The organism is Ignavibacteria bacterium, from assembly GCA_025612375.1.
Taxonomy (GTDB): domain Bacteria; phylum Bacteroidota; class Ignavibacteria; order Ignavibacteriales; family SURF-24; genus JAAXKN01.
Genome location: JAAXKN010000002.1, coordinates 288,357 through 346,027 on the forward strand (window position 1 = coordinate 288,357; position 57,671 = coordinate 346,027).

40 protein-coding genes (2 of these 40 cut by a window edge) are annotated in these 57,671 nt (G+C 45.9%); 25 read left to right on the forward strand and 15 right to left on the reverse strand.

What is annotated here, in order from left to right; all coding sequences use genetic code 11:
• The 11 genes from ilvD to HF312_03020 all read left to right on the forward strand — a co-directional run.
• Positions 1–1,399, forward strand: partial view of a dihydroxy-acid dehydratase gene (gene ilvD / locus HF312_02970; protein MCU7519148.1) — the 3' portion only. The gene continues 311 nt to the left of window position 1, outside the view; 1,399 of the gene's 1,710 nt are visible here — the last part of the coding sequence; the start codon falls outside the window, past its left edge; it ends in the stop codon at positions 1,397–1,399.
• 22 nt (positions 1,400–1,421) lie between these two features.
• The gene (gene ilvB / locus HF312_02975; protein MCU7519149.1) at positions 1,422–3,119 is read left to right on the forward strand and encodes a biosynthetic-type acetolactate synthase large subunit; all 1,698 of its coding nucleotides are present in this window, start codon (positions 1,422–1,424) and stop codon (positions 3,117–3,119) included.
• 5 nt (positions 3,120–3,124) lie between these two features.
• Positions 3,125–3,643, forward strand: coding sequence for an acetolactate synthase small subunit (gene ilvN, locus HF312_02980; GenBank protein ID MCU7519150.1), 519 nt, complete (start codon positions 3,125–3,127; stop codon positions 3,641–3,643).
• 7 nt (positions 3,644–3,650) lie between these two features.
• Entirely contained in the window at positions 3,651–4,673 is a 1,023-nt protein-coding gene (gene ilvC, locus HF312_02985) for a ketol-acid reductoisomerase (GenBank protein MCU7519151.1), read from the forward strand.
• Positions 4,670–5,746, forward strand: a complete 1,077-nt coding sequence (leuB, locus tag HF312_02990; protein ID MCU7519152.1) for a 3-isopropylmalate dehydrogenase — start codon at positions 4,670–4,672, stop codon at positions 5,744–5,746. Before ilvC ends, leuB begins: the two co-directional genes overlap by 4 nt.
• 51 nt (positions 5,747–5,797) lie before the next feature.
• A complete protein-coding gene (locus tag HF312_02995; protein ID MCU7519153.1) occupies positions 5,798–7,372 on the forward strand; it encodes a 2-isopropylmalate synthase in 1,575 nt (524 codons plus the stop codon).
• Positions 7,373–7,422: 50 nt separating this feature from the next.
• Positions 7,423–8,718, forward strand: a complete 1,296-nt coding sequence (locus HF312_03000) for a 3-isopropylmalate dehydratase large subunit (GenBank protein ID MCU7519154.1) — start codon at positions 7,423–7,425, stop codon at positions 8,716–8,718.
• Between the two features lie 37 nt (positions 8,719–8,755).
• Complete coding sequence (locus HF312_03005) at positions 8,756–9,319, forward strand: 3-isopropylmalate dehydratase (GenBank protein MCU7519155.1); 564 nt, start codon at positions 8,756–8,758, stop codon at positions 9,317–9,319.
• Positions 9,320–9,336: 17 nt separating this feature from the next.
• Positions 9,337–10,929: a citramalate synthase gene (locus HF312_03010; protein MCU7519156.1), complete on the forward strand. Its 1,593-nt coding sequence runs from the start codon at positions 9,337–9,339 to the stop codon at positions 10,927–10,929.
• Positions 10,930–10,943: 14 nt separating this feature from the next.
• Positions 10,944–11,897 carry a branched-chain amino acid transaminase gene (locus HF312_03015; GenBank protein ID MCU7519157.1) on the forward strand — a complete coding sequence of 318 codons (954 nt, stop codon included), beginning with the start codon at positions 10,944–10,946 and terminating at the stop codon, positions 11,895–11,897.
• A 283-nt stretch (positions 11,898–12,180) separates the two neighbouring features.
• Positions 12,181–12,837, forward strand: a complete 657-nt coding sequence (locus HF312_03020; GenBank protein MCU7519158.1) for a hypothetical protein — start codon at positions 12,181–12,183, stop codon at positions 12,835–12,837.
• 47 nt (positions 12,838–12,884) lie between these two features.
• Here HF312_03020 and HF312_03025 read toward each other — a convergent pair whose 3' ends face one another.
• The 10 genes from HF312_03025 to HF312_03070 all read right to left on the reverse strand — a co-directional run bounded on the left by HF312_03025 (position 12,885) and on the right by HF312_03070 (position 26,585).
• A complete protein-coding gene (locus HF312_03025; protein MCU7519159.1) occupies positions 12,885–13,085 on the reverse strand; it encodes a YwbE family protein in 201 nt (66 codons plus the stop codon).
• 15 nt (positions 13,086–13,100) lie between these two features.
• Positions 13,101–14,267 (reverse strand): carotenoid 1,2-hydratase, encoded by a 1,167-nt coding sequence (locus tag HF312_03030; protein ID MCU7519160.1) that lies wholly within the window; start codon positions 14,265–14,267, stop codon positions 13,101–13,103.
• Positions 14,268–16,823, reverse strand: a complete 2,556-nt coding sequence (locus HF312_03035) for an FtsX-like permease family protein (GenBank protein ID MCU7519161.1) — start codon at positions 16,821–16,823, stop codon at positions 14,268–14,270.
• 5 nt (positions 16,824–16,828) lie between these two features.
• A complete protein-coding gene (locus HF312_03040) occupies positions 16,829–17,560 on the reverse strand; it encodes an ABC transporter ATP-binding protein (protein ID MCU7519162.1) in 732 nt (243 codons plus the stop codon).
• A gap of 888 nt (positions 17,561–18,448) precedes the next feature.
• A complete protein-coding gene (locus tag HF312_03045; protein MCU7519163.1) occupies positions 18,449–20,665 on the reverse strand; it encodes a T9SS type A sorting domain-containing protein in 2,217 nt (738 codons plus the stop codon).
• A gap of 41 nt (positions 20,666–20,706) precedes the next feature.
• Positions 20,707–22,404 carry a caspase family protein gene (locus HF312_03050; GenBank protein MCU7519164.1) on the reverse strand — a complete coding sequence of 566 codons (1,698 nt, stop codon included), beginning with the start codon at positions 22,402–22,404 and terminating at the stop codon, positions 20,707–20,709.
• Positions 22,405–22,492: 88 nt separating this feature from the next.
• Positions 22,493–23,002 (reverse strand): hypothetical protein, encoded by a 510-nt coding sequence (locus HF312_03055; protein ID MCU7519165.1) that lies wholly within the window; start codon positions 23,000–23,002, stop codon positions 22,493–22,495.
• A gap of 43 nt (positions 23,003–23,045) precedes the next feature.
• Positions 23,046–24,407: a C1 family peptidase gene (locus HF312_03060; GenBank protein MCU7519166.1), complete on the reverse strand. Its 1,362-nt coding sequence runs from the start codon at positions 24,405–24,407 to the stop codon at positions 23,046–23,048.
• Between the two features lie 41 nt (positions 24,408–24,448).
• The gene (locus HF312_03065; GenBank protein MCU7519167.1) at positions 24,449–25,393 is read right to left on the reverse strand and encodes a hypothetical protein; all 945 of its coding nucleotides are present in this window, start codon (positions 25,391–25,393) and stop codon (positions 24,449–24,451) included.
• Positions 25,344–26,585 carry a CHASE2 domain-containing protein gene (locus tag HF312_03070; protein MCU7519168.1) on the reverse strand — a complete coding sequence of 414 codons (1,242 nt, stop codon included), beginning with the start codon at positions 26,583–26,585 and terminating at the stop codon, positions 25,344–25,346. Before HF312_03070 ends, HF312_03065 begins: the two co-directional genes overlap by 50 nt.
• A 542-nt stretch (positions 26,586–27,127) precedes the next feature.
• Between HF312_03070 and HF312_03075 the strand changes: the two genes are divergently transcribed.
• The 7 genes from HF312_03075 (at position 27,128) to HF312_03105 (ending at position 37,021) form a co-directional block, all read left to right on the forward strand.
• Complete coding sequence (locus HF312_03075) at positions 27,128–28,264, forward strand: hypothetical protein (GenBank protein MCU7519169.1); 1,137 nt, start codon at positions 27,128–27,130, stop codon at positions 28,262–28,264.
• 199 nt (positions 28,265–28,463) lie between these two features.
• Positions 28,464–28,709 (forward strand): hypothetical protein, encoded by a 246-nt coding sequence (locus HF312_03080; protein MCU7519170.1) that lies wholly within the window; start codon positions 28,464–28,466, stop codon positions 28,707–28,709.
• A gap of 112 nt (positions 28,710–28,821) precedes the next feature.
• Positions 28,822–29,391: a hypothetical protein gene (locus tag HF312_03085; GenBank protein MCU7519171.1), complete on the forward strand. Its 570-nt coding sequence runs from the start codon at positions 28,822–28,824 to the stop codon at positions 29,389–29,391.
• 56 nt (positions 29,392–29,447) lie between these two features.
• Positions 29,448–30,068, forward strand: a complete 621-nt coding sequence (locus tag HF312_03090) for a T9SS type A sorting domain-containing protein (GenBank protein ID MCU7519172.1) — start codon at positions 29,448–29,450, stop codon at positions 30,066–30,068.
• Between the two features lie 240 nt (positions 30,069–30,308).
• Entirely contained in the window at positions 30,309–31,361 is a 1,053-nt protein-coding gene (locus HF312_03095; GenBank protein MCU7519173.1) for an efflux RND transporter periplasmic adaptor subunit, read from the forward strand.
• A 15-nt stretch (positions 31,362–31,376) separates the two neighbouring features.
• Complete coding sequence (locus HF312_03100; protein ID MCU7519174.1) at positions 31,377–34,538, forward strand: efflux RND transporter permease subunit; 3,162 nt, start codon at positions 31,377–31,379, stop codon at positions 34,536–34,538.
• Positions 34,539–34,582: 44 nt separating this feature from the next.
• Positions 34,583–37,021: a TolC family protein gene (locus HF312_03105; protein ID MCU7519175.1), complete on the forward strand. Its 2,439-nt coding sequence runs from the start codon at positions 34,583–34,585 to the stop codon at positions 37,019–37,021.
• 57 nt (positions 37,022–37,078) lie between these two features.
• On the opposite strand, the gene HF312_03110 is transcribed toward HF312_03105, so the two are convergent.
• Both HF312_03110 and HF312_03115 read right to left on the reverse strand, forming a co-directional pair.
• Complete coding sequence (locus HF312_03110; protein ID MCU7519176.1) at positions 37,079–38,530, reverse strand: tetratricopeptide repeat protein; 1,452 nt, start codon at positions 38,528–38,530, stop codon at positions 37,079–37,081.
• A gap of 347 nt (positions 38,531–38,877) precedes the next feature.
• Positions 38,878–39,966, reverse strand: a complete 1,089-nt coding sequence (locus HF312_03115) for a S9 family peptidase (GenBank protein ID MCU7519177.1) — start codon at positions 39,964–39,966, stop codon at positions 38,878–38,880.
• A 187-nt stretch (positions 39,967–40,153) separates the two neighbouring features.
• Between HF312_03115 and HF312_03120 the strand changes: the two genes are divergently transcribed.
• The 3 genes from HF312_03120 (at position 40,154) to HF312_03130 (ending at position 43,187) form a co-directional block, all read left to right on the forward strand.
• Positions 40,154–40,984 (forward strand): DUF3078 domain-containing protein, encoded by an 831-nt coding sequence (locus HF312_03120; GenBank protein ID MCU7519178.1) that lies wholly within the window; start codon positions 40,154–40,156, stop codon positions 40,982–40,984.
• 124 nt (positions 40,985–41,108) lie between these two features.
• Positions 41,109–41,711 (forward strand): hypothetical protein, encoded by a 603-nt coding sequence (locus HF312_03125; GenBank protein ID MCU7519179.1) that lies wholly within the window; start codon positions 41,109–41,111, stop codon positions 41,709–41,711.
• Positions 41,712–41,762: 51 nt separating this feature from the next.
• Complete coding sequence (locus HF312_03130; GenBank protein MCU7519180.1) at positions 41,763–43,187, forward strand: serine hydrolase; 1,425 nt, start codon at positions 41,763–41,765, stop codon at positions 43,185–43,187.
• Between the two features lie 41 nt (positions 43,188–43,228).
• Here HF312_03130 and HF312_03135 read toward each other — a convergent pair whose 3' ends face one another.
• Positions 43,229–44,074 (reverse strand): creatininase family protein, encoded by an 846-nt coding sequence (locus HF312_03135; protein MCU7519181.1) that lies wholly within the window; start codon positions 44,072–44,074, stop codon positions 43,229–43,231.
• 386 nt (positions 44,075–44,460) lie between these two features.
• Here HF312_03135 and HF312_03140 point away from each other — a divergent pair, with 386 nt between their 5' ends.
• Positions 44,461–47,814: a DUF4082 domain-containing protein gene (locus HF312_03140; GenBank protein MCU7519182.1), complete on the forward strand. Its 3,354-nt coding sequence runs from the start codon at positions 44,461–44,463 to the stop codon at positions 47,812–47,814.
• 65 nt (positions 47,815–47,879) lie between these two features.
• Here HF312_03140 and HF312_03145 read toward each other — a convergent pair whose 3' ends face one another.
• Together HF312_03145 and HF312_03150 are read right to left on the reverse strand one after the other, a co-directional pair.
• A complete protein-coding gene (locus HF312_03145) occupies positions 47,880–48,905 on the reverse strand; it encodes a family 43 glycosylhydrolase (protein ID MCU7519183.1) in 1,026 nt (341 codons plus the stop codon).
• Between the two features lie 103 nt (positions 48,906–49,008).
• The gene (locus HF312_03150; GenBank protein ID MCU7519184.1) at positions 49,009–49,596 is read right to left on the reverse strand and encodes a DJ-1/PfpI family protein; all 588 of its coding nucleotides are present in this window, start codon (positions 49,594–49,596) and stop codon (positions 49,009–49,011) included.
• Positions 49,597–50,700: 1,104 nt separating this feature from the next.
• On the opposite strand from HF312_03150, the gene HF312_03155 reads away from it, so the two are divergent.
• From HF312_03155 to HF312_03165, 3 genes are all read left to right on the forward strand, one after another.
• Positions 50,701–56,523, forward strand: coding sequence for a choice-of-anchor A family protein (locus HF312_03155; protein MCU7519185.1), 5,823 nt, complete (start codon positions 50,701–50,703; stop codon positions 56,521–56,523).
• A 302-nt stretch (positions 56,524–56,825) separates the two neighbouring features.
• The gene (locus HF312_03160) at positions 56,826–57,086 is read left to right on the forward strand and encodes a hypothetical protein (GenBank protein MCU7519186.1); all 261 of its coding nucleotides are present in this window, start codon (positions 56,826–56,828) and stop codon (positions 57,084–57,086) included.
• Positions 57,087–57,171: 85 nt separating this feature from the next.
• Positions 57,172–57,671 carry the 5' end (the start) of a choice-of-anchor A family protein gene (locus tag HF312_03165; GenBank protein ID MCU7519187.1) on the forward strand. The gene runs 3,109 nt beyond the window's last position, so the window shows 500 of its 3,609 coding nt (coding positions 1–500); it begins with the start codon at positions 57,172–57,174; its stop codon lies beyond the right edge, outside the window.

The window sequence follows — 57,671 nt, forward strand, 5'->3', positions numbered from 1 at the left end:
AACCGTAATTGAAGCCCACCGCTTCGACGGCATGGTCTGTATCTCGAACTGCGACAAGATAGTGCCCGGTATGATGATGGCTTCGGTACGCATAAATATACCGACCATATTTGTCTCGGGCGGCCCTATGAAGGCAGGACATATGCCCTCTACAGGTGAACGGACTGACCTCATTTCGGTCTTCGAGGGAGTGGGGCAGTATAAGTCGGGACAGATCACGTCCCAAAGGCTTAAAGAACTTGAAGACTTCAGCTGCCCTTCCTGCGGCTCTTGCGCAGGCATGTTTACGGCAAATTCAATGAACTGCCTGCTTGAAGCTCTCGGACTCGCTCTTCCCGGAAACGGAACTGTACTTGCAATTGACCCTAAAAGAAAAGAACTGGCTAAGGAAGCCGGTAAAAAAATAATCGAACTCGTTAAAAAAGACTTAAAGCCGCGTGACATCATAACGCGTTCTTCAATGCTAAATGCATTTGCTTTAGACATGGCAATGGGCGGAAGCACAAATACAGTATTGCATACGCTTGCCGTTGCAAGTGAGGCCGGTCTGGCTTTCGACCTTAATGAATTAAATGAGCTTTCACGCAAAGTCCCTTATATCTGCAAGGTAAGCCCGGCTACAGCGCTTGTTCATATGGAAGACGTCGACCAGGCAGGCGGCGTTACAGCAATATTAAATGAGCTTTCGCGTGTTAAGGGCGTGCTTGACCTCGATCGCCCCACGGTTACAGGAAAGACGCTGGGCGAGAACATTGCATCTTCAAAAGCTAAAGATCAGAAGATAATCCGGTCAATTGAAGAGCCCTTCAGCCACTCGGGCGGCCTGGCAGTACTTTTCGGCAATCTTGCTCCTTTGGGGTCGGTTGTCAAAACCGCGGCTGTGGATGAAAAGATGCTTAAGCATACTGGTCCTGCAAGAGTCTTCAACAGCCAGGATGAGGCCGTAAGCGCCATAATGGACGCAAAAATTAAAGCTGGCGACGTGGTTGTAATAAGATATGAAGGCCCCAAAGGAGGCCCCGGAATGCCCGAGATGCTTTCACCTACAAGCGCTATAGTCGGAATGGGCTTAGGCGACAAGGTGGCCTTGATTACAGACGGAAGATTCTCCGGCGGCACAAGAGGCGCCTGCATAGGGCACGTTTCACCCGAGGCTGCCGACATGGGTCCCGTTGCAGCCCTCAAGGATGGCGACATAATAAAAATTGACATACCCGGAAAAACACTAGAAGTGGAGCTTTCGGATGAAGAGATCAGTGCCCGCCTGGAGGCATTGCCGGAATTTGAGCTTAAAATTAAAACAGGATATCTCGCCCGCTATTCACGCATGGTCACCTCAGCCAATACGGGCGCGGTCTTAAGAATCCCTGAAACCAGAAAGAAAGAAAAGGTGCAGTAATATGAAAGAAAACAACGGTATGATGAGAGGAGCAGAAATATTTTTTGAATGCCTCAGAGAGGAGAAAGTTGAATATGTATTCGGATATCCCGGAGGCGCGGTCCTGAAACTTTATGAAAAGCTCTACGACGTGGATTTCCTTGAGCACATTCTGGTGCGCCACGAGCAGGGTGCAACTCATATGGCTGAAGGCTACGCAAAGGCTACGGGAAAGCCCGGCGTGGTGCTTGTGACCTCGGGTCCGGGCGCTACAAACACAGTTACCGGTATAGCTGACGCATACATGGACTCGGTGCCTCTTGTCGTCTTTACAGGCCAGGTCGCTTCTCACCTTATCGGTAACGATGCTTTCCAGGAAGCTGACATCGTTGGTATTACGCGCCCTATAACAAAGCATAACTTCCTCGTGCGTGACGTGAGGGAGTTGGCTTCAACAATTAAGAAGGCTTTCTACATTGCCTCTACCGGGAGGCCCGGACCCGTACTGGTGGACCTTCCAAAAGATGTAATTAACTCGGAATGTGAATTCCAGTATCCGGAGAGCGTTGAATTAAAAGGCTACAGGCCGTTTTTCTACGGGCACCAGTACCAGATCAAAAAAGCAGCCGAGATGTTAAGAGCGGCCAAGCGCCCCTTGCTCTACGTCGGAGGCGGCGTTCTGATTTCCGGCGGCTCCAATGAGCTCAGGGTTCTTGCCAGTGAACATAACCTGCCCGTTACGATGACGCTTCAGGGCCTTGGAGCTTTTGACGGAACGAACGAGCAGTCGCTTGGAATGCTCGGAATGCACGGCACCTACTGGGCTAACCAGGCCGTAAGCAACTGCGACCTTCTTATTGCTCTCGGCGCCCGTTTTGACGACAGGGTTGCAGGCGACGTTAATAACTTTGCACCTAAAGCTTTTAAGATACACGTGGATATTGATCCAACTGCAATAGATAAAAACGTCGTTGTGGACCTTCCGATTGTGGGCGACGTTAAGCACGTAATGGCTGAACTTGCAGCTGAACTTGGTGAACCTTTAAGTTTCCCGGAATGGTGGAACGAGATTAACCAGTGGAGAGACGAATGCCCGCTTGTCTATGAAGACAACGACGGACAGTTAAGAGCGGAATACGTAATTGAAAAGCTCTCGGAGAAGACCAAAGGCGAGGCTGTCGTTGTTTCAGACGTGGGACAGCACCAGATGTGGACCGCACAGTACTATAAATTCAAAAACCCCCGCTCGCTCCTTACAAGCGGCGGACTTGGAACCATGGGATTCTCGGTGCCCGCGGCAATTGGTGCAGCTTTTGCCGTGAAGGACCGTCCGGTTATTTCCATCAGCGGCGACGGCGGCTTCCAGATGAACATCCAGGAGCTTATTACGGCTGCGGCATATAAGGTTCCGGTTAAGTTCATAATTATCAATAACAGCTTCCTCGGCATGGTGCGCCAGTGGCAGGAACTTTTCCATTTTGAGAAGTACAGCTTTACAGACCTCTCGGAGACCAACCCCGACTTTATGAAGGTGGCCGAGGCTTTCGGGCTTAAGGCTTTCTCGACAGATTCACCGAAGGAAGTAGACTCTATACTGGACAAGGCTTTTGAAATAAACGACGGCCCTGTACTCATAGAATTCAAGGTGGTGCGCGAAGATATGGTTTTCCCGATGGTTCCGCCGGGAGCCAGCTACGAAAAAATGATTGTTAAACGACTGAATCCAAAATCAACGAAGTAATAAATATGAAGCATATAATTTCTGTATTGTTAGAAAACAGGTACGGCGCTTTCAACCGCGTTGCTACAATGTTCAGCGGAAAGGGTTTTAATATACAGAGTATTTCAATCGGTGAGACTGAAATGCCTGAGGTTTCAAGAATGACGCTCGTTACTTCGGGCGACGACAAGATAATCGAACAGGTGGTTAAGCAGCTCAACCGCCTCATCGATACAATAAAGGTGATTGATCTTACACAGACTCCAACTGTAATAAGGGAACTTGCCATGATTACAGTATTCTACCAGAAAGGCACACGCTCAGAGATCCTGAATGTGGGCGACATTTTCAGGGGCAATGTGGTTGATATTAACAATAAAACCATAACGCTCGAAATTACAGGACCGCCCGACAAAATTGACGCCGCGATCAACGTCCTTGCCCCTTACGGCATTAAGGAACTTGCGCGCTCGGGTGCTGTAGCCTTGAAAAGAGGCGAACAGACAAAAGATTTTAAAAAGCAGACTAATTATTCACAACTTTAACACAAGGATTAAAATGAAAGTTTATTATGAACAGGATGCGAACCTGGATGTATTAAAAGGTAAAAAAATTGCCGTCCTCGGCTTCGGCAGCCAGGGACATGCCCACTCACTTAATTTAATGGAAAGCGGTCTCGATGTAACAGTTGGCTTGAGAGAAACCAGTGCTTCATGGCCCAAGGCTGAAAAAGCAGGACTTAAAGTTAAAACCGTAAAAGAAGCAGTTAAGGATGCAGACGTTGTAATGGTTCTTCTTCCCGACCAGACACAGAAAAAAGTTTACGACGAGGAAATAGGTCCTTATATTAAATCAGGTGCCACACTGGCCTTTGGCCACGGATTCAACATACACTACAAGCAGATCGTGCCTCCGGCTGACATAAATGTTATGATGATTGCTCCTAAAGGCCCGGGTCACCTGGTAAGAAGAACATATCTTGAGGGTAACGGCGTGCCTAACCTCATAGCTGTTTACCAGGATCCTTCAGGCAAGACAAAAGAAATGGCTCTTGCATGGGCAAAGGGCATTGGCGGAACAAGAGCAGGTGTCATTGAAACAAACTTCAAGGATGAGACTGAAACCGATCTCTTCGGCGAACAGGCTGTACTCTGCGGCGGCTCTGCAGAACTTATTAAGGCCGGCTTTGAGACACTTACTGAAGCCGGATATCCGCCTGAACTGGCATACTTTGAATGCATGCACGAGATGAAACTTATTGTCGACCTCTATTATGAAGGAGGCCTTACAAGAATGAACTACTCCGTAAGCGAAACAGCTGAATACGGCGGCATGACACGCGGAAAAAGAGTTATAAACCCCGAAGCAAAAAGCGAAATGAAAAAGATCCTTGCTGAAATACAGGACGGACGCTTTGCAAAGGAATGGCTTGATGAATGCAATAACGGGCTTCCTAACATGAAGAAGATGAGAGAGGAAAACCAGGAGCACTCAATTGAAAAGACAGGATCTAAGCTCCGCTCAATGATGAGCTGGCTCTTCAAGAAAAACGCCAAGGAAGAGGTGGGCGTATGAGTTTCAAGGTAATGCTGCTCCCGGGCGACGGTATCGGTCCCGATATCGTAAGCTCTGCTGTCAGGGTAATGAAACTGGTTTCGGGGAAGATGAACTTCCCCCTCCAGTTTACAGAAGGGCTCATGGGCGGATGCTCATACGAAAAATACGGCACTCCGCTTTCAGAAGATGTCCTAAGCGAGTGCAAGGCTTCAGACGCGGTATTGCTCGGAGCCGTAGGAGGGCCCAAATGGGAAACATTACCCCACCACCTGAAACCCGAGGCAGCGTTATTAAGGATCAGAAAAGAACTGGGGCTTTTTGCAAACATCAGGCCCGCAAAAGTCTACGACTGCCTGGTCGATTCCTCTTCACTTAAAGCGGAAACGGTTAAGGGAACGGATTTCATTGTTGTTAGAGAGCTTACAGGCGGAATATACTTTGGTGAACCCCGCGGCTTTGACGATTGCAGGGGATGGAACACCATGGAATATACACGCGCCGAAGTTGAGCGCATCGCAAGAATAGCATTTGAAATGGCGCGCACGAGAAGTAAAAAAGTTATGTCTGTCGATAAGGCCAACGTGCTTGAAGTCTCACAGTTCTGGAGAACAGTGGTGCATGAGGTGCATAAGGAATATCAGGATATCACTCTTTCCGATATGTACGTGGATAATGCTGCAATGCAGGTTGTACGTAACCCGAAACAGTTCGACGTTATTGTTACAAGCAATCTTTTCGGCGACATCTTAAGCGACATTTCAGGCATGATAACCGGAAGTCTTGGAATGCTTCCTTCTGCAAGCATGGGTACCAAATACGCCTTGTATGAACCGATACACGGCAGTGCCCCTGACATTGCAGGGCAGAACAAGGCAAACCCTCTTGCTACAATTTCCTCGGCTGCAATGCTCCTTGAGTATTCGCTTAAGAATCCCAAAGCTGCTGCCGTTATAAACGGGGCGGTTGAAGGCGTCCTGGCCGAAGGATACAGGACAGCCGATATATATTCCGAAGGCACAAAGCTCTTGTCTACAACGGAAATGACAGAGGCGGTTTTGGAGCAGGCGGAAAAAATACTTTCAGAAAAGTAATGATGTTAAGTCCTTACAAAGTTAATTAGAGAGAGATAGAGAGGAGAAAAAGTGGATAATAAAATAGTAATCTTCGATACAACACTGCGCGATGGCGAACAGTCACCAGGGGCTTCTTTGAACGTCTTTGAAAAGCTCGAAATTGCGCGCCAGCTTGTAAGGCTTAATGTGGATGTGATAGAGGCGGGTTTTCCCGTCTCCTCACCCGCACAGTTTGAAGCTGTAAAAAGAATTTCAGATGAATCTACGGCCATAATTGCGGCTCTGGCAAGGGCAAAGGAAGCAGATATCAAGTCTGCCTATGAAGCCCTGAAGAGCGCAAAGCATCCGAGGATTCATACGTTCTCCAGCACTTCGGACATCCATATACTGGGCAAGTTCGGCGACGACAAGTATGGCAGGACACTCAAGGAAAAACGCGACACGGTAGTTAAGATGTCTTATGACGCGGTGGCATATGCAAAGTCTTTCGTTCAGGACGTCGAATTTTCAGCCGAAGATGCAGGAAGAACAGACATCGGTTACCTCAGTGAAGTTGTTGAGGCCGCAATTGAAGCCGGTGCAACAACTGTTAATATACCCGACACGACAGGATACACACTCCCTGAAGAATTCGGGGCAATAATAAGCGAGTTAAGAAAAAGAGTTAAAAATATAGACAGGGCCATTATCAGCGTGCACTGCCACAACGACCTGGGCCTTGCTGTAGCAAACACTTTAAGCGCCTTAAAGAACGGAGCGCGGCAGGTGGAATGCACAATTAACGGAATTGGCGAAAGAGCCGGCAACGCATCTTTGGAAGAAGTTGTAATGGCTCTTAAGGTAAGACAGGATATCTGCGGATTTCATACCGATATAAACTCACCCGAGATATTCAACACCAGCCGTATGGTATCGGGCTTTAGCGGAATGGTAATTCAGCCGAATAAAGCAATTGTTGGCGAGAATGCATTCGCGCATGAGTCCGGAATCCATCAGGATGGAATGCTCAAAAACAAGCAGACCTATGAGATAATAACTCCTGAACTGGTTGGTGTAAATAAATCGAGGATTGTCCTGGGACGCCATTCAGGTCGCCACGGGCTTGAAAGCCGCCTGAAGGAACTGGGATATAATAAAAAAGGTGAAGAACTTCAGGCCGTATATGAAAAATTCCTGGCTCTTGCAGACAAGAAAAAAGAGATATTTGATGAGGACCTGAGACTTTTGATGGGCGACGATGTGCGCAGGGATGAAGAGCATTTTGAGATTGTCTCGCTTCAGGTTCAGTCGGGCACAACGGCAATACCGACCGCCACTGTTGCAATAAAGTCGGGTGAAGAAATTCTTCAGGGCTCGGCCATAGGCGACGGGCCTGTAGACGCATGCTTTAATGCCATTGAAATGGTGCTTAATGTAAAGCCCGTTGTTGAGGCTTATCATGTGCGCTCTGTAACTTCAGGCCGCCAGGCGATGGGTGAGGCCATAGTAAGAACAAGACATGATGAAAAATCCTTTACAGGTAGGGGCATTTCAACAGACATTATTGAGGCAAGTGCCAGGGCATTTTTAATGGCAGTAAACGCCCAGTACCTTTACCTGAAAAATGAAAACGCTCAGGATGAAGAAGAGCTCTCTGTAGCTTAATGAAATGAGATAACCGGAATTCGAAAAAGAATAATACTTAAGGAAATAAAATGGGAATGACAATAACCGAAAAGATACTCGCCAGGTCAGCAGGAAAGTCAAGGCTGACCCCGGGCGAGAATGTCTGGCTGAATGTCGACGTCCTGATGACGCATGACGTCTGCGGGCCGCCGACAATAGAAATATGGAAGAAGGAATTCGGGAGTGAAGCTAAAATATGGGATAAAGATAAGCTCGTTATCATCCCCGATCACTATATATTCACAGAAAACACACACGCAAACAGAAACGTTGAAATGCTTAGGACCTTTGCAAAGGAACAGGAGCTTAAGAATTACTATGACCCCGGAACAGACCGCTACAAGGGCGTCTGCCATATAGCCCTGGCTGAAGAAGGTTTTAACGTTCCCGGTACTGTGCTCTTCGGAACGGACTCGCACACATGTACTTCGGGTGCTTTCGGCATGTTCTCGACAGGCGTTGGAAATACGGATGCCGCTTTTATTATGGGTACGGGCAAGATCTGGGAGAAAGTGCCTGAATCAATAAAATTTACTTTTAACGGAAAGATGCCTGAATACCTGACAGCAAAAGACCTGATCCTTCAGATCCTCGGCGACATTGGAACCGACGGCGCCACATACTGCGCAATGGAGTTTGACGGAGAAGCCATAGAGTCACTTTCAATGTATGAGAGGATGACTCTTACAAATATGGCAATTGAAACCGGCGCCATAAGCGGCATAATTGCCGTTGACGGTGTAACTGAAAAATACCTCGAGGGAAGGGTGAAAGGAAGCTACGAAGTTTTCAAAAGCGACAATGATGCAAAATATCTTAAGACATTTACCTATGACGTTTCCAAGCTCAGGCCCGTTGTTGCAGCTCCGCACAGCCCGGACAAGCGTGCTCTTGCCAGCGAAGTTAAAGGAACAAGAGTTACAAAGTGCTACATAGGTTCATGCACGGGAGGGAAAATTACAGACTTCCGTTTTGCAGCCAGGGTTCTTGCAGGAAACACGGTTAAAATCCCGACCTTTATAGTCCCCGGTTCCACTACAGTTGCCAGGATGCTGGAAGAGGAAACTTATGAGGGCTCAACACTGAAGGATATATTTATCAGTGCCGGATGCAGGATTGCACCTCCTTCATGCGCGGCGTGCCTGGGCGGACCGGCTGACACCTTCGGGCGCTCGGTTGACGGAGACGTTGTTGTTTCCACTACTAACAGGAATTTCCCGGGACGCATGGGAAGCAAGAATGCCGGAGTTTACCTGGCTTCACCACTTACAGTAGCAGCAACAGCCGTGAACGGCTCACTGGCCGACCCGGCAGAGTGCATGTAATTAAAAAGTGTTCGGAACTAAAATTTATAGGTAAAAGATGAACAATAAAATTTCCGGCAGGGCATATGTCCTGGGCGATAATATAGATACAGACCAGATCATTCCGGCAGAGCACCTCGTCTATTCAACTAGCGACGAGGAGGAACTGAAAAACTACGGGCGCTTTGCACTCTCGGGAGTCCCTCCCGCACAGGCAGGCCTTCCGGAAGGAAGAAAGCCATTTGTAAAGGAAGGCGGATATACCTCTGAATATACGGTAATAATCGGCGGCTCGAACTTCGGGTGCGGCTCCTCACGCGAGCATGCCCCGCTGGCGCTTAACGTTGCAGGCCTGAAGGCCGTTGTTGCAGAATCGTATGCAAGAATATTCTACCGCAACTCGGTTGACGGCGGCTTCATTATACCTTTTGAAACACCTGTGAAGCTTAACGAAGTCATAAAAACAGGCGACGAGGTTGAAGTGGACCTTGGAGCTAACACAATAACAAACTTAAGCGACAAGAAGACCTACAGCCTTAATTCCCTGGGCAGCGTTTATGATATAGTGATGGCTGGCGGCATATTTTCATATGCCAGAAAAACAGGAATGCTGGCTAAGTAAATCAGAAAGAGGAATGTGTGGAAAGAAAGACGATTGAAATATTCGATACTACTCTGCGCGACGGTACTCAGGGGGAGGGGATAAGCATTTCTGTGCAGGATAAGCTTATTATTGCCCGCAAGCTTGATGAATTCGGTGTTGATATTATTGAAGGCGGCTGGCCCGGAAGCAATCCGAGAGACGAGGAGTTCTTCCGCTACGCCAAAGAACTGAACCTGGAAAGGGCACAGCTCTCGGCATTCGGAAGTACGGCGCGCGACCTGAAAAATATACAGGGAGACGCCAACCTGAATGCGCTTCTTAAGGCCGGGACCCCGGTTGTTTCAATTTTCGGGAAAACCTGGCGCCTGCACGCTGAAAAGGGCTTAGGGATTTCCAAAAGTGAGAACGAGGAACTGATATATAATTCGGTCCGTTTCTTAAAGGAACATGGGCGTAAAGTAGTATATGATGCCGAGCACTTGTTTGACGGCTATAAGGATGACCCGGAGTTTGCCATTTCCATGCTTCTTGCGGCTGAAAAGGCCGGGGCTGACGTTCTTGTACTCTGCGACACTAACGGCGGATGCCTGCCGGGTGAAATCTTTGAGGTTGTTAGTGCTATAAAAGCGAGAGTTACGGCAAAAATTGGTATTCATGCCCATAACGATTCTGAACTTGCAGTTGCCAATACGCTTTCGGCAATTCAGGCCGGGGCACTCCACATACAGGGCACAATTAACGGCGTGGGGGAAAGATGCGGTAATGCAAACCTATGCAGCATAATACCTAATATCGTCCTTAAAGCTAAATGTGAGACAAACTCCAAAGTTGACCTTCAGGGACTTACTGCACTCTCAAACTTTGTCTATGAGACGATGAATCTTGTGCCATATTCGAGGGCAGCTTTTACAGGTAAATCGGCATTCGCGCACAAAGGCGGCATTCACGTAAGCGCCGTTTTGAAGGACAGCAGAATGTATGAGCACATCGATCCTAAGGAAGTCGGCAACAAGCAGAGGGTGCTGGTTTCGGATCTTGCAGGACAGAGCAATATACGATACAAGGCAAAGGAGCTTGGAGTTGACATTGAAGGCGAGCCTGAACTGACGAAAAAGCTGACGGCACATATAAAGAGTATGGAGTTTGAAGGCTATCAGTTCGACGGCGCCGACGCGTCGTTTGAACTTATAATGCACTCGGAGATGAAGGACTTTACACCTTACTTCCAGGTGCTTAATTCAAAGGTCAACGTAATGAACGACTCGGGCGGCATGAACGAATCCGAGGCGATACTAAAGGTTGAGGTTAACGGCGAAATTGAGCATACGGCTTCAAACGGCGACGGCCCGGTTAACGCGCTGGATAACGCACTGCGCAAGGCTCTCTTAAGGTTTTATCCCGAGATCTCGCTCATTGAGCTCGTTGACTATAAGGTGCGCGTGCTGGATGAAAAGCAGGGCACCTCGTCTAAAGTAAGGGTTTTAATACAGTCGAGCGACGGCTCTGAAACATGGTCAACGGTTGGCGTCAGCAGCAACATTTTTGAAGCCAGCCTGCAGGCATTAAATGACAGCATTAATTATAAACTTTTCAAATTGAATAACAGAATTATTTCACAAGCAAATTAATTTTCGGAGATTATATGGCATTTGAATCAGATTATGTGTGGATGGAAGGGCAAATGGTTCCTTTTAACGAGGCCAAGTTACACTTTTTAACGAGTTCACTTCATTACGGTACAGGCGTTTTTGAAGGAATCCGCTCTTATTCTACTCCCAACGGACCAGCAGTCTTCAGACTTAAAGACCACCTTAACAGATTAATTAAGAGCACACAGGTTCTCGGCATGAGCGACCTCCAGTACTCAATAGACGAAATCTACAACGCAACTATAGAACTCGTGCGCATAAACAAAATGGAAGAGTGCTACATCAGGCCTCTTGTATATATCAAGGAAGGCGGCTGGAACCTTACTGTTGACGGAGTGAAAATTGACCTCTCTATTGCGGTCTGGAAGTGGACAAACTATTTAGGGCAGGAAGCACTGAAAAGGGGTGTAAGGGCAAACGTGTCCTCATATCCAAGGCACCATCCAAACATAATGATGACAAAAGCTAAAGTTGCCGGCAACTATGTCAATTCAGTGCTTGCAAAAACCGAAAGCCTGAGGGCGGGTTTTGATGAAGCTATACTGCTTGATCCCTACGGATATGTTTCAGAGTGCACGGGAGAAAATATTTTCTTAGTCCGTAACGGCATAATTTACACTCCTCCACGTACCGGCGTACTTGAAGGTGTTACACGCGACAGCATAATTGCGGTTGCAAAGGACCGCGGCTATGAAGTAATTGAAGAGCAGATCTCGCGCGACCAGCTTTATATTGCCGATGAGGTATTCGTTACCGGAACGGCCAGTGAGGTAATTGCCTTAAGAGAGATCGACAACAGGAAAATAGGCGCAGGCTCTATGGGACCCGTAAGCGCCGACCTGCAGGAGGCTTATACAAAAGTAATCCACGGCAAGGACAAAAATTACGAGAAATGGCTGGACTACATCTACACGGATGATTCCGATGAAGCCCGCGAAGCTGTTTAATTAGTTGGAAATTTAATTTGTAGGACACAAAAACCCATGTACCTGCCGGGAGGAGCAATTTTCCCGGCAGCGTACCTCTAGCTAAAGCTTGGGGCTAGTCATAAAAACATTTCCGGTCTTGATTCAAATTGTAAAAACAATTAACTTTACTCATCACAAAATCGTGTCCGGAATCACTTCTGCAATCATTTAATCCGGATATATTAATATCATATTGAGCAACGGAGTACTATGAATTTTTGATACCTTTTATCTTTCCAAATCACTAAAAACAGGTAGCAAAATGTCAAAACAGTATTTCTCATTGCTGGTTCTGGTCTCAATATTACTTTCCGGAATTCTCATGGCTCAGAATTCCCGTTCCATTCAGTTTAATGCCGGGGCCGTATTCCCGATGAACTCCTCAAAAGGCTTCAGCACAGCTTTCCAGTACAATTATTCCGTTAGTCCTGCAATTCAGCTCTATGCGTATTCAGGCATCTCATACTGGGATGAAAACCACATCATTCATGAGATGGACTATTCGGAAATCCAAAAGCAGCAGTTTACGACCTCATATGACGCCGATGAGCACGTCTTAATTCCTCTATATTTGGGAAGCCGGATCAATGTGCATTCCGACAGGCTTTTTACTACTTTCGTGAACCTGGAGGCAGGGTATTCGCATTTAAGCTACAATGTTTATGATAACGTTAAAGTAGTTGATGAGAATACCGGCAGGGTGACGGAGTTCTATGCTGATCCTAAGACCAAAAGGAAAGTCAACGACAACCTCTTCGGCATAGGCGCCGGGATAGGGCTCTCGCATGAAATTGCGCAGGGTATAGAGCTTCAGTTAAGCTATAAACTGAATACATTTATTAATTCAAGCTATAACGGATTTTTCACCAGCCGCGGGACATACAACACCGTTGCATTGGGATTGAATTACGGTATTTGAATAATATCTGGTAAGACGGGCGCGCCGCCGCGCGCCCCTGAAAAAATCTACCAGGATTCCAAGATCTCCTGCACGCGGCCTACCTGGCCGTCCTCGAGGCGCACCTTGATGCCGTGCGGATGAGATTTTGATGAGGTAAGTATATCCTTAACCACTCCTTCAGTTCTCTTTCCAGTCCTCTGATCCTGCTTTAATACAATTGAAACCCTCAATCCGGGCGTTATATCTTTGCGGTTTTTGCCGTCCATTTAATTTCCTTTAGTTTATAACACTTCACCATAACCTGTCAGTTCAACGTATCCGGTGCCTTCAACAGGACGGCTGTTCCATGTTCCTTTAATCTTTACCGCCCCTTCCCAGTATCTTACGGAAACGTTTAATTCCTGGTTCCTAACATAAGGAATTATTTCGAGATAAATACCCTTTGAGGGGATTGAAAGCTTCCAGCCCGAAGGATATTCTCCTCCCAAGGGACTTGTCCACTTCCCAAGCACTTCAATCTTGACATCTTCTTTTTTAACGGGTTCTGTATGCCCATCCCCATTTACAACGAGTCCGCTTGAAAACCTGTCTGCCTCGCCGCTTTTAAGCCTCATCTGGTAGTACATTATCTCTTTTGAATTATTAAGCTGAAGAGAAAACCAGTCCCAGCCCGCCTGGCTGCGGCTTAGGGCGCTGGTGCTCCATTCGCGGTCCATCCATGAAAGGCCTCTTATGTTAAAGTCCGTGTTATTTATCTTAACTGTTCCATAAGTCTGAAGCCTTGTAAGCGAGTAGTAGTATGAAGCATCCCCCCGTTCAGGGCCTTTCCGGCTTAAGCCCTGATCTCCCTGGAGGACCACGGGTTTCATGCTTTTTAATGTAAATTCAATTGATATACCTTTTTCTTCAGCTTTAAGATGGAGCACCGGAATGCCGTTACTTTCCTCTCCTTTAATTTCCTTTATCTCCCAGTCCTCCAGCCACACACGGAATGGACGTGCCGCGGCGCCGGCAAGCGATTCTGCCCCGCGGCTGAAGCGTTCAAAATTGTAGAATCTGTCGTTTTCTATATCAGTAAGCGTAAAGTGCCCCATATAAACCTGACTGCTTCTCCATGGGGAGGAGCCCTTAAGAGAGTCGTGTGAAATGGCGGTGCGGAAAATGGTGAGCTGGTAGCCGAAATGATGCCCATCCTCTGACTGCAGATTCCCTGTAAAGTACCACCACTCGGTTTTGTAGCCCGGATGGGGCCCATAGTCTTCAGGGAAAATAAATTTACGCGGGTTAATTGCTCTTTTATATCCCGCCGTGTCGCCTCCCGACATCGCTTTTGAAACTGAAAGACTGGTATTTATCTCCCCAGCTCTCCGGCTTCTTTGTGTAAGAAGATAGGCTCCTGCAGAAAGGGTGATAAGAGCAATTATTATCATAACTACAGTTTTTTTCATCTATTCCTCCCTGAGTGCAAGGGCCGGGGAGGTGCGCGCCATCTTAAGGGCGGGATAAATTCCTGCCAAAAGAGCCGCACTAATGGCAACAAGAAGGGCCTCAATTAAAACTTCAGGCAGTACCAGATATTGCATCGTCCAGCCGAAGGACCTGCGGTTAATGATATAAATCAGTATCCATGCAAGCACATTTCCAAGTGGAAGCGAGAGCACGCCGGCAAGTATTCCCATAAGGCCCGTCTGTATTGTAAGGAGCTTCCAGAGCTGAAGGGGAGTCATGCCGCTTGCGCGCAGAATGGCAAACTCGCGGCTGCGTTCAAGCAGGAGCGCCATAAGAGAGCTCAGAATTCCGATGAAAGCAACTACAATTGCCAGAACCTGCAGAACGTTTGTTATCATGAACGACCGGTCGAATACATCAATTGAAGCCTTTCTCAGGTAGTTGCTTGAGCGGACGAGTATCTCTTCATCAGGCCCCGGCATGGTGCGGATATAGTTAATAAGGCTGTCGCGCTTTACGCCTTTCTTTAAGAAAAGTGATAAGCCTGAAATTGAGTGTTCCTTCCAGTATTTTTTATAAGTGTCGAAGGCCATTGTAACCATACCGAGGTCGGAGGCATAATCGTAATAAACCCCGCCTACGCTGAAATTAATATTCCCTTTTTCAGTCGGTATTGAAATTAAGTCACCTGTCTTAATATTATGCCTGTATGCATAGGGCTCAGTTACCATTACAACGTCACCTTCCCGGAACCCGGACCAGAACTTTTCTGGATTTCCCTCCTTGAACTTAAAGTCGTTGTAGCTCCTGGGACCCACGTTAAGCGCAAAGATCCTCATCTCATCATTCCCCGTATTCAGAGTTATCTCGCGGTAGAAGTTATAATCCTCTACTTCAGGAAGTGCCTCAATCCTTTTTACGAGCGCGGAATCCATTGTCGCGTCGTTATTCCTGAGCACAAGCCCCGGAGGTGAAATATAAATGTCGGCTTCAAGGTTGCCGTTAAGCCACGTTAGGACTGTCTGGCGGAAGCTATTGACCATAGTGCCGATGCCGACAGAAGCAGAAACCGCAATGCTGAGGGCCGCAACGGCAACTGCCGTTCTGCTTATCTGTGAGACAATGCTGCCTGAAGCCATACGTCCCGTAAGGCCGAAAAGTTTTCCTGTAATTAGGCTCAGGAATTTCATGGAGTAAAATATCATTAAGGGAGTAAGAAGGCTGAAGCCCAGTATTACGGGAAGAATTCCAATGTAACTTAGTATGATGCTTCTTTCGGGAAGCGATAAAATGCCTGCTCCCAGCAAAAGCATTACTATACCCATAAGGGCAAGCCTCGGGATTTTCCTTCTTAATTTAATTTCCTGGTCGCTGCGGCTTAAGGCCAGGCGGGGCGGAACGGAAGAAGCCTCAAGAGACGGCTTAAGTGCGGCAAGGAGTGTGGCTCCGATTCCAACAAAGGCTCCTTTGGCAAGGCTGAAGAGTGAAATGTTAAGCTCCCTTACAGAAAGCACCAGGTAGAGGTCGTTTATTGTCTGTGTAACAAGCCTCAGCATTCCCTTGGCAAGCACAATGCCTCCAAGTATGCCTAGAATGGTGCCGGCAGCGGCAAGAATAGATGCCTCGGTTAAAAATATCCTGAAAATCTCCTTCTGTGTTACACCAATTGAACGCAGAAGCCCAATGTATGTGCGCCTCTGCAGGACGGAAAAAGTCATGGTGTTATAGATCAGGAACATCCCTACAATCAAGGCAAGGAGGCTTAAGGCTGTAAGGTTAATGTCAAAAGCCTTAAGCATATCGGATGCTATTTTTGTCCGTGTCTCCGATCTTAGAACTGATGAACCCGGGGGAATATTCTCTTTAACCTTTTTTAACATTTCTTCCCCCTGCGGGCTATCCGGAATTATGAGGTCGATGCGGCTTAAGTAACCCGGCATATTAAGGAGTTCCTGTGCCGTTGAAATGTCAGAAAGTATCAGGTTGTCAAGAATATTCCTGCTCCTTTCATTTTCCCCTTCTATGAGGCCTAGCACTTTAACTTTTTTATAGCTGCCCCCGATTTTGAGTGTAAGAGTGTCATTCTCACGGAGCCCCAGCTGGCCGGCTGTTCTGGTAGAAATAATTATAGAGCCGGGTTTAGCCATAAAGGCCGAAATGTCTCCTGTTATTTTCCCGCTGATGGGGGAGAGGTATGAGCGGAAAGGCTTTTCCGAAAAAGGGTCCACTCCCAGTAATGTAAAGGCTCTCAATGCAGGGCGCACAATTGCCACATTTCCTTCAACAACAGGAGCCATGGGATTTATTTGCTTCCTGATTTTAAGATAGGAGTAGACAGAGTCGGGCAGTCCCTTAGGCCCTCCTGTTATCTGGTGAGTTGATTTTCCGGCAACGCTTTCCATTGAAAGTTCAAAAGCCCTCGATGCCCCGGCATTAGCAAGGTCAATTCCAACTACAACTGCAACGCCGAGCGCAATGCCAAGCAGTGACAAAACAAGCTGCAAAGGATGCCTGAGAAGGTAATTGAAGGCGGATCGGTTTAATACGCGGTTCATAAAGGTTATTCCACCTTTGAAGCCGAAAATTCAATAATCTTTCCTTCCTTTACCGTGAGTATTCTGTCGGCAAGTCCAATAACCTCCCTGCTGTGTGTAGCCATAACCATGGTCTTGCCTTTTTTCCGGACGAGGTTATCCAACAGGCTTATAATTACAAGTCCCGTATCGTAGTCCAGGTTGCCTGTAGGTTCATCTGCAAGAATAATTGAAGGCTCATGTATTAACGCCCGTGCAATAGCAATCCTCTGCTGTTCGCCTCCTGAGAGCTGGTCGGGGTAGCTTTTAGCCCTGTCGCTTAAACCTATTTCCTTAAGCATATTTTGTGCTTTTTCTTTTCCCTCCTCAGGAGGAACTCCGTTAAGCTCCAGGGGAAGCATAAGGTTTTCCATGGATGTAAGGGTCGGAATAAGATTAAAGAACTGGAAGACAAAGCCTACGTTTCCGCGCCTGAAAAGGGTTCTTTCCTGTTCAGAAAGTTTAGTAATGTCTGTGCTGTCGATTAAAATAGATCCCTTTGACGGAAGGTCGATTCCGCTTAAGAGGTTAAGAATAGTTGATTTCCCGGAGCCGCTACGGCCCAGGACGATAATAATTTCACCTTTATTGATGACGGCATTAACCTCGTGGAGCACACTGCGTTCGGTGAGGTTTTCCTCCATATAGCTTTTCGAGACATCTTTAAGTTCGATAAGCGGATTATAGCCGTTATTTCCTGCAATTTTACTTTCCTGCATAAAAGACTTGGTATTCCCCAAATTGTTAATAATTGGCTTAAAAAAGCCTCATTATTAAAAGGTAACACTTTTGGCGCTTTCTTTGGAAGGGAATAATTATTGGAGTTGTGGGGAAAAATGAGCCATTATTTATACTACAGTTTTTAATTACCCGTTGACCTGAGACAAAATTAAGGTCAAATTTAGACGTTTACTTTTTATTTTCTATTTGCAATATTTCATGTGAAGCCAGGGTTTTCCACCTATTTAATGCGGAAATCTACTTTTGGAGAAAAAGTGACAATGACTTGAAGCCATTAGGCCGTTTTTACCGGGACACCGGGAGCCCTTAATCGGGACGCATAGCGGGACGCCAGGCGGGTCACAGGGTACAGCCGGCAGAAACGTTGAAAATAGCTCAAATTCTAAAGAAAATCACCTTTTTTTATTTTATTACCTTTTTTAAGGATTTAATCCGGGTACAGGCTTAAGCCTAAAGGAGTGCCCTAAACGGGTACATAAACAAGAATGTATTAACAAGAAAGAAATTAAAACAAGAATGTATTTAAACAAGAAAGTATTTAAAGAAACAAAACAGTACAGAGTCCTGATAAAATCAGGACTCTGATGGTTTTCTTTTAAAAATTAATGAAAGGCAATATAGCCTCCATACCCAGGAACACAGAATTGTTTATTTTGTCCGAGATTACAGGACAGACATCCTGCAGTCCAGATATTATTGTTGACCGAAAATCCTTTCTCCTTTTACCCGATAAAAGCTATAAGAAAAATTCCCCTTATTTTAAGAGCAGGAGTTTCTTTGACGCCCGGAAGCGGCCTGCCTCAAGTGTGTAGATATATACTCCGCTAGGCAGAGCAGGGGCGTTAAGAGGGCTATCAAAAGTTCTATCATTTAAGAACTACCATCTTCTCTGTTTTAGTGAATCTACCCGATCTTAATGTATAGAAATATGTTCCGCTGGGCAGCCTGCCAGCCTCGAACTTGACTTCATGACGCCCGGGGATTTCAACTGCATCCACGAGGGTTACTACTTCTTTGCCGAGCACATCGAAAACTTTTAACTCTACACTGCTTTCTTCAGGGAGTTCATATGAGATAATTGTGTAAGGATTAAATGGATTGGGATAGTTCTGAAAAAGCGCGAAATCCTTTGGCAGTACACTATTTTTCTTCTCTTCAATAAAACTGCCTTTCCCAATTATCAGGCTTAACTCCTGCTTTCCGGTTACTGGCTCAATTCTGACAACGGGATTTTCTCTGAGATTATAAAACCTCTTTGAATAATTATCTGCCAGGCAGACTTCAAAGCCTGCAAAGTTTTCCATGCCTTCAAATCTTATTTGGCAGGGATGATTTATATTATTTTTTAGTACTAGATTATACACCTGCCCCTCTGAGATATCAGGACGGCTGTCGATGAAGAGGTGCTTATACTGCGTCTCAAGATCATTATTCAGAATGTAAATGCATTCATCATAAAAATCCGAGGGGGGAGTAAAATAGTCAAATTCATCAAAGCCTTCCCTGGCTCTTTTATCAATTGAAATATAAAAGGGGGAGAGTTCTTTTCCCTCTGAATATAAATACCCCTTTATATACTTGTCGGGATTGTAAGGAGCCTTCTTATTTAACCGTGAGGCGGATATGCCTACCGGGATGTTCTCGGTTAGTTTCAGTGAAGTGAGGTTATTCGTGTTATTGAAATAATAGCCTTCATATGGCGAAAGTGAGGCAGGGTTACTCCAGCTCCCGTTCCATGAGTATATGAGGCTGTTGGCCGGCAGCTGGTTAGCAAGTTTTACAGATGCCCATGAAACCTCTGAAGTAAAAGGGTTTGATATAAGATTCCACCCGCTGTGAAGAGGAATTTCATACATTCCCAGGCCATCGGTTGTAACGGGATTGACCTGCGCTGAAACGTTAAGAGCATTCTTGCTGACCACCCAGAAGGCGTTTCCGGGCCTGAATGTAAAGGCAGTGGAATTGTCGTACTCAATGAGGTAGTTCTCAGCTTTGCCGTTGTCATAAAACGCATTCCAGTTTTTTTTGTGCTCACCTGCATCCGTAAAAATCTGCGAAAGCGGGATATTTACGTCTCCCGGAAGACTCAGCATCCTGTAGCTCGAGCTCACCTTTGGGTCGCCGAAGCTGAAAGAGCGGTTAATTGTAACTGTAGAAGGGGGTGCGGCTGCCGTGCCGACTTCAACGGCAAAAATCAGGTCGGGGTATGCCTGCATTATCCCGCCAAGTGCCACTACGCCGGGGAAGATTCCCGTTACCAGGCACAAACCTCCGGCAAGCATGCTGTCGGCATTTGCATATATTCCCTCATTATATGCGTACGCTTCAATATCATAGCTCATTTCGTGCTGCAGTGTTGTAGTTTTCCCGGTGTAAATGCTGACCTGTGAGATTGTCTGTGGACTGCCGTAGCCGTCTGCCTGCCCGAAAAACCACAAGTATGGCCCTCCTGTAGTCTGCCCGTCATAAGCCGCACCGTAGATCCCTGTCGTCCCAAGGTCAGACATCGAAAGTGTCCTAAGGACAGTTCCGCTCATGCTAATCAGCTGCGGATCAGTTGAAAAGTTGCCTATCCAGAGGCCTCCTTTCCCCCCGTCTGCCTTTGGGTCGTATGTAACATATCTTACGGTTTGCGGAGCCTTTATTGTTCCTTTAAGCGTTCTTGTCTCCGGGTTAATAACCATTATGTCTGTCGTATTGCTGCCGGCATAAATATTTGTCCCGTCAAAGGTCATAGCCCTCACGCCTGTAACGCCAGGGATTGTAATTGGGTAAATATAGTTTGTGGTAGTGGCAGTCCAGACAAAAAGCGTGTCGCTGTTCCAGCGCGATATCCATACGTCGCCCGATGTATTAAGGTAAACTATACCCGCGTGCCCCGAATTACCGGTAACGTTATTGAGGCTCCAGAGCAGTTTAATATCCCATATGTTTTTCTCTGAAGTGGATGAACCCGTTTTCTGTGCATGGGGCCTTGAAGCCGCGGATCCGTGCATCGGGTAAGACGGGACTTTATCCTTCACCTGCCCCATGAGTAGGCCGGCAAAAATAATTATGGCTAAAACAACTAACAGGTTTTTCATGGCAGTCCACCATAAAAAAGTTTTACAATTATTAAATTAAACTACTCTTCCTCCTGCAGAACAAATATAAACTGGCCTCCCTCATCATATGTATCCTTTACCACCTGCAGCATAGGTGTCTGTTCGGAGTTGTTGGCTACGCCGATCCTGAGGTCATTATAAAGCTGAGAAGCATCCATGTACCGGCTCTTGTTTTCCTTTAAGGCTTTAAGCAGATAGTAAGTGAAAATTGAATGACCGTCTTTCCCGTTATCCTGCACTTCTTCAACTCCGCCTGAAGTGAGTGCCAGCCTCGACTGCCTGCGGTAGACCTCCCTGTAATACTTATCCATATTGTTGGGGTCAAAAGCCACAGTCTCACCCTTGCCGCCCCTGAAGATGTCGCCTGCAAAACAGGCATCTGTAATTAAGAGCGTGTGCCTGGATGGTATGCCCGCCAGGAAGGTCCTAACTTCACTGTTTGCAATGTAATCGGCAACAGAGTTGACATTTGCATCAACGGGAACCCAGTAGCCCTTGTTCAATACCTTGTTAAACTGTCCATGCCCGGCATAAAATATCAGCAGGTTGTCATCTTTATTAAGGTTATTTGAAAGCCATTCGAGGCTCTGCATAATGTTGCGCCTGGTGGCATCCTTGTCCAGAATTGTAATTACTGAATCAAACCTGTATCGGTCTTTTAATATTTTGCTGATCTCTTTGGCGTCGTTTACAGCGCAGCGCAGAGAAGGCCAGTAGCCGCTGTAGGAATTTATTCCGATAATGAGGCCGAAGTACCTTCCGCCTGTAAGAACGTCAACGAGTTTTCTTGTAATTGTAAAGGTGTCAATTGAGGCATTAAGGTTTTTGTCGAGCGCCTTCACGGTCAGTTTGTTGTCTCCCACCTGCAGGAACATGTTAAGCGAGAAATTTCCGTCGGGCTCAAGAGAAGCCTTAATGTTATTTATTGATACTTCATAAACCCCGTTTTCATCTTCAGCCCTGCCCCTGACCATAACGGTTTCGCTTTTCCTTATTACTTTAATGCCTCTTGATACCAGTGGTTCCGTAATTTTTATCTTAGGCCCCTGTTTGTCAATGCGCGTTATTATGCTGAAACTGAAGTCTGAGGCTGCGCCTTTTTTATCCGTAGCTACTACCTGAACCGGATTAAGGCCGTCCTTCAGGTCCAGATTAATGTAATATTCGGTTTTCCCGAGCAGGCGGGCCTTCTGTTTATTTATGCGGACTTCCTTTATCCCGTCTTTATCTGTAACATTAACCCTCACCACGGCCTTCTTTTCCTTAACGGATGCCTCATTGCTGCTGTTGGGTACGGGCTCCAGTATGGATATTGAAGGCGGTTCATTACGGGCTTTGAGGTTTATGGAAAAAGTTATTGATGACGAATTATTATTAGCGTCGGTTGCGGTAAGAAGAAAGCTGTTAAGCCCCTCCTGGAGAGTGTATTCCGTGCTGAAGGAATTATCTGCCGCAAGGCTAAGCATCTGCTCATTTAACCTCAGCGACTTAATGGGGCCGGAGTCTTTAACCTCTCCCCTGATACTTAGCTTTCCGGAGTTAACAGAGATTTCACCGCCGTTATCTACTTCCGGCTCTTTCAGTGTAATCTCAGGAGGGATATTATCTGTGACAATTTCCTTTTTTGATTTTAGCCTTCCTGTCCTGGAAGTGCCTTTAATCTGAGCATAAACGTTTATGCAGAAGGCAAAGACTAGCAGCAATATGATCTTTCCCATCTTGCATTCTCATTAAAATTTATAAATTGTTAACTAACCCATGTATATAGCTGAAAAATATTATTCATTAAATTATTCCTCTTGTTTTTCACGGTCTTCCCGGAGGCACTGCAACGTTGTCCCCTGCGGGATTCATGGGTGAAGAGGGTTCAGAGGACTTGTCCTTGTTCAAGAGGAGATAGGCTGCAGTTCCGCCGCCCAGTGCCGCGGCGCCAAGAACGTACCAGTACCAGGAGCTTTTTTCTTTAATTTCATCGGCTGATACTTCAAAATAAAAGTCCTCTCCTTCGAGCTGTGCTTCTTCGTCCTTATTCATATTCCAGATGATTGTGCACTTGCGGTTTGCGAACTTCCCCTCGCCTATGTCGCCCGACAGGTCCTTAGGCGTCAGCTTAAAAGAAGGATCGTTTGATTTCCTAAGTATGGTACTAACTTCATAAGTTTTGGAGGCATCGTCATAGAGAAAGTAGGATATAAATATCTTATCGCCCTCTCCGGCTTCAAAGCTGACGTCTATTTTACCCTGGGCGCGTGAAAAGCCGCAAAGGAGAAACAATATGAAAGTAATATTAAAAGCAAAGCAGCATGCTTTCTTCATTTTATCCCCCTTAATTTAACCCCGCCTGGAAAAGTAACATTTATTATAAATGCTTTATTGCCACGAGCACCGGAATTAAAGTTTTCCCCCTGCTCCTTGCACTGAATATGATACCATCTTTATACTTTAATTCAACATCTTTTTTGCTGACCATCCTGTCTTTGAAGGCAGAAACAATTCTGTCGTAGAAAGTTCCTTTCCCTTTTTCAACAATTTTCATCAGGCTGTCGAGGTTAAGCGCTTCTTTCGAATAGATAAAGCAGAAGTAGGAAATTCCAGGAATTGTGTCCAGCACGTTATAGCTTTCCTCATCGGGAATGGCAACGTTGTTCTGCCTGTATGGGAGGTATGCCAGCATTCTTTCAGTGAAAGGGAATATTTTGTATGTCTTAAATGTAAGATCACTGCTGAAGGCGTAGACGTAAGCGGGTTCATTGTTAGAGATTCTGAGTTCAAAGACTGTATTTGAAGGATAAGGCTTCTCCATTATGAAGAACTCGCCGTTATACCGCGCTTTCATTTCGCGCCCCGTACTTTCCTTAAATATAAGCGAGCCGGATAAGTCAACTTTTGATGAATCGTTTTGGGATTTATCTATCAGCTCAAAGGCCAGTTTGCAGAAGAAGTCAAAGTCCTTGTATCTGATCCATGTAAAGCCGTCTTTACCCCATTTATTTCCCCAGCTGTTTATGATCTCAATTGCGCCTCCGAACTTATTATCGTTATAGCCGACAGCCGTAATTGCGTGCCCGCGCCTCCATTCCTTGTAGTCTGCCGTGTCCGGCATCCAGGCTTCCTTTGCCGAAATAAATGAAAGAGGGCAGTCGAATGCCAGTACGACGGGCTTGTTTTCGGCCAGGCTTTTCTTGACGAAGCGGTGCTTGTTTTCTGTACTGCGGCCGGCGATTTCCCTGTACTCCAGGATCTTGTACGGATTGGCTTTCAGTTTATCTTGATCCGTCACGTCCCGGGAGCAGTCGTAGCCGAACTCACTCAGCTTCATGTCGCCGGCATCTCTTAAAAGGTTAAGTGCGTCGATTAAGGAAGCTCCCGTCGAGCAGTCCTTTATAGCCCTGATCTGGTTATAGACAAAAGAAGGGGAAAAGGCATTTTTATCTGTTTCATCACGGCTCCACCTGTTCTTAAAGGCTTCAAGAATGGTTCTTGCCGCATATGCAGAAGCCCAGGCTGTACAAGTTCCGTATGAGCCCTGGTGCCCGGGATGAGGAGAAAACTCCTTCAGGGAGGCCGAGTCGGGGAGGTTCTCGTAGTCGCCCCTCATAAGAGGTGCCGAAAGCGGGGATGCCTCGAACTTCGGGTCGTCGAGGTTAAGGCCCATCCCGAACTCCTGCGGGTAGACTGTCCTTAGTAGAATGATCAGGAAGAGTAGAAAAATGTTTTTCATTACCTGGCTCCATTATAGATCAAGGAACACAGCAGGAAAGTTTAATTATCAATATCCCATTTTTCAGAGAGCGTCTGTGCTCTTTTAAATAATCCTGCTCTGATTAAAAACAAAAGGTATTTCTTCCGGAATTCCGGAACCTGCCCGGTGTATGAAATGGACTTTTCGTAGTATTCAAGAGCCTTAAGATTCATTCTGTTGTTCTCGAAAAAAGTTGCAACCATTATCTGGTTAAGAGGGCTCAAAGTGTCTGAGAGGTCGCTCTCTAATTCCTGAAGCGAGTCCCGGATGCTTTCAAGTTCAGACCTGGAGAGAATCATTATTCTGCTGCTGTCGGATGACATGGCAGGATTTTCGGGATTAAATACCAGCCAGCTGTAGCTTCTGCCGGGTTCAAGATTAAGCTCTTCAAGGTTAAGTGTAATCAAAGTATCAGTTGTTTCTTTTATCAGGACAGTCCCTCCCGAGGGGCTCATAAGCCTGAATGCGTACGAAGGGACGCCCTTTGCAGGGAACCACCTGAAAGTAACGCTGGAATCCATGACTACGGTAAAAGCCGGGAAATCTTTGTCGATAAAGGTGAGGTTCTCTCTTGCAACGGCAGAGATATATTTCATGTTCTTGCTTTTGTTCTTTACAATAATCTCGCCGACGAGGAAGTCCGTAAGCTTTTTTGTCACTGAGGTATTTTCCGAGGCAAGTTTTTCTGAGAGTTCATCGGCATTGTAAATGCCTCCTTTCAGGATCTCAAGCGTTCTGCCGTTCATGTGGCAAAGGCCAAGGTAAGAATTGTCCCCGGTTTTAATCCTGTCCCCCTTAAAGATCCTGCTTCCTGCAGAGAGCTCAGTCCACCGGCTTGTATCTTTGCCGCATAAGAATATTTTTCCGCTGGAAGCAATAACAGTAAACAGTGCATCCTGGGCAGACAGCTCTGCCTCAGAGCCGAGGGCCAGAAGTATTATCACTATGAGCCTGACTGATTTCATCTTTTCTTTCTATGTCCATCTTTAACACTTTCTTAAACAGCCATTTCTCAATGTAATTCTGATACAGATCGATGCAGGCGGGAATAAGTACTACTGCAGCCAGCAGTAAAGTAAGATTAATTTTATAATTAAAATAGTTGAAAATATTTACTCCTAAGTCCAGCTCCAGGATTGTCACGAGGAGTATGAACCATTTGAATGCCGCGCCGAAATAGTCCCTGTATTTACTTTTTATGGTGAATAAACCAAGAGTACAAAGAAAGCAGAATACGACAGCAATAGGAACGCTTAAGTAATAGGGCATCCTGTCAATGAAGCTGCCTCCAAGCAGCATTGAGACGATATTGGCATTAATAACAACGCCGTACATATCAGGAAAGCTTCTTCCGGCATAGTTCTCGTTTAAGGGGGTATAAAATATATCTTCAAGCACTTTTGTATTAAGGTTTTCTCCCATGTAGCCCATAAGGACTATTTTATTTTTTATCAGGCTCCGGTTAAAGTTTCCCTCAAGAAGGTTGTATGTGTCCAGGTAATAAAACTTGTTGAAGTTGCCCCGGTAGTTGATGATTTCAATATCGTTCCCGCGCTTAAGAAAACTTAAGTATTTATTGTTGACTGCAGCTTCAACTATCCTGATTGGGAAAGCCATCTCTTTTTTATCCTTATAGAAAGCAAAAGGCCTCAGGCCCCTGATTGTTCTATAGCCCCCTTTTTCGTCTTCGGGGAAGTTGGCGTATCCAGTTTCGGCATTGCCCAGGAACTGAGGGCTCGAGGTGATCATGGTGTCATAGCTGTCCTTGTCTTCATTGTACCTGTCAAGCATGCTTACCATTACAATGTTCCGGCATTTTGAGAGTGCCGTTGAAAGAAGGCTGTCCCCATGGGGATCTTTTTCCCCCCGGAAGAAGATATCCAAAGCTATGACTTTAGGGCGATATTTGTTCAGCGTATCGATCTGTCCTGCGAGGCCGGCACGGTCCAGGTTTCCCACGTTTACAATTACAATATTTGTATCGGCTTTCTGCTCTGTGCGCAGGCGCGAGAAGACGAGGTCATAGATATCGAAATCGCTTATGGCTTTGGCAAGGGGGTCCAGTATACCCGTTTTAAGCGGGATGAGATAGAATATTCCAATAATAGCAAACACTATTATTGTAACTATTATGCTGTCAAAATGCTTCTTCTTCACTGTGAAGTGCCATAAATGTATATAAAGAAGATAAAAGTTGAGGCATGATTTGCAATAGAGATGGCTTGTCAGGCCTTGAATTTTCAAAAAATAAAATAGGATCTAAAGTGGAGGAATAAAAAACAAAGCGACAGTTGACATTAATTTTTGCATATTGTAACTTTCTTTCATCATAAGTCATACAAGGATAAATTCTCTAAGTGACAGATGAATACTAAGGCCCTACATACCAAGACACATATTCCACTCTCCAAAGCGTCCCAACATCCATATTCATTTCTTAAGAAATCCAGGTCCGAAACTACAGTCAGCAGCTATAAAGAAAACGTGAACAGGATATCTCTAAAGAAGTCAGATATAAAAGGAGCATCCTGATAAAGTAATGCCGGATTTTTCTAAGAAACTGAGCTTTTCAGCAGCTGGAATGTCAGATTTACATAAATATATTTACACGTGCTATTTATTTATATCTGGTTAAATGCTAAAAGCCTGACGTATACATATAAAAAGGCAAAATAAAAAACATAATATCCGGAAAGAATATGAAACAGTCCATTGCTTCAATATTCATTGCACTATTCTTATTCATCACACTTATGTTCTTTGGGAGCTGCAAAAGCCCCGTTGAGCCGAAGAAGGAAACTGGCTCGGATACTACAAGCCACAATTTCTCATGGCAGATGTGGGAGTTTGGTGACCTTTATGGAACAGGCTACACGAGTATGTTTTTTGATGTGGCGATAGTAACTGAAAATGACATATGGGCTGTAGGTGATATAAAGCTTAAGGACTCGACAGGCAAGACAGATGCACACTGGATCAATGCAATGCACTGGAATGGAATTGAGTGGAAGCCTTTTAAGCTCCAATTCTATGATTATCCAGGTCTGCCCTCTACATTTTCTTATCCGGCTAATTCAGTCTGTGTCCTTGACAGCGGAAAGATAATCGTCAGCCATGCCAACCAGGTCACATTCATAAAAGATGAAAAGCAGCTTAAAACTGAATACATTCCGATCGTTATTGGAAAGATCTGGGCCAAAAATTCAAATGATATTTATGCAGTTGGAGCTCAGGGCGGAATCGTACATTATGACGGAAAGGCCTGGAAGAAAATTGAAAGCGGTACCACAATGCACTTAGTGGACATATTTTCAAAAGACGGAAAAGACTTCTATGCTTCAGGAGGGGATATGCTGGGCTATAAAGGAGTCGTATTGAAAGGTGATGCAACCGGATTTAATGTAATTGCTGAAGGCAAACCTTCGGTCAGCACAGAGGAGCTCTTCAACCCTTATTTTGTTGGTGTAGGAAGCATGCTCTGGGTTAGCCCTTCTGATACGGTTTACTTCGGAGGCAGTCTTTTGTTTGCATATAAAGATGGAAAAATGGATTACGTGAAGACACTTGCAGGAAATAAAACCTGGATGAACGTAAATGGAGACTACTGGGGATACCTTTCCGGAATCAGGGGCAACAGTGACAATGATATTGCCCTTGTAGGTGAAGGCAACACAATAAGGCACTTCAATGGGAAAAACTGGAAACAGCTTGGAATGCCTTACAACTACACCAGCGAGTATTTTTGGGGCTCGGTAGATATGAAGAAAAATACAATAGCTGCTGTTGGTAGGTCAAATACAAATGGAATAATTATGATCCTAAAAAGAGGAAACTAAAATTACAGAATTTTTTGGAGAATACTTAAACCTAAACAAAAAGGCCACGGTGTAGCAGCACCGTGGCAAATGGCAAAACATATGGTAATGTCCTTCTGAGCATTATTAATCAGCCTGATAAGCTGAATCCCTATTTTTTTTGCCATTTCCAATATAATAAACAACTAAACCACATTCACTCACAAAAAGGGATGGTAAAATGAAAAACTTTATTGGAAACCTTGCTTTCTTACTCTTCACCTTGTTGATTTTTCAGTCAACATTCTTCGGACAGAACAACTACACTTACGGCCCTGTCAAGGAAAACCAGTGGCAAACAAGTCAGGGGCCTGTTGGTTATGGCCCCGGTGATGAGCACTATATTGGTGCCAATGCCGGCGGATCTGTAGTCGTCTACATACTTTTCGTTAATTGGCAATGGAACAGCAGTAACATTTGGCAATAGCAGTATTTTATCGACTACTAGTGCTTCAATTGACCTGACACGAAATTTTTCTTCAGTTCCTCAAAATTATCAGTTTGTAAATAAAATAGAGAATACTGAAAACTATGGGCTTTTGAATGTAAAGAATAACGTTAACGGCACTTCAAGCAATATTGCTTCAGGCACAGTACTTGGCTTGGGCCCGATGCTCAATTATACTGCGAGAACAAATGAACTCCCTTTTTTAGCAAACTGGAATAATACGGGGAATTCTGAAAAGTACAATAATTGGATAATTGATAATACTATTATGAATGTTCATGGGCTGTCCTATACTTTTCAACCTCAATTAACCGGCACGCTTCCCTCGATATTCGCGGCAAAATTTGACAGGACATCTTCAGCAACAATACAGGCAACACCATCTGAGGGAATTACAGGAACAATAGTCAGCCTCAGGGATCCATGGTACTATTATTCAGATGCGCAGAACAACTGGTACCATTCGGATGAGTATAGGAATTATGCTTCACCTTTTGTCATTGAGAAAAACAGTTCAAATTCATATGAAAGACTGCTGATGAAGAACTCTCTAACCGTACGGCCATTGCAAGACTTGACAGCGCAGTCTTCTTTATCACTTCTTCCAGGCTTGCTCTTGACGGCAAGCGCCTGGGATTTACTTCAAAATGCGACAGCATAAAATCCTATGATTCGAAGTCCATTAGTGAAGTCCTTTCAACTAAGACTTTTACACCTATGGCTAACTCCGCAATCAGCTATGACATTGAGTACGGGGCACTCGATACACTCTACTGCCTGAAGGCTCTCTCAAAAGGCAGAGGTATTGATTGCCGCCTGGAGCTTCAGGAGGTGAATAACGGAAGTACTCTGAAAGTACTCGACAGGTTTTCTCTGGACAAGATTTCAATGAATGGAAAAGACGGGAGTAAAAGATGTGTTTCAGGAAGCCTGGATGTGAAGAAATTTGAAGGCAGGAATCTTAGGCTTAAGCTTGTAATTGAAGACGGCATAAATGCCGGGTGGGGACTTATGGAACGGGTACTTAATGCTGAAGAAGAGAAAGAGATTGAAAAGATCTCTTCAGAAAAAGTGACCGACTATGCCATGAGTCAGAACTATCCAAACCCTTTCAATCCTTCTACTATAATAAGCTACCAACTCCCGAAGGCTTCAAAAGTCACTCTTAGGATCTATGATGTACTCGGTAAAGAAGTTACAACACTAGTCGATGAAGTTAAAGGGGAAGGAAAGTACTCAGTTGAATTTAACGCATCAAACCTCCCAAGCGGAATCTATGTCTATGAGATCCGCGCCAACGACTTCGTTAAGAGCGGCAAAATGATGCTCCTGAAGTAAATTGATCTGAGTAGGGGATATATGGCAGAGGCTTTCTCTTTAGCTTCTGCCTTTTTTGTGCCTGACACTTTGATTTTTACTGAACCGGGACAGGGGGGAAAATTCAGTTATATTGCTATTAAAGGTCAAAATTACTAACTTACCCCTGACCCAAAGATTCCCCCCTTGAAGGGTAAAAATTAATTGTCTATCCTGATACTGTCCGTTCATTGATAATGCGAACTTAAGCCGGAGGAAGTCATGAAAAGGCGTTTGTTTACGTTTTCATTTCTGGCAATTGGTTTAATTGTTATCGTGTTTCTAATTTTCAGACCTTCAAAAACTCAGACAGTCACACAGGAGAAGATTATAGGCGACGTCCCTGTAAGCGTGATGCAGGCAAAGAAGGGAAAAATCTCAAATTCCATATCTCTCATTGGCGTAATACAGGCCAATAAGGATATAAATGTAATTTCCGAAACCCAGGGGCTTGTTACAGCAGTACGCGTAAAGGTTGGCGACAATGTACACCAGGAGACCGTGCTTGCCGAGGTTGATGACGTAATAATGCAGTCAAACCTCGCCTCAGCAGAAATCAACTACCTGAAGGCAAAAAGGGATTATGAACGAAGTGAAGTCCTTTTCCAGGAAAATTCCATTTCGGCCTCACAGCTGGATCTTGCCAGGCTCCAGCTGAAGGCCGCGGAAAACCAGCTTACGGTTGCCAAAAAGCAGCTGAATAATACCAAAATCACCACACCCGTTACCGGCACTATAAATACAAGGAACGTTGAAGTGGGCACAATGGTACAGCCCGGAATGGTAATAGCCAACGTTGTGGACATTTCAACTTTAAAGGTAAAACTGAACATCTCAGAACGCGAAGCCTTCCAGATCAGGCCGGGAGACAAGGTTGAAGTTACAACTGATGTTTACCCGGGCGTCAGCTTCCGGGGTAACGTGGATAATATAGCTTCAAAAGCCGACGAGGCCCACACCTACGCCGTTGAGCTGAAACTTCAAAACAGCAAAGAGCATCCGCTGAAAGCCGGAATGTTTGCAAGGGCTAACTTTAATTCTTCGGATGAAAGGGACGCCATTTTAATTCCAAGGGAGGCTCTTATTGGAAGCATCCGCAACGCACAGGTATACCTCATCAAAAACAGCCAGGCACTGCTTCAGCCCGTTACCATTGGGCGCCAGGCCGGGCAGGAGCTGGAAGTAATTGACGGCATTGCGGAAGGAGACGTTATAGTGACAAACGGGCAGTATAACCTTTCTAACAACTCCAGAGTAGTAAAAATAAATAATTAAGTTGAGGATACTAAAATGACCTTAACTGAACTATCAATAAAAAGACCGTCTTTTGTAATTGTCATTTTTTCCGCCCTGACGCTCCTGGCTGTCTTCGGATATTCGCAGCTGAAGTATGAACTCCTTCCAAATATAAATATTCCATGGGTGGTCGTCTCAACGGTTTACCCCGGTGCCTCCCCGAGCGAAGTTGAAAACAACGTGACAAAGGTAATTGAAGACGCGCTCTCGGGCCTGGACAAAGTGGAAAGAATCATGTCCACTTCCTATGAGGGGGTTTCTATTGTCAGCATCGAGTTCAAGAAGTCAGCCGACGTTGACGTGTCGTTCCAGGACGCTCAGCGCAAGATAAACGGAATGATGATGAGTCTTCCGAAGGAAGTCAGAACACCTGTGCTTCAGAAGATCTCTCTTTCGGAGACGCCCATACTTCAGGTGGGGGCTACGGCCGATATGTCATCAAAGGAGTTCTACCAGTTTATGAAGGACCAGATCCAGCCTGCCATATCGAGAGTTGACGGCGTGGGGCTCATACTCCTTACAGGCGGGCAGCAGAGGGAAATTAAGATCAACCTGGACGCGCAGAAGATCTCGGCCTACGGGCTTTCAATTGCAAGAATCGCCCAGGCGGTAAATACTTCAAACCTGGACTTCCCGACAGGCAAGATACAGGGCGCGCAGCAGCAGTTTATTGTGAGGGTAGCAGGAAAGTTCTCCTCAATTGACGACCTGAGAAACCTCGTCGTAGGGCAGTCGCAGCAGGGGGGGAATATACGCCTTAAAGACGTTGCCGAAATTGAGGACGGCACGGCTGAAATAGAAACCCTCAGCCGCTTAAATGGGAAAAACTCCATAGGTATTGCAATCTTAAAGCAGGCCGGGGCAAATTCCGTCATGGTGAGCAGTTTAGTCAGGCGCGAGCTTAGCCAGCTGGAAAAAGATTACAAAAATCTGAACCTCAAATTTGACGTGGCGCAGGACCAGTCGCTCTTTACCGTCGAGGCCTCAGACGCGGTGCAGAAGGATCTTCTTATTGCAATCCTCCTCGTTGCAGCTGTAATGTTCCTGTTCCTGCACAGCATAAGAAACTCATTTATTGTAATGATCGCAATACCGACTTCTCTTACGGCGGCTTTTGTCGTCATGTGGGCCTTCGACTTTTCACTAAATCTCATGACGCTTCTTGCGCTTTCACTCGTAATAGGCATACTTGTAGACGACTCCATTGTGGTTCTGGAAAATATTTACCACCACCTGGAAAAAGGGGAGGATAAAAAGACCGCGGCCTTAAAGGGGAGAAATGAAATAGGCTTTGCGGCACTTTCAATTACATTTGTGGACGTTGTGGTTTTTGTCCCTCTCTCACTTGTAAGCGGTATGATAGGCGACATCATGCGTGAGTTCGCAATCCTGATTACTGTGTCAACACTAATGAGCCTCTTTGTTTCATTTACCGTTACGCCCGTTCTGGCCTCCAGGTTCTCTAAGCTGGAACTGATCAGTCCGCATTCTCTTATGGGAAGGCTTGGAAGTGCATTTGAAAACTCTTTTAAGAGGCTTACAGGAATCTATCTTCAGATGCTGCGCTGGAGCCTTAAGAATCCGTGGAAGGTCCTCTCAGGGGCAACCGTAATATTTGTGGTATCAATGGGGCTTCCTGCAATGGGCCTTATCGGAAGCGAATTTATGAAGCAGCCCGACAGCGGTGAGTTTATTGTTGCACTTGAACTTCCCCCGGGCTCCACGCTTTCAAACACCAACAGGGTGACTCAGCAGGTGGAAAGAATAATTTCAGATATACCGGGAGTGAAAAAAATACTTACAAACGTGGGGCGCGGCCCGAACCGCCAGACAATGAATAACGCGTCTGAAATAACGGTGACGCTCCTGCCTAAGGATGAAAGGCTGAAATCAACCAAGGAGATCTCGGATGAGATTAAACAAAAGGGAAGGCTTATACCGGATGCCAGAGTATACATAAACCAGATCGGCGTAACGGGTGAGTCAGGTGAGGCGCCTGTTTTTATACAGATAACAGGAAGAAAGCCCGATTCCATACAGGCAACGGCAGGACTGGTTACTGAGGCATTAAGGAAAACTCCCGGCATAACAGACATCAGGCTTTCCTCCGAACAGGGGAAGCCCGAGACAAGGGTGGACATAGACAGGCAGAAGATGGCAAACTTCGGCATAACAGTCTTTGACGTGGGTACTACGCTCCAGGTGGCTTTAACAGGCAATGACGACTCAAAGTACCGCGAAGGGCAGTATGAATATCCTATCAGGATAATGCTGGACCGCTTCGACCGCTCCAACATGGAAGACATCTCCAGGCTGCCGCTTGTAAATTACAAAGGGGCCCAGGTACAGCTGGAGCAGTTTGCAGGTGTTTACCAAAGCCTTGGGCCAACAAAGCTTGAGAGGCAGAACCGCAACCCTTCAATGGTCGTCTCGGCCTATACGGACGGGCGCCCTATAGGAAGCGTTATGGCATCTTTTAGCGGCATACTGGGCAATAAAAAGGCCGGGGGGACGTATATCAGCCTGGAAGGCGATGAGAAGATGCGCTCGGAAGGAATGGACTCTCTCATGCTGGCGCTGATTGCGGCAATTATATTTGTTTACCTTATTATGGTGCTCTTATTCGACTCGTTTGTTTATCCATTTGTGGTCCTCTTCTCAATTCCGCTTGCGCTAATTGGCGCGCTCATAGCACTTGCCGCAACGGATAACGCGCTAAGCATATTTTCAATGCTTGGTGTAATTATGATGATAGGGCTTGTTGCAAAAAACGCAATTCTGATCGTGGAAAGGACGAACTTCCAGAGGACGCAGGGATTTGGGCTTAATGAGGCGCTTGTTGAAGCCGGCAACTCACGCATAAGGCCCATACTGATGACCACACTTGCCATGGTTTTCGGTATGCTCCCGATTGCAACCGCCTCGGGTGCGGGTTCGGAATGGAAAAACGGGCTTGCCTGGGCGTTAATCGGGGGGCTTACAAGTTCCATGTTCCTGACGCTTCTTGTAGTGCCTGTTGTTTATACAAAAATAGACAAGCTGAGAAGGTCAATCCCCGGATTGTTTAAAGAGCCGTTCCCGGTAAAAAGACACCAGGAGATAAAAACCGCGGATGAAGAGAACGAATTTGTAAAAAATAAATTACCGGGGAAGTGAAATTGCTCTTAAAAAAAGTCATTAACCAGATGAAGGTATAAGACATGAGAGCTTTAATAAAATTTATAATTTTACCTGTTCTGATAATTGTTTTCTTTTGGCAAAGCGCCCTGGCGCAGGAGCAGCGCGTAATTAAAATAGGTATCAGCGTTGACGGCCCGTGGAGAAGGAATGAGGGCCTTCTGGCGCTCCTTAGAAAAGAGATAAAGGACGCCCTTTCATCACAGGCTGAAGTGCGGTTCCCGAAGGTTCTTACGGGGGACTGGACAGAGGAAAAAATTGCGGCACTGAACGATGAGCTTCTTAACGACAAAAACATAGATTACGTGATCGGTTTCGGACTGCTTTCCTCAGTAGACCTTGCATCCAGGAAGTCTTTTCCGAAACCTGTAATTGCGCCTGTTGTTATAGACCCCTCGCATCAGAAGATATCCTTCACCTCAGGCACGAGCGGAGTCAAAAACCTTTGTTACCTGATTTATCCCGATACATTTGAAAGGGATATTGCGCAGCTGAAAGAACTGGTACCTTTTAAGAAGCTTGTGGTAATTGCAAGCCGGAAGTACCACAGGAGTCTTAGAAAGGATGATATCCCGCTTGAATACAGGGGGAAGGAAAACGGGCCTGAGATTGTAACACTCTTCTATGACAATTCTGCCGATGAGGTCTTGTCGGCAATTCCGAAAGATGCCGATGCCGTTTATCTGCACATGGTGCCGATGCCTGAAGAGGATTTTCAGAAGATATCGCAGGAGCTCATTAAAAGAAGGCTTCCGAGCTTTTCTTTCCTGGGGGAGTACGACGTAAGGCGCGGGATTATGGCTGCCGAAAGCCCTGACATTTTCCCGAGGATGATCAGACGGATTGCCCTGAACGTGCAGAGGATCTCGCTTGGTGACGACCCCGGAATGCTGAGCGTTACATTCTCCCCGGCCCAGAGGCTTTATATAAACTTAAAGACCGCCTACGCCGTCGGTGTATCCCCGAAATGGAATACACTGCTGGAGGCTGAACTGATTCAGCTGGATTCAACGGCAATTCCGGGGGCTCAGAACTTGACGCTTAAGACTGCTGTTAGCAGAATATCGGAACAAAATCTTGAAGTGCTTGGAAAACGCCAGGAGATGAACGCGCAGGCACAGAATATAAGCATTGCCCGGTCAAACCTCCTGCCCAGAATAGACTTTAATGCCTCGGGCCTGCAGATAGACAAGGACAGGGCAGCCTCAGGCTACCAGCCCGAAAGGCGCGGGACGGTGGACTTTTCAGTAAGGCAGGTTATATTCTCCGAACAGGCAATGGCAAACATCAGCATACAGTCATCCCTCTACGATTCCAAGAAAGATGAATTTGAGGTCATGCGCCTTAATACAATCTCTGAAGGCTCAAAGCTTTACCTCAACTTCCTGCGTACAAAAAAGCTTTTCTATATTCTGCTCGACAACCTGAGGCTCATGAGGCAGAACCTGGAGATTGCTGCCATAAGGCAGTCTACAGGATCAGCGGGTCCGGAGGAAAAGCTGAGGTGGGAGGCTGAAATTGCGGATCTGAGGAAAACGGCAATGGAGGTGCAAAGCCAGATGAACCAGGTCCAGCTTGCATTAAAGCAGGTGATGAATATCCCTTTAATTTATTCTGTAAACGTGGCCGATGTATCGCTGGACGATCCTGAAATGATCATCTCAAACGGCAAGATCAGAAGCTATCTTGAAGACCCTGTGAGCTTTGACCTTATGACCGACTTTCTTGTGCAGGAGGGGATTAAAAGCTCGAAAGAGATCAGCCAGATAAATTCAGTTATGGATGCGCAGAACAGGAACCTGACTTCAATAAGGTATTCATTTTACACCCCTACTATTGCGGCCTTTGCTTCTTATTCAAATACATTTTACAAATCCAGGATCAGCCAGCCTTTTCAGCTAAGTTCAATTCCTGCTCCGCCAAGCTCAATTCCGGTTGAATTCCCGGCCTACATGGGACAGCTGTTTTCCATGGTTTCGCCGAGCCTTCCGGATAATAACGACTGGAGTGTGGGGCTGCAGCTTTCGCTGAACATCTCTGACGGTTTTGCTACAAGTTATTCGGAGCAGAAGGCTGTCTCGGAATTAAACCAGCTCGATTATCAGAAGAAGTCTGTTGCAGAAAAGATCGCGCTCAGGATACGCTATGAGATGGAAACCCTTAAGGCTGCCTACTTCGGAATACAGCAGTCGAAGATAGAGCAGGAGGCGGCGCAGAAAACTCTCAAGATAGTAACCGATGCGTATTCCAGGGGGGCTCTGTCCATATTAAACCTTATGGATGCACAGGCATCGGCTCTCAGGGCAGACCAGATTTCTGTAAATGCATACTATGACCTCCTGATAGGCTATATGCAGCTCCAGCGTGCAATAGGCAAGTATGACCTCTTTCTTACTCCTGAGGAAAGAAGTCAGATTACGGGAGGGCTCATTAACTTTATAGAAAGCAAGGCAAGGCGTTAAAATAAATCGGGAAGGGCCTTCTCCCCTCATGAAGGCCCTGTCCCCTTGAGGCAGAACTTACCTTTTAGTTAAAGCTTCTTTTGAAAGCGCACGGGCAATTCCAAGTTCCACCCCGTTATTGCTGCAGCGGGCAATTTTAGCAAACCACTCATTTGCACTATTAGTATCTTTTTTCTTTTCGTATGCCAGGCCTGTATAGTACCAGTTAAGAGGACTTTCCCTGTTGCCTTCGGCCAGGTACTGAAGTGCCTCGTCATACTTTCCTTCCTGTATTGCAAGGGCGCCAAGTGTGGTGTTGAAGTACATTTTCTGCGGTTCATTCTTCTCCACTTCCCTGCACTGCGTAACCAGTGTGCGGGCTTCATTTAAGTTACCCATTTCAATCATTGCGCGGCAGCGCCCGAGGTTTGCAAGGACGAGTCTTTGCGTCTTCATGTTTTCGGGAAGCGATGATTTGTTTATGATTTCAGCCGCCTGCTCAAAGTGCTTTATGCCGTCAGACGCCCTGCCCATTTCGGAGAGGATTACGCCGCCGGTGTAAAGAGAGCGGAATTCCTGCCCCGTTAGCTTTTCCTTTTCAGCCATCGCTTTGCTTTTTTCCATCAGATCCACTGCTTCATTTATTTTCCCCTCGTAAAGGTAGCTTATGGCCTCATTATACATTGATTCCAGTTTACCAATTGTAGTAGGGGCTTTCTCCAGGGCCTTCTGGAAGTTGGCTCTTGCATTTGCGTAGTCTCCTCTCATGGCATAGTTTGAACCTATGCTGTTTAAGGACTGATAGAATGAAGGATCTTTCTGGAGGGCTTTTTCATTCTGCTTGCGTGAATCTGTGTAGCGCCCCGACTTAATCAGATAGTCCGCATAATAATAGTATGGCGCGGCATCTTCGGAATTAAGTTTAATATAATCCAGATAGACGTTTTCGGCTTCCTCGTCCTTATTAAGCCTTGCGTAGCACGTTCCCAGCAGGTTATAAGGTGCGGCAAATTTTTTGTCGGCATCAATAGCCTGCTTGAGGTGTTCTGAGGCCAGTGTGTAGTTGTTGAAATCCTCAAAGTAAAGGCTGCCCAGTGTGTACTGCACGGCACGGTCTTTGGGAAACTTTTCGTCTAGTTTCTGAAGGCGGGTTTTATAATCCTCCAGCGGTCCCTCGCTGCGGGCCTTCATAAGTAGTATCCATTCCTTTTCACCTTCTGACACGTTGCCCGAAAGGCTCAGAGCCTTATCCAGATAAGCCTTGCTCTCGTCTAGATTATTGCCTGACAGTTCAGCCATCCTGAGATACCCCATGGCAAAATTGGGGTCTGCCTTCACGGCTTTCTGAAGCAGGTCCATTGCGGCATCAAATTTCATTTTGCAGGCCATCTTCTCGGCGTCGTTATAGAGTTTCAGGACCTCTGAAGAAGAAGCTGTAATTTTCATCTGGCCTTTCTGTGCGTAGGCAAGGCCGCTAAGAGCTGCTGAAAAGAGCAGGAACAAAAGAATAGTCTTTTTTAAGCTTTTCATTTTGACCTCCTGAAATAATATTCTGATTTATATTTAATGCGGAATTATTGCAGTCGGAAATTGAAAAAATGTATGCCGGTTTGGGGCCTGAGAATGCCCTTTGGGGACAGGTATTCCTGCCGGGAGAAAAAAGTTTCTTCTGGAGAGAGAAAGCTGGAACTATGGGGCGAGTTTTCACGGAACCTCTCCTAAAACTTATATACAATTATCAATTTTATTTTATCAATTTCAAGTAGCGGAAGTATATTCAAGTCCCGTAAAAAGATAAGACGTCTGTTTATACGTGGATTAGAGGATGGGGCATGAAAGTGGATGGGCAGGGAAAACCTGCCCATCTTACAACAAACTTATTTATATGCAACTACTTCAAGATCCCGGGTTGACCTGAACGGGTGCGGAGGTTTAAGATAGCGCGCCAGGAAGGAGTAAATTTTCATGCGTGTTTCCCTGGCAAGCTTCGTATCTATGCGGTCGAAGCTGTGGCCGCCGGGGGCATCCTTAAAGATCTCGTATTCAAATTTTTTGCCTTCAGCCTTAAGGGCCCTAATCATGCTTTCCACTTCAAGCACGTTAACGTCGTCGTCATTGGTATTTGTGTGAATGAGGAGCGGAGTCTTAAGCTTTTCGGCATAGTTAACGGGTGAGCGTTTCCTGTATTCCTGAACGTCCTCGTTGGCAGTTTTGCCCAGGTGAAACTCAGCCGAGAATTCCTTGCGGTACTCGTCGTCGTAATAACCCATGCGGGCTACGAGGTCGCTAACCGGTACGCCGGCAAATGCCGCCTGATAGTCGTCGGGGTGCTGGAAAATATCCATGAGTGTGATCAGTCCGCCGTGGCTCCAGCCCACAATTCCAACGCGGTCTTTATCGACTATGTCGTAGTTTTCAACCATATAGTCGCGTGCAGCGTGGTTGTCGTCAATTTCAAGTCCGCCGTAATCAATTTTCTCATAAAAGCTTTTGCCGTATCCCGTGCTTCCGCGGTATTCGGGGGCGGCAACTATGTAGCCTTGGGAAACCATCTCGCGGATTATGTGCGTGTGGTAAGTTGTGAAGTTTGCATGGACTCCTCCGTGAGGCAGGATAATAAGAGGATACTTTCTGCTGCGGTCAAGTTTCTGTGGTATAAAAACGTAGCACCAGAACTTCAGCGGGTTGTTGGCGCCCATGGCTGTAGGGTTCTTTACGTGGTTTGAGGGAGGGCCCACAATATAAACCTTGTCGATGTTAGCCACGTCACTTACCTTGTCGTACCAGAGCACGTCGTCAATGGCTTTCTCCATTTCATCGATCCTGTGATCGAGGTCCTGAAATTTCTTATCCAAATATTCCTTATAGTCTTTAAGGTTATCTGTCTTTTCCTGTGCCTTTATGGGGAAAGCTAAGACGAGGCACAAGACTAAGGCAGAAAGAATAGCTGTAAATCTTAAATGCATAACAAACTCCGGATTAAAATTCCAATAGAAAAATGATGTCCGAATTTTAGAAAAATAAGTTTTAATAGCAAACTTTAAAATTCTCCTCATTTGATGAAGGAAGTTGTTTTACATAAAAAGACTTATAAATTAAATAAGAAAGAGGGCTGAATAACTTTTTAGAGGGGTCGATATGAGGAGGTCGCTCTTGTTTTTTATTTTCGCCATTTCATGCACTGTCTTTGCACAGAAAGTGAATGATTCCCTGCTTTACAAATGGATACCCAAAGGTGCTGCGGGAATTAATGTAAGCCAGATAGCTCTAAGCCAGTGGGCGCAGGGAGGGGATAATGCAATTACCTGGATCCTTAACGGAGAACTGGGGCTGAACTATTATACAAAAACTTACTCATTCCTGAATAACTTCAAACTAGCCTACGGCAGAACCAAATTGGGAGAGAGTGACTACAGGACAAACGACAATGAGCTCTATCTTGAGAACGTGTACTCATACTTTGTGGGCTGGGCCATTGAGCCTTATGTAAGCAACACTATCAGGACGGCAGTAAGCACGGGGTATAATTATAAGGTTACTCCATTTGTTAAGACTGCAGACTTTTTTGACCCCGGTTTCGTAACGCAAAGTGCGGGCTTTGCATATACGAGAAACAAAACTGTTACAACAAGGTTTGGCCTTGCATTCCAGGAAACCTTTACAAATAGATACCGGCAGTACACGGATGATGCCGGGACAATGGATAAAGCTGAAGCCTTCAAGTTTGAAACGGGTCTTGAATCGGTAACTGACCTGGAAACAGATCTGGGCGAAAATATGCTGTATAAAAGCAGCCTCAGGCTATTCACGCGTTTTAAGAACCTGGACGTGTGGGATGTAAGATGGGACAACACCGTGGCGGCACAGATAAATAAATTCTTTACCGTTAAGCTGAATGTTCTGACGCTCTATGAAAAAGCCCTCTCACCCAAAACCCAGCTGAAAGAAATGCTGCTATTGGGATTTACGTATACGTTCTTCTGAAAAAGGATTTCAGAAAGTTGTGCCGGGGAACATTACCACTTACTGGATAATAACCGGCATATATATTACATTGACAATGGAGCATTCAGAAATTCTTTGAACTTATTGTACCGGGGGTGACTGTATGAAAAAAATAACAATTTTCTTTTTCCTTGTGACTACCTGTCTTTTTGCACAGAGGGAAACAGTCTTTGAAGGTGAAATAGATAACGGCGGCTTCGGCGGGCCCGTGGTAAAATTCACACAGGTAAAAGGCAGCTTCGGCGTCATAGTGGGAGGCTACGGCGGATGGCTCATAAACCACCAGTTCTTAATCGGAGGAGGCGGCTTTGGACTTGCAAACGAGATTCAGGCAGACCAGGAGGTAACCGACGTTTTCGGCTTTACAGAGCGCCCGGTCTTAAATTTCGGCTACGGCGGACTGATAGCTGAATACTACTTTAACCCTATGAAAGTTATTCATTATTCGGTTTCACTCCTTGTTGGAGGCGGCGGCATCTCCTACCGCGAGGGGCTTTTTATGGAGCACTCCAGCCGCGACAATAACCCGGATGCGTTCTTTGTCCTTGAACCTGCTGTAAGCGGAGAGCTCAATGTGGCTAAGTTTATGAAGATCGGGCTCGGAGCCGGATACAGGTGGACTACGGGCGTAAATATGGTGGGAATTAAAAACTCCGACCTGAGCAATTTTTCTGTCAACCTGGCTTTGAAGTTCGGGAAGTTCTAAAACAAAATAAAATATCCTGCGTCTAATTATGAAACAAAACAGGGTATCTAAATGCAGACCTGCCGCAGGATATTTCTTCTGATTTTACTGACCGCTTCAATAGCTGCGTCACAAAAGCTGTCAAAGTCCGATAAGGCTTATATCGACAGCATTATGAATGCCACCTATAAACCCTCGGCCCCGGGCGCCGTTGTGCTCGCGGCAAAAGACGGGAAGGTGCTTTTCCGCAAGGCGTACGGTATGGCAAGCCTGGAGCTCAAGGTAAAACAGACCCCGGAATTCCTCTTCCCCCTGGGCTCGATTGTAAAGCAGTTTACATCTGTCAGCATACTGAAGCTCTGCCGGGAGGGAAAAATTTCTCTTCAGGATGATGTAAGAAAATTCATCCCCGATTATAACACCCATGGCCGCAGAGTAACAATTGAAAACCTTCTTACGCACACAAGCGGCATAATGAGCCTTTATGAAAGGCCGGACTATATGAGCCTGAGGAAGAGTGACTTTAAGCCGGATAGCCTGATAAAACTTTTCCAGGATCAGGATCTGTACTTTGAACCCGGAACAAACTGGAACTACTCAAATTCCGGATTTACACTCCTGGGCATCATAATAGAGAAAGTCTCGGGCATGAGCTTCAGTGAGTACCTCGGGAAAAATATATTCACTCCTCTAGGCATGACAAACACCTTTATCGCCTCATCTGACAGCGTTATTCCGGGGCTGGTCCCATACTATAAATCCAGCGGCAAAGGCGCCTTTAAGCCGGGGCCATATTTCAGCTTCAGTTCATTGTTTGCCGCAGGGGACATCATCTCCTGCTGTGACGACATGCTGAAGTGGGATGAGGCGCTTTATACCGGGGAAATAGTGAATAAGGAATGGCTTAAGAAAGCCTGGACTTCATTTACACTTCCCGATGGAGAGAAAACCAACTACGGATACGGCTGGGCGCTGGGCGAATATAAAGGGATGCATTTTATTCAGCACGACGGGATTGCGGGCTACCTTTCAGACGCCATAAGGGTTCCTGAAAAGCATCTGTTCGTCTTTATCGCCTCAAATAACGGTTCCATAAGTCCCAACGATGCGGCAAACAAAATTGCATTAAGACTCCTGGGCATGAAGCCTGAGAAGGCTCTTAATTTGGATAATAAAGCTTTAAGGGAATATTCCGGCACTTTCGAAGTCAGGCGCCCGGCAGGAAATGATTTCCGATACGCTTCAAAAGAAAAAGTATACCGCAGCATAACCCTCAGCGGGGATTCTCTCATTTCCGAATGCAGGTTTGAAGGGAAGTACAGGCTAATCCCGTCAGAGAAGGACATCTTTCTTTTTGAAAGGACGGATACAAAACTGCAGTTTTTGAGAAATGAAAAGGGGAAGATAAAAGCCGTAAGAATATTTAGTGAGCCCGTAAATTACGGACCCGATGAGCTTGAAACGCTTTCTGAAGTGACGGTTTCGGAAAAGAAGTAAGAAAAGGTGAGAGTCTCTTTCAGGCTCTCACCTATTTAGTTTTAATGAAGCCCGGTCTTCTGCGGGTTTTCAGATTCATCAAAGAACTGCTTCTGGAGTTCCAGTATGCTGCTATTCTTTTTTACATTCTGAATGAGTCTTGTAAGCTGGTCCACTTCGTTATTAACCAGCAGTTCGCCTAATTCCCTCGAGGCAAAGCTTCCGTCGCCAGCGTAGTGATTGGGGAAACGGGCATACCACCATATACCTGAAAAAGAATCCGGAAGGTCCTTCAGGCGTTTCTGATCGTCCCCGTTCTGGCTTTTGGCCTGATCGAGGTGGACAAGTGATCCGTTTGTAACGAGCATTTCGGAAGTTTCCGTCTCACCTGCGTGTCCGTCATTTGTTGTCTTGCGGAGCTTTTTAACTTTTTCTGCCACTTCCGGGTTTTCAGACGGGGTGAAAAGTATAACGGCATAATCTTTTCTTTTTTCAAGTTGTGCCTGGCAGAAGTATCTGAGAAAGTAAGTGTTGCCGCCGTGGCCGCTTACTAGTATAATTTTCTTTATGCCGTTGCGTGAAAGCTCATCGCAGGTTTCCTGAAGAATATTCCATACAAGGCTTGAGCTGTAGGCAATTGTGCCCGGCTGGTGTTTGGCTTCAAATATCTGTCCGAAATAGTACTGCGGGAAAATAATAGTGTATTCCTTTTGGGCTGCGCGAGAGACAATTTCCCTTACGTCCAGCATGTCGGTGCCCAGGGGAAGATGGGGTCCGTGCTTCTCAAGAATTCCCATCGGTATGATGCAGGTCATCTCAGATTTTTCCACGGCTTTCTTAAAATCCGGCGATGTGAGCTCCTCGTACTTTGTGGAAAGCCTTTCCTGGGAAGTCTGTGCAAAAGACATCCCGGATAACAGGATAGTTATTAAGATAGTAACTGCAGATATAACATTTTTCATTGTGCTTCCTCAATAGATCCGTTATAAAAAATTTTGGTACACAAATATATAAATCTTCCTCAATGCGGCAAATAATTTGCCTTTGGGAATTTTCAGAAGGAGAAACGATGCCTCAAAAAGATACACGTTTAAAATCCCCGGAGTCAGGTTTATTAGTAAAAATCAGGAAATTGGCCCCAAAACGCATTGCCCTTAACTGGTATGATACTTGAATTATATCAATGTTTGACATAATACTTGATATAGATCACAGTCTGATAAGGATATTGATCTAAATTACAATTTTATTTTCCTGTTCTTAATTTAATTACAAACAAATGATAGGGGGGGCCATGAAAGGATCATTTCAGCGATTTCGGATCTTTACTCTGTTCGTTTTAGCTTTTTCATTTGTTCTGTTATCTGCCTGGAACGTTAAAGCCCAGTACACGATCTTCAGCGGCCAGGTACCCGCTTCTTCAGGGACTGATGACAATTATGAGCTGGGTACAAAGTTCACCTCTTCGCACCTGGCGGAGGTTACAGCCATCCGTTTCTACAAAATGGCTGGAGAGACCGGAGCGCACACAGGCAAGATCTGGTCAAATTCAGGTCAAAGACTTGCAGAAGTTACTTTTTCTTCAGAATCATCTTCAGGCTGGCAGACAGCAGCCCTTTCTTCACCATTAAGAATCGAGCCCGGTACGAAGTATGTTGTATCAGTCAATGCCAACACGGAATATCCTATTACACAGAACGGATTTATTACTGCCGTTTCAAACGGATTTCTGACGGGTGAGATGGGTGTATTTAACGTGACGCGGGAAGAATACCCGGCAGACACTTACAACAGTTCCAGTTACTTTGTTGACATTACTGCCTCTCCGCTGGATCAGGTATTTACCACTCAGGTGCCAACAGCAGATCCATTTACCGGGGAAGGGGATCTTGAGCTGGGGCTTAAATTCACTACCTCAACAGCAGCCAAAGTCAAGTATATCAGATACTATAAAGTTGCCGGTGAGACAGGTGAGCACACGGGAAATCTATGGGCAATGAACGGAAGTAAACTTGCATCGGTCAGCTTTACAGGCGAGACAAATGCCGGATGGCAGTATGCCAGGCTGAATGATGAGGTTTATCTTGAAGCCGGAACTACTTATGTGGTTTCTGTAAATTCAAACGTGGCTTATGGTGCCATGCCGCATGCATTGGAATCGCCGGTAACCAACGGCGTTTTAACTGCCCCGTCAGGGAATAACGGGATTTATAATGAAACACCGGGAGTGTTTCCCTCGACATTCTTCGACAGTCCCAACTATTTCAGGGATATTGTAGTTGTTCCCTTGTACACCCCTCAGGCACCTGTAAATCCTTCTCCTACAAATGAAATGACGGGTGTATCAATTGAACCGGTTTTAAGCTGGCAGGCTGTTGCGGGAGTTACTTCATATACTCTCCAGCTAGCAGAAGATGCCGGCTTTACTGCTAACCTCAGAACCTTTACTAGCATTACTTCCAATTCTTTTGCCATAGCAGGACTTTCAAACGGCAAATCCTATTACTGGCGTGTAAAGGGAGTTAATGATATTGTGGAAGGGAACTGGTCTTCCACTTTTAAGTTTACTACGATTGCCCATACTGATGTAGTCCTTTCCTATCCCAAGGGAGGAGTAAGGCTATTTAATGATAAGCCGCAATTTACGTGGTACGTACCTGCGGGGGGAACAGGCTGGAAATATGACCTCATATATTCCACAGACCAGAATTTCGCCTCTTATGTTACTATCGGCAATCTTACACAAAACCAGTATACGCTTGAAGGCCTTCAGGCAGGAAGAACCTACTACTGGAAAATAAGGCTTAAAACCGCTGCGGGAGCTGTTGTGGGATATTCCGCAAAAGAAAGCTTTATTTCTTTCGGAGAGGCTTTGAAACCTGTAGCTTCCTGGCCCGTCGGGAATGCAACGGTGTACTCATTGTCGCAGGACCTCTACTGGTATCTTAACGGTGCATCCACAGGGCTGACGTATGCTCTCGAAATGAGAGAGGGTGCTCCAACAGCGCTTACAAATAATGCTACAAATACAGGAATAAATGACACACACTATAAGGTTACAGGACTTCTATCAGGCAAACAGTACTCATGGCATGTAAAGTCCATATCAGCTTCAGGCGAATCCTCATGGTCTGATCCTGTGAGCTTTAAGACTGCAGCCGCAGAAAAAGTTGTTGTCCCTGTTGCGTCCTGGCCGATTGGTTACCCGGTCGTTTACACTTTGACCCCAAGCCTCAACTGGTACCTTGGTGCGGCATCCGACGGGTTAACCTTTGATGTGGAAATTGTTGAAGGCCTGCAAACGAGCTTTACAAATTCCCCGACATTCTACGGCATAGCATCACTTTCCGTTGTAACCAATCCTCTTATGCCGGGAAAGGACTATAAGTGGCAGGTGAGATCCTTTGACGGAGTAAATTACTCCGGGTGGTCCAAACCCGCAACATTTAAGGTCGCAGGTACAATAGGCAATGCTCCTGTTGTTCCCAATCCGTCATGGCCTGTAAAGGGCGCTCTGGTTTATTCTACTGAAACAACTCTCAGCTGGTACACAGGAACAGTTTCCACAGGACTGAAATATGACGTGGAGTACGGACAGGGCGCGCTGACAGGAGCACCAACCAAATCAGATATTTCAGACTTGTCCGTTGAAATAACAGGGCTTGAAGCCGGAAAGCCCTATAACTGGAGAGTCCGGTCTACAAGTCCACTCGGGATTTCAGGCTGGTCTAAGACTGAAACCTTCAAGACTGCAAGCAATGCCCCTATAGCTAAGAGCCCGGTACTCTCATGGCCTGTAAAAGGGGTAACGGTATATACTAATTCACCTGTACTTTCCTGGTTCTTAAATTCCCCGTCTGAGGGATTGACGTATGAATTGAAATATTCCACTTCTTCCTCAATGACAGGAGCAGTTATTTTTGATGGAATTACAGAGACAAAGTACGAGCTGAAAAATCTGACTCCGGGGGCAACATACTACTGGCAGGTTCGTTCTTATGACGGTACAGTTTATTCGTCTCCTTCTGCAACGGGCAGCTTTGTTGTATTTGCAGGCAACGCCGCAGTTGTACCTCTTGCGGGCAGTCCTGTTGAAGGTGTTCAGACCGGAAGCCTTTCGCCGGTGCTTTCGTGGTTTATACCGGCTTCGGGTGACGTAGAAAGTTATATAGTAGAATACTCGAAGAAGTCCGATATGTCGGAGCCTGTGAGCATTGAAGTTCAGAATAATTCTGTCGCTCTTGATAAGTTATCTGCAGAAAGCTCTTACTACTGGCGCGTACGCTCATTGAATTCAAAGGGTGAAAAGTCGGCATTCTCGGAAACCGCCAGCTTCAGCACCAGTTCCGCTACAGGAGTTGAAAAGAAAGAAGGGGCTGTGCCTTCTGAATTTGCTTTGGGGCAGAATTTCCCGAATCCTTTCAATCCTGCCACAATAATTGAATTCAGCCTTGCAAGGGACGGCTTCTACAGCCTTGAAGTCTACAACATTCTTGGCGAGAAGGTGCAATCCATAATGCAGGGGAATATGAAAGCCGGCAGCTATAAGGTTAATTTCAATGCCAAAGACCTTATGTCGGGCATTTACTTCTACAGGCTTACAGGAAGCGGCCTTATGATGGTTAAAAAGATGATGCTCGTGAAGTAAGGTTTAGATATATGTGAGACAAAATAAAAGGTGAGGCTTCACTTTTTGAGGCCCCGCCTTTTTTATTATTTATCCGAAGGCACCGGAATTTTGACTCCTTCGGCTACGGGGCTTCCGAAATCAGGGGAGCCATCATTATTCCAGGAGAATTTCTGTATCCTTACATTCCTGTCCCAGCCCGAGCCCTTCTTTTTAGCCGCATGGTAAACTATCCAGTCTTCTTTCCCGTCAGGCGATTTTGTAAATGATGCATGACCGGGGCCGAAGACATTTTCCGTTGACTTAAATACGGGAGACGTTTTCTTGTGCCAAGATTCTTTTTTCATTACGCCGCCCCCGCCGTAGTCTAATTCACCCAGGCAGTAATCGTCGGTCCAGCTTCCGCTGGCTGAATAGATTATAAATATCCGTCCGTTGTGCCTCAGGATTTCCGGGCCTTCATTTATTAGCGGTCTGCCGTGCAGCTCCCACGGAAGTTCGGGTCTGGAGATAAGAACTCTTTCGCCCGTGATAGTCCAGGGATTGCTCATTGGAGCGATGTAAATATTCTGTGCAACGTTTTCATCGCCCTGCCAGCCCGACCAGATAAAATAAAGGCTGCCGTCGTCCATTGTGAGCACAGTGCCGTCAATTGCCCATTTGTCTGTAGGAGCCCTAAGGCGTGCTTTAAGCGAAAAAGCAGACTGCGGGTCTTGGGATGATCCTTCCAGGACATAGATACGGTGGTTATAGTTATCGCCATTATCTGCGGCAACATAGATATACCATTTGCCGTTAATATTGTGAAGCTCAGGCGCCCAGAGCTCTTTTGAATATTCCTTCCCTTCCTCAGGCGTCCACACAGGCGCGGGTACGGCTTTGCCTATATCCTGCAGATGCTTTGATCTGGAAACGTATATTCTCCCGCTGTCGCTGAAGCAGTAGTAATAGTATCCATTATATTGAATGACCCACGGATCGGCACCGTCTTCCACAACAGGATTTGTAAAGTAAGCGGTGGTATCGGGCAAACCAGATGGAGTCTCAGCGCAGGAGACAGCAGAAAAAAGGGCTGAGAGGAGGAGGAAAGTTAAGTGTAATTTAATTTTCATATTCCAAGTTAGAATTAAAAATTAAAAATTAAAAAATAAAAAGTGAAGAGGCGGAAGAGGAAAAGGGGCAGGAATGGGGCTCCTGCCCGAACAACTTGAAAAATTACGGTTCTATTTTTGTCCCGAGTACTTTCAGGAACTGCTTTATCCATTCGGGGTGCGCGGGCCAGGCCGGGGCGGTTACAAGGTTGCCGTCTGTAACTGCATTGTCGGCATCGGGACTTATGTCGCCATACTCGGCTCCGGCAATTTTACATTCGGGCCCTACTGCCGGGTAAGAGATCATCTTTTTACCCTTAAGCGCGTCTGCTGCTGCAAGGATCTGCGGGCCGTGACAGATTGCGGCAATAGGCTTATTCTCCTTTGAAAAGTGACTTACCATGTCGAGCACCCTGTTATTGAGCCTCAGGTATTCAGGAGCCCTGCCGCCCGGCAGAACCAGCGCGTCATACTTTTCGGGCAGTATCTCATTAAAGTCAGCATTGATCTTAAACCTGTGCCCCGGGAGTTCCGCGTAGGTCTGGTCGCCGATAAAATCATGTATGGCTGTTTTTACCGTATCGCCAGGTTTTTTATTAGGGCAGACTGTGTGGACCTGATGGCCTACCATTAAAAGCATCTGGTAAGGCACCATTACTTCATAATCTTCAACGAAATCACCAACAATCATGAGAATCTTTTTAACAGACATTTTGACCTCCTGTTGTTTTACTGGTTTATAAGCTCCCTCCAAAATGAGGAAAATCTCTTTCCCGGCAGAATTTAAAACCGGACTGCCTAATAATTTAAGAAACTCATAATAAAAAACCAGAGAAAATTTCCAAGGGGGCTTAAGCTCTCAGATTAGAAATCCGGTAAAATGTAAAGAATTGAAACATCCGGCAAAAAATGTCTCAAAATAAAACAGGCTTGTTTTTGAAAAATTGAAGGAAAACTTAAAATGGGGCACGTTTGGGCCCTGGTATACAATTTGATGAATATAATTGTTAACTGCCAAATAGTTACAGGGAGAGCTATAATAAGAGGGAAAGGCACACCGCAATGCTTCCATGTAATTATTCACGTTTAATAGAGGGAAATAGTGGAACAGGCTTTACTGATAAGTCCGTTTTTGATACTATTGGCGGGTTTAGTCTTCCATGCGTCATCGCATCTGAATTGCGGCCCGGTAACAACGCCCCGTTTTTATATCCCCCTCGTCCATGTGTTTCTAATCACAATTTCAGTTCACCTTAACAGCCACAAAAAAAATCAAAACAGCTCCAAACTTCTTCTAAATCATAAAAACCTCAAGCTGAACAGTTTTTCAAATATCTCAACTTCCCAACAAACTGAAAATGCTTCAAATCCGAAAATAATGTTTCAAATATATTTAGTCTTGATGAGCAGAACCGCAGCTATGTTTTTAAGCAATCGACCTCATGAATCAAAAGGAAAGTGAAAACTTAAGGCGGCTTAGCTTTAGTGGATACTTTCCTCTTGCTATATGTCTCTGAAAGGACTTCAGCATTTTAACCATTCAGGTAAAGAACTGTTCTATAAGGATAATCAGGATTAATGCATTAAATAGAATTCTGAAAAAAAGGGGGAGATTCAAAATGGGTGACACCTCGTAAATATTCAGAAGTTATAACAGCATCATCTGTAAGTTGAAGATGAGCTGCAAATTGCCGCTTTAAGGGAGGGTGAAAACCGGTGACTGTGCAGATCAGATGCATGCCATCAGAGTAAGTGTCAGTTATAACGAAAAATGAAAAAACAAATTATGGTAAAAATATTTAATAGGGGGTACGAAATGAAATTCAGTAACTTGAAAAAAAACAGGTATCGCCTTTCTCGCTCATTTCAGGGAACTACTGCAGACAGAATTCTGAGTATTATTTTTGCAGTAATTCTGTTATTTGCCTTTAGCGGCAGCAGTGCGGCTCAATCTGTAGAGAGCGTGAATAACTGCGACCTTAGCGGGTTTGTTACCTATACGCAGGGCGGTTGGGGTTCTGTGGCAAGTGGAAATAATCCCGGGACAATACGGGACGAGTACTTTGATCAGGTGTTCCCGAACGGCCTTACTGTTGGAGGGACGTATTGGATAAAAATTACTTCCTCACAAGCAGTAGTAGATTATCTTCACGGGCAGGGTACGCCAGATAAACTAACCCGAAATTATACCAACCCTACAAGCACCGAATCCGGAACCTTTGGGGTCCAGATGGTTGCACTTACTCTAAACGTGTATTTTGATGAAGCTGGTAAAATAGGAACAAATTCACTACAATTGAAAGATCTTATGATTGTTTCAGGTCCTTTTGCAGGAAAAACAGTTTCCGAATTTATGGCAATTGCAAATGCTGCTTTAGGCGGCCAGGACATTTCCGGGGCCGGGTATACCTATTCGGACCTGAATAATGCAGCAACAAAGATCAATGAAAATTTTGACAATGGTACCTCAAATAAAAATTATCTGACGTGTCCGCCACCTCCGACAACTGCTTCTTTAGGCGACTTTGTATGGAATGATACAAACCATAACGGGATACAGGAATCAGGTGAAGCCGGAATACCTGGCGTGGCAGTATACCTGTATGTCTGCAACAGCAACACTGTACTTCAGACAACTACTACGGATGCCAGCGGCTTCTACCACTTTACAAACCTGACTCCGGGTGACTATTACGTACAGTTTGTGCTTCCTTCAGGCTATACTTACAGCCCAATGAATGCCGGAACAAACGATGCGGTTGATTCAGACGCCAACCCGAATAACCTCGGAAAGACAGGCTGCTACACGCTTGCTGCCGGTGATAACAATACTACGGTCGACGCCGGTATGTATCCTACTCCGCAGGCCCCTGCTTCCTTAGGGGACTTTGTATGGCTGGATACAAACCATAACGGAATTCAGGAAGCCGGTGAACTTGGACTTCCGAACGTTACGGTTCAGCTCTTTAAGTGCAGCGACAACAGCCTTGTTGCCACAACTTCCACCAACCCGAGCGGAATGTACCTGTTCAGTAATCTCCCTGCAGGAGACTACTATATAAAGGTTACTGTTCCATCCGGATACTCTGTTAGCCCTGAAAACGAGGGTACTGATGACGCAAAGGATTCCGATATTAACAATGCCGGACAGTCTTCATGTGTGACACTTGCGGCAGGCGATAACAATATGACGGTTGATGCAGGTCTTTATCCTACTCCTCCTTCACCTGCCTCAATCGGCGACTTTGTATGGAATGATACAAATCATAATGGGATACAGGACTCCGGCGAACCCGGAATACCTGGCGTGACAGTTGAACTTTATAAGTGCTCTGACAACAGCTTTGTTGCTTCAAAGACAACAGCTGCCGACGGATCATATCACTTTACAGGTTTAACTCCCGGCGGATATTATGTTAAATTCATTCTGCCTACAGGCTATACTTTCAGTCCTGTGAATGCAGGTGCAGATAATGTGGATTCAGATGCCAACCCTGCAAATATGGGGCAGACAGCCTGCTACACGCTTGCTGCAGGTGAGACAAACAACACGGCTGATGCCGGTATGTATCCGACACCTCCGCAGCCGGCAAGCCTGGGCGATTTCGTATGGAATGACCTGAACCATAACGGCATTCAGGACGCGGGTGAGCCTGGAATAGCCAATGTACAGGTTCAGCTGCATGACCAAACCGGCGCTGTAGTTGCCACAACAACTACCAACGCCAGCGGCTATTACATATTCAATAACCTGCAGCCCGGACAGTACTATGTACATTTTACTCCTCCTGCCGGTTATACAATCACTTCAATTAACCAGGGTACAGACGACGCGAAGGATTCAGACATCGGTATGGATGGAAATACAAACTGGATCAGTCTTGCTGCTGGTGAAAACAATATGACGGTTGATGCCGGTATGTACACTACACCTCCGCAGACTGCATGCATTGGCGACTTTGTATGGAATGATGCAAACCACAACGGCATTCAGGATGCAAATGAAGTTGGTATTTCCGGTATTACAATAGAACTTCATAAGTGCAGTGATAACAGCCTGGTTGCCCAGACAGTAAGCGTCGGAAACGGATACTACTCATTCTGCGACGTTCCTGAGGGCAGCTATTACGTTAAGTTCGTTACCACAGGCTGGACCGTTAGTCCTATTAACCAGGATGGTGACGATAAGGATTCTGACATAGGTCCGGACGGAAAGACCGCCTGCTTTGACGTCGTTCCCGGTCATAATAACTATACGGTCGATGCAGGCCTATATCCCCCGACACCGGGCAATAACGGCTGCGTTGGCGACTTCGTATGGAATGACCTGAACCACAATGGCATTCAGGACGTTAACGAACCCGGTATACCGGGAGTTACGGTTGAGCTGCATGACTGCACGACACACGCACTCATTGCAACAACTGTAACAAACATGTTCGGCCATTATCAGTTCTATAATGTTCCTGCCGGAAGCTACTATGTTAAACTGAATGTTCCGGCCGGTTATAACATCAGTCCGATCAATCAGGGTTCAAATGACGAGAAAGATTCCGACATTGGCGGCGACGGACAGAGCGCATGCTTTGATGTTATGGCAGGCGTGTCAAATAATTCAGTTGATGCAGGACTCTATACGACTCCTCAGAACCTTGCCTGCATTGGCGACTTCGTATGGCTCGATCTGAACCATAACGGAATCCAGGACGCAGGTGAACCGGGCTTATACGGCGTAACCGCTGCCCTCTACAGGTGCAGCGACAACGGTCTGGTTGCCTGGACGACAACAAATTACTTCGGGCAGTATACATTCCCGAACATCCCGGCCGGCGATTACTACGTGAAGTTCACAGTTCCTACAGGATATACTGTAAGTCCGGCTCTGCAGGGCGGAAATCAGGCTCTTGATTCCAATCCTGATGCAACCGGAAAGACAGCCTGCTTTACTGTTGCAGGCGGAACTTCAAATGTAACGATTGATGCCGGTATGTATCCGACACCTTCGGACAAGGGTTCAATCGGTGACTTTGTATGGAAAGACCTGAATGGCAACGGAATTCAGGATGCTAATGAACCCGGGGTGCCGGGAGTGACAGTTGAACTGCGCAAGTGCAGTGACCATAGTCTTGTTGCTTCAACAACAACTGATGCTACAGGGCACTATGCGTTTGCAAACGTTCCGGCCGGAAGCTACTTTGTGAAGATAATTGTTCCCTCCGGTTATACTGTAAGCCCGATAAATCAGGGTGCAAATGACGCTCTTGATTCCGACTTTGGCACGGATGGACAAACCGCATGCTTCGACGTTGTGGGCGGCGTTAACAACAACACAATCGATGCTGGTCTCGTTCCGCCGGTAACAACAGATCTTGAAGTAACTAAATCTGCAAGCAAGATATTCCTGCAGTGCGGTGAGGACTTTACCTATACGGTTACTGTTAAGAACAACGGTCCTGTTGCTGCAAGCGCAGTAGTTGTAACTGACCTTGAGCCGGCCGGTGCCGACTTTACAGGCAGCACTCCTTCACAGGGGACTTACAACCCGACTACGGGTGAATGGAACGTTGGAAATCTTGCCGTTGGAGCAAGCGCTACGCTTACACTCAATGCTAAGGTTGACTGCACCGAGCTGAGCACAAGTTCGCTTACTCTTGGTGCTGCTGAAGGTTATAACATATTTGTATTCAATGACCTCAACCAGACCGGTACAAGCATTCAGGGTAAGGCCGCTGTCGGCGGAAACGCCACCATGGCGGCTTACTCGTCGATTGGTTCAGGTCTTGCAGCAAACAGCGGCAACGTACTCGTTGTGGGAGGTAATCTTACAATGGTTAACGGAACTGTTGCAAATGGAAACGTGGTCTATGGCGGAACAACAAACCTGCCTCAGCCTTCGGTAACTGTACCAGGCGGAACACTCATCCATGCATCTCCGGTTAACTTTGCTGCTGCCCAGGCAGCCTTAAGCAGCCTGTCTGGTACACTTGCAGGCTACGGCGCTAACGGTACAACAGCATTCCAGTGGGGAAGTTTAACCCTTACGGGAACTGACCCGGCTCTGAATGTATTCAATGTTTCCGGAAGCGACATTTCAGCTTCAAACAACTTTGTCATTAACGTTCCTAACGGCTCAGTCGTTATTGTCAATATCTCGGGGCAGAACCCGGTATGGACAGGCGGTATGAGCCTTAACGGCGCTGCTGCAGGCAACGCTTTATTTAACTTCTATCAGGCACAGACGCTCAAGATTCAGGGCATTGACGTAAAAGGTACAGTACTTGCGCCTTTGGCTGCTCTGGACTTCCCGTCTGGAATTGTTTCAGGACAGGCAATTGTTAAATCCTTAACAGGTGCCGGCCAGTTCTGCAATACGCCTTTTATAGGAAGCATTCCGGCTTCGAAGAGCTTCACAAATACTGCTATGATTACCGGAAACAGCCCGGTTGACATAATAGCATCTAATAACTCTTCCAGCGTAACCGTAACCATTGGCACACAGCCTGGTAACGGCGGACAGCAGCCTCCTATTTGCCAGTTTGACGGCATGATATCCGCTTTCGCATTTGACTGCTGCAATATGTACGCTGCCACTCAGGGCGGGAAAGTTTACCGCTCGTCTGACGGCGGAAAGACCTGGCAGCTCTTCAGTGAAGGCCTGAATGCTGCTTATATCTGGGCTCTTACCGTTGTTGACGGAACCGTGTTCGCGGCAACAGAACAGGGTATTTATGTATTCAATGGAACAAAGTGGACGCTCGTCGGCTGCGGCAACTATGACGTCCATGACCTTGTCGGATGCAACGGTACACTCTATGCTGCAACCTGGGGACATGGAATCCAGATGTCTAATGATTACGGATTGAACTGGATACCGGTCAATACCGGATTTACAGTGCTGCCTTACATTCAGTCTCTTACTGCTGTAAACGGTTATATCTATGCCGCCACCTTGGGCAGCGGTATATACAGACTCCAGTGCGGCGGTACAACCTGGATCCCGGTAAGCACTTCCTGCCAGTCATTCTGGAGCATATCCGGCTGCCAGAACTATCTCTATGCTGCCAGCTATGGCGACGGACTCTACCAGTCATGCGACGGTACCACATGGAATAAGGTAACTACTCTGCCATGCCCGTACATTTATTCGATTGATGTTGCTCCCTGCGGCAAGGTCTTTGTAAGCTCGCTTATGGGCGGCGTTTATTCGTCGTGCGATAACGGTGCTTCATGGACACAGATGGGCTTCGACGGATACAACGTATGTGCAGTTGTAGTTGATCCGGCTACTGAAAATGTATACCTCGGCACCAAGGCTGGTGAAGTCTACATGCTAGACGCCAGTCTGACAGCTGTTGAAGGCAAAGACAGGCTGCCCAAAGAGTTCAGCCTGAGCCAGAACTATCCTAACCCGTTCAACCCGTCAACTACTATCAGCTTCGCTATTCCGGTTGCGGGCAAGTATACACTCAAGATATACGACATGCTGGGTCAGGAAGTTACAACTCTGGTAAATAAGGAGCTCTCGGCGGGGTATCATAAGGTTGTATTTGATGCCAGCAGGATGTCATCAGGTATGTACATCTACAGACTTTCTGGAACTAACGTCCAGATGATCAGAAAGATGATGCTTGTGAAGTAATCTTATGATCAGGTGACTATGCATAAAGCGGGGGGCAGCCCCCGCTTTACCTGCAGAAAAACTTGCTTCTTTTACATATCCCAAATGAAATTAGGGGGCTGTCCCTTCCGGGGGCAGCCCCCTTTCTTATTCCCATCCATGAAAAAAATAAAAATTCTTATACTTTCTTTTTAAAATGCCTTGATTAGGATCACAAAAACTTATATATCATTATAACTGCGACACAGATCACAGCGGGAAATAAATATTATTAATGACAACCTTAAGAACCGCTGCGGATGAACATATAAACAGAGGGAAAAGTGGAAGGGATTATACTGGTAAGTCCGCTTTTATTTTTGATGGTAATTATCGTCTCCTCAAAGACAACCCATGGAAACTGCTTCAAGGCAGCTGCTGTTTCAGTCCTTTACCCGGCTTATCCGGAATTCCTTCTTAGCTTACCTGCGCCATCTGTTTTACCGCTTAGACCTGGTTCCGTAATAAATGAAAAATCTGTAACTGGCATCTTCCGGGCCTCCTTCGGGCCTGAAAGAAACGGGAAGGCGTTCTTTGTATTCTGATGAACTGTAAACTGATGACTCATAGATGTGCTTAATAACTGTCTGCTGATACTGATATCTAACTTAATTTAACGGAGGGCGGGATATGAAGAGTCGATTCTTATGCACTATGTTCATGCTGCTATGGATTATTGTCCTTTCCGGGAATAGCCCGGCACAAACCCAATGCGATCTGAGCAAATTTGCTACCTATACCGCAGCTGGATGGAGCTGCGATGCAACCAGCGACTATGATAACATAGGAAGGCTGCGCGATTTTTATTTTCCTCAGAAGTTCCCCAACGGCCTTGCCATTGGCGGAAAATACACCATAAAACTTACTTCATCTCAGGCGCTGGTTGCCTATCTGAAGGGAGATGGAAACCCTGACAAGCTAAGTCACAGCTACGTGAATCCTTCCTCTACTGAAAGCGGAATCTTCGGCATTCAGGTTGCAGCCCTGACATTAAATGCTTTTGCCGATGAAATATTAAAGTCCGGTTCAAGCTACCTTTTACTGAAGGATCTCGTTATAGCTTCAGGAACACTACAGGGGAAAACTGTTTCGGAATTCCTTGCCTTGGCCAATAAAGCGCTTGGCGGTGA

Coding starts and splice junctions, on each gene's coding strand:
- ilvB (MCU7519149.1), top strand. CDS start 1,422: ATGAGAGGAGCAGAAATATTTTTTGAATGCCTCAGAGAGGAGAAAGTT.
- ilvN (MCU7519150.1), top strand. CDS start 3,125: ATGAAGCATATAATTTCTGTATTGTTAGAAAACAGGTACGGCGCTTTC.
- leuB (MCU7519152.1), top strand. CDS start 4,670: ATGAGTTTCAAGGTAATGCTGCTCCCGGGCGACGGTATCGGTCCCGAT.
- HF312_03000 (MCU7519154.1), top strand. CDS start 7,423: ATGGGAATGACAATAACCGAAAAGATACTCGCCAGGTCAGCAGGAAAG.
- HF312_03005 (MCU7519155.1), top strand. CDS start 8,756: ATGAACAATAAAATTTCCGGCAGGGCATATGTCCTGGGCGATAATATA.
- HF312_03015 (MCU7519157.1), top strand. CDS start 10,944: ATGGCATTTGAATCAGATTATGTGTGGATGGAAGGGCAAATGGTTCCT.
- HF312_03020 (MCU7519158.1), top strand. CDS start 12,181: ATGTCAAAACAGTATTTCTCATTGCTGGTTCTGGTCTCAATATTACTT.
- HF312_03025 (MCU7519159.1), bottom strand. CDS start 13,085: ATGGACGGCAAAAACCGCAAAGATATAACGCCCGGATTGAGGGTTTCA.
- HF312_03030 (MCU7519160.1), bottom strand. CDS start 14,267: ATGAAAAAAACTGTAGTTATGATAATAATTGCTCTTATCACCCTTTCT.
- HF312_03035 (MCU7519161.1), bottom strand. CDS start 16,823: ATGAACCGCGTATTAAACCGATCCGCCTTCAATTACCTTCTCAGGCAT.
- HF312_03040 (MCU7519162.1), bottom strand. CDS start 17,560: ATGCAGGAAAGTAAAATTGCAGGAAATAACGGCTATAATCCGCTTATC.
- HF312_03045 (MCU7519163.1), bottom strand. CDS start 20,665: ATGAAAAACCTGTTAGTTGTTTTAGCCATAATTATTTTTGCCGGCCTA.
- HF312_03050 (MCU7519164.1), bottom strand. CDS start 22,404: ATGGGAAAGATCATATTGCTGCTAGTCTTTGCCTTCTGCATAAACGTT.
- HF312_03055 (MCU7519165.1), bottom strand. CDS start 23,002: ATGAAGAAAGCATGCTGCTTTGCTTTTAATATTACTTTCATATTGTTT.
- HF312_03060 (MCU7519166.1), bottom strand. CDS start 24,407: ATGAAAAACATTTTTCTACTCTTCCTGATCATTCTACTAAGGACAGTC.
- HF312_03065 (MCU7519167.1), bottom strand. CDS start 25,393: ATGAAATCAGTCAGGCTCATAGTGATAATACTTCTGGCCCTCGGCTCT.
- HF312_03075 (MCU7519169.1), top strand. CDS start 27,128: ATGAAACAGTCCATTGCTTCAATATTCATTGCACTATTCTTATTCATC.
- HF312_03080 (MCU7519170.1), top strand. CDS start 28,464: ATGAAAAACTTTATTGGAAACCTTGCTTTCTTACTCTTCACCTTGTTG.
- HF312_03090 (MCU7519172.1), top strand. CDS start 29,448: ATGGCTAACTCCGCAATCAGCTATGACATTGAGTACGGGGCACTCGAT.
- HF312_03095 (MCU7519173.1), top strand. CDS start 30,309: ATGAAAAGGCGTTTGTTTACGTTTTCATTTCTGGCAATTGGTTTAATT.
- HF312_03100 (MCU7519174.1), top strand. CDS start 31,377: ATGACCTTAACTGAACTATCAATAAAAAGACCGTCTTTTGTAATTGTC.
- HF312_03105 (MCU7519175.1), top strand. CDS start 34,583: ATGAGAGCTTTAATAAAATTTATAATTTTACCTGTTCTGATAATTGTT.
- HF312_03110 (MCU7519176.1), bottom strand. CDS start 38,530: ATGAAAAGCTTAAAAAAGACTATTCTTTTGTTCCTGCTCTTTTCAGCA.
- HF312_03115 (MCU7519177.1), bottom strand. CDS start 39,966: ATGCATTTAAGATTTACAGCTATTCTTTCTGCCTTAGTCTTGTGCCTC.
- HF312_03125 (MCU7519179.1), top strand. CDS start 41,109: ATGAAAAAAATAACAATTTTCTTTTTCCTTGTGACTACCTGTCTTTTT.
- HF312_03130 (MCU7519180.1), top strand. CDS start 41,763: ATGCAGACCTGCCGCAGGATATTTCTTCTGATTTTACTGACCGCTTCA.
- HF312_03135 (MCU7519181.1), bottom strand. CDS start 44,074: ATGTCTTTTGCACAGACTTCCCAGGAAAGGCTTTCCACAAAGTACGAG.
- HF312_03140 (MCU7519182.1), top strand. CDS start 44,461: ATGAAAGGATCATTTCAGCGATTTCGGATCTTTACTCTGTTCGTTTTA.
- HF312_03145 (MCU7519183.1), bottom strand. CDS start 48,905: ATGAAAATTAAATTACACTTAACTTTCCTCCTCCTCTCAGCCCTTTTT.
- HF312_03150 (MCU7519184.1), bottom strand. CDS start 49,596: ATGTCTGTTAAAAAGATTCTCATGATTGTTGGTGATTTCGTTGAAGAT.
- HF312_03155 (MCU7519185.1), top strand. CDS start 50,701: ATGAAATTCAGTAACTTGAAAAAAAACAGGTATCGCCTTTCTCGCTCA.